We start from the raw sequence: 57,671 nt of genomic DNA, 5'->3' as shown, positions 1-57,671 counted from the left end.
GCAGTTCTCCACCACGGAGGCGAGCCCCAGCAGCGCGAGGGCGTCATGGCGCGGGATGGACCAGTGCGCCGTGGCGCTGTCCCGGTGGGTGACCAGCACACATTCCGAGCCGTCCGGCAGGCCGAAGAAGCGCTGCTCACGGGCGCGCGCCCGGCGCCCCGCCGCCGCGTGCACGGCCCAGCCGAGCGCCACCCCCACGATCAGTGCCGCTCCGGAAGCGATCAGGTCCTGCACGGTGTCACTCATGGCCGCGCATCGTAGCCGCCATCCGCAGCCGTGTTCGAGCGAATGCGGAAGGGCACTCGCCCTCTGTCGTGAGCATGAGCGTCGCCGGTAGGCTCCGCTCTCTCTGTCGTCCGCTTGGAGGTCCGGATGGGGCACGCCGCACGACCCGCCACAGCAACCAGAGCCACGGCACGAGCCGCCCGGCGCGCGCTGCCCGCGCTCGCCGCCGCGGCCGGAATGGTCGCCGTGCTCGGCATCGCCCCGGCGGGTGCGCACGCCGCCGGCGCCGCCGGGCCCGCCGCTGGTACGCCCGAGAAGACCCCCGTGGCCACCGGCTACGGCGGCGCGGTCTCCAGCGTGGACCCGGACGCCTCGGCCGCCGGGATCGACGTCCTGCGGCACGGCGGCAACGCGGTGGACGCGGCGGTGGCGACGGCGGCCGCGCTCGGCGTCACCGAGCCGTACTCGGCGGGCATCGGCGGCGGCGGATACTTCGTCTACTACAACGCCAAGCGGCACACCGTCTCCACGCTCGACGGCCGCGAGAGGGCCCCGCTCAGCGCGAACCAGAACCTCTTCCTGGGCAAGGACGGCAAGCCGCTGCCGTTCGACGACGCCGTCACCAGCGGGCTCAGCGTCGGCACCCCCGGCACCGCGGCCACCTGGCGGGACGCCCTCGGCGACTGGGGCACCCGGTCGCTCGGCCAGGTGCTGAAGCCCGCCGAGAAGCTGGCCCGCGACGGCTTCACCGTCGACAAGACCTTCCGCCGGCAGACCGCCGACAACGAGGACCGCTTCAAGGACTTCCCGGCCACTGCCGAGCTGTTCCTGCCCGGCGGAAAGCTCCCGGCCGTCGGCTCGACCCTCCGCAACCCCGACCTCGCCCGCACCTACGCCCTGCTCGCCAAGAAGGGCGTCGGCGCGATCTACAAGGGCGAGGTGGGCCGCGACATCGTCTCCACGGTCCGCAAGCCCCCCGTCGACCCGAAGGCGTCGCGCGTCGTGCGCCCCGGCGACCTGCGGACCGAGGACCTGCGGGCGTACGACACGAAACGGCAGGCCCCGACCCGCACCTCCTACCGCGGCCTGGACGTGTACGGCATGGCGCCCTCGTCCTCCGGCGGCACCAGCGTCGCCGAGGCCCTGAACATCCTGGAGCGCACCGACCTCTCCAAGCTCAGCGAGCGCGACTATCTGCACCGCTACATCGAGGCCTCCCGGATAGCGTTCGCCGACCGCGGCCGCTGGGTCGGCGACCCGGCCGCCGAGGACGTACCGACCAAGGCGCTCACCTCGCAGCGGTTCGCCGACTCCCGCGCCTGCCTCATCAAGCCCGACGCGGTGCTGAAGAGCCCGCTCGCCCCCGGCGACCCGAGGAACCCCGGCGCCCCCGGCACCTGCGACACGCGCGGACACGCCGCCCCGACCACGTACGAGGGCGAGAACACCACGCATCTGACGACCGCCGACAAGTGGGGCAACGTCGTCGCGTACACCCTCACCATCGAGCAGACCGGCGGCAGCGGCATCACCGTCCCCGGCCGGGGCTTCCTGCTCAACAACGAGCTGACCGACTTCTCCTTCGCCCCCGCCGACCCCGCCGTCCACGACCCGAACCTGCCGGGTCCGGGCAAGCGGCCGCGCTCGTCCATGTCGCCGACCATCGTGCTCGACGGCCACAAGCCGGTGCTGGCGCTCGGCTCACCCGGCGGCGCCACGATCATCACCACCGTGCTGCAGACCCTGCTGAACCACCTCGACCGGGGCATGCCGCTGGTCGACGCGATCGCCGCGCCGCGCGCCAGCCAGCGCAACGCCGCCCAGACGGAGCTGGAGCCCGGGCTGTGGAACAGCCCGGAGCGGGCCCGGCTGGAGGCGCTGGGCCACGCCTTCAAGGAGAACCCCGAGATCGGGGCCGCGACCGGCGTCCAGCGGCTCGGTGACGGCCGGTGGCTGGCCGCCGCCGAGACGACACGGCGCGGCGGCGGCTCGGCGATGGTGGTACGGCCCGCGGGCTGACCGGCATGTGGACCACGGTGGCGGTCGGGCCCCGCCCAGGCCGCCACCGTAAAATCCCCACAGGAATCCGTACAACCTGCCTGGCGTGTGCGTATCCGGAAATGTGCGCCTAGCGCGCCGGTACCCGGGTCCGTAACATGCGGGGTGTCGAATGCGGGGGTGGCGATGGCGGGCAGACAACTCCCGGCGGCGATCGAGGAGTTCGCGAGCTACCTGCGTGCCCTGGCCCGGCGGATCGACCCTGACCAGGGCTGGTACGCCGTTTTCGCGCAGCGCGACCCCGATGGGCTGCGCGCCTGTCTGGCCGGCCAGGAGATCCCGCCCTGGGACGTCGTCCAGGCCCTCCTGCAGGACCTCTCCGCCCAGCGCGGCGCCCAGACGGCCAACGTGGCCGCGGCCCGCGCGGCCACCCTGTACCGCGCCTCGATCACCGTCCACGACGCGGCCCCCGGCACCCGTGAGGCGCTGAGCGCCCGCCTGGCCGCGATGCGGCGCGAACGGCTCGCCGCGGCCGACCGCGAGAGCGACCTCCTCGAGGCCCAGCGCGCCGGGGCCGACACCAGCCCGGACGGAGACCCCATCGAGGCGGCCCTGGCCTGGGCCCAGGACGACCACTACCGCGCGACGGCCCGCTGCGAGGAACTCACCGCCCGCCTGGCCGCCCTCCCCACCGACGGCCCGCCTTCCCCGATCTCGCCAGGCGCCCCGGGTAGGGGCCCGGTTGACGCCCCGCCCGGCTTCCCGGGCGGCGCCTCCCTCGGTGCCCCCGGCGGCGGCCCGGCTGGCGTCCCGGGCGGTGGCCCGGTTGGCGCCTCCCTCGGTGCCCCCGGCAGTGGCCTGCCCGGCGCTCCGGCGGGTGGCCCGCCCGGCTTCCCGGGGGGTGGCCCCCTCGGTGCTGCCCCCGGCGGCGGCCCGCCCGGTGCTCCGACCGTTGGAGGGCCTGGGGCTCCGGCGGATGGGCCGCTCGGTGCCCCGGCCGGTGGTCCGCCCGGCGTCCCGGGCGGCGGTCCGGCTGGTGCCCCCGGTAGCGGTCCGCCCGGCTTCCTGGGCAGTGGCCTGCCCGGCGCCCCCGGCGGCCCGGCGGCGGGTGCGGGGCGGTCGGGGTGGGCGGCGGGGGTGCTGCAGGATCCCTCGACCGTGGGGCTGGCCGGGCGTCTTCAGCCGGACGGTGGCGCGCCCGCGCCGGCGGGGGAGGGCGGGCCGCCCCCGCCGCCACGACCGCGCGGGGCGCGGTTCCCCGGGGTGCGCGGTGGGGCACGGAAGCGTGAGCGGGAGGCCGAGCAGCGGGCCCGGGCGAACGAGCAGCAGGAGCTCGCCGAGGCCCGGCGGGCGGCCGGCGGGGCCGTCGCACGGCTGGGACGGCTGCGGGCGGAGGGGCGCAGCGGGGAGGCGCACGCCGTGCTGTGCGAGACGGCCGTCTGGCCCGCCGTGCGGCTGCCGGTGCTGGCGGCCGAGCTGGAGCGGGCGGGGCTGGGCGTCGACGTGTCCACGCTGCTGTGGGAGATGGCCTGTCTGCCGCCCGAGCGGCTGGCCGCCGCCGCGGAGGCGCTGATCGCGGCGGGCCGCGAGGCGGACGGGGAGCGGCTGCTGCGGCAGAGCGTGTCGCGGCCGCTCTCCGAGGTGGCGCACACCGCGCTGGCGCTGCTCGGGAACGCGGCGCACCGCGAGGTGGCGCTGCTGCTGACGGCGTTCATACGGGCCCGTACGCCCGCCGAGGTGGCCGAGGCGGCGGCCGAGGATCCGGGCGCGCTGGTGCCCCCGCTCCTGGACGCGGCGGGCGCGGTGTCCCCGGGCAGCCAGCACGACCTCGCCCACGCCCTCCGCGTGGCGGGCATACAGGGCGCCGGCTGACCAGGCTGCGGCTGACCCGGCTGACCCCCGCCAAACCCGACATCACACGAAAAGTGATGGTCTTCGTTGAGTAACGGCGGCGGTATTGCCAGAGTGGTGAGTGCGCTTCTACGTTCTTCCCACAGCCATATTCTACGTGCGTAGACACAGGTTGACGACGGGGCATGCCCCGGAGCACTGCTGTGAAGGAGCTGATCATGGCCAACCTCGTACGTGCCGCGCTCGTCCAGTGCACCTGGACCGGCGACACCGAATCGATGATCGCGAAGCATGAGGAGTACGCCCGGCAGGCCGCCGCCCAGGGGGCCAAGGTGATCGGCTTCCAGGAAGTGTTCAACGCCCCGTACTTCTGCCAGGTGCAGGAGCCGGAGCACTACCGGTGGGCGGAGCCGGTCCCGGACGGGCCGACGGTGCGGCGGATGGCGGAGCTGGCCCGGGAGACCGGGATGGTGATGGTCGTACCGGTCTACGAGGTCGAGCAGTCCGGCTTCTACTACAACACCGCGGCCGTGATCGACGCCGACGGCAGCTACCTCGGCAAGTACCGCAAGCACCACATCCCCCAGCTCAAGGGGTTCTGGGAGAAGTACTACTTCAAGCCCGGCAACCTGGGTTGGCCGGTGTTCGACACCGCCGTCGGGAAGGTCGGCGTGTACATCTGCTACGACCGCCACTTCCCGGAGGGCTGGCGCGCCCTGGGGCTGGCCGGCGCGCAGCTCGTCTACAACCCGTCGGCCACCTCCCGGGGGCTGTCGTCGCACCTGTGGCAGCTGGAGCAGCCCGCGTCGGCGGTGGCGAACGAGTACTTCATCGCGGCGATCAACCGCGTCGGCACCGAGGAGTACGGCGACAACGACTTCTACGGCACCAGCTACTTCGTGGACCCGCGCGGCCGGTTCGTCGGGGACGTGGCCAGCGACAAGGAAGAGGAACTGGTCGTCCGCGACCTCGACTTCGGCCTCCTCGACGAGGTGCGGCAGCAGTGGGCCTTCTACCGGGACCGCCGCCCCGACGCCTACGACGAGCTGGTGAAGCCATGACCGGCGGGCACACGACCGGCGAGGACCTGTACGCACGCCACCGGGCCGTCCTCCCGGACTGGCTGGCGCTGTACTACCAGCGCCCGATCGAGATCACCCGCGGCGAGGGACGCCACGTCTGGGACGCGGACGGCAACCGCTACCTCGACTTCTTCGGCGGCATCCTCACCACGATGACCGCCCACGCGCTCCCCGAGGTCACCAAGGCCATCGCCGAGCAGGCGGGCCGGATCCTGCACAGCTCCACGCTCTACCTCGACCGTCCGATGGTCGACCTCGCCGAGCGCGTCGCGCATCTGTCCGGCATCCCCGACGCGCGGGTCTTCTTCACCACCTCCGGCACCGAGGCCAACGACACGGCGCTGCTGCTCGCCACCACCCACCGCCGCTCCAACCAGGTCCTGGCGCTGCGCAACAGCTACCACGGCCGGTCGTTCTCGACGGTCGGCATCACGGGCAACCGCTCCTGGTCGCCGACCAGCATCTCGCCGCTGCAGACGCTGTACGTGCACGGCGGCGTGCGGAGCCGGGGGCCGTTCGCCGGGCTGTCGGACGGCGCGTTCATCGACGCGTGCGTGGCGGACCTGGAAGACATCCTCGGCCAGGCGCACGGCAACGTCGCCGCGCTGATCGCCGAACCCGTCCAGGGCGTGGGCGGCTTCACCTCCCCGCCCGACGGGCTGTTCGCCGCCTTCCGCGAGGTGCTGGACCGGCACGGCATCCTGTGGATCAGCGACGAGGTGCAGACCGGCTGGGGCCGCACCGGCGACCACTTCTGGGGCTGGCAGGCGCACGACGCCGCGGGCCCGCCGGACGTGCTCACCTTCGCCAAGGGCATCGGCAACGGCATGTCCATCGGCGGGGTCGTGGCCCGCGCGGAGGTCATGAACTGCCTGGGCGCCAACTCCATCTCCACCTTCGGCGGCAGCCCGGTCACCATGGCCGCCGGTCTCGCCAACCTCAACCATCTCGTCGAGCACGACCTCCAGGGCAACGCCCGCCGGGTCGGCGGACTGCTCATCGAGCGGCTGCGCGCGGCCTGCGCCGGGCTCGACGGCGTACGCGAAGTACGCGGCCGGGGGCTGATGATCGGCGTCGAACTGGTCGAGCCGGGCACCGGCGACCCGGCGCCCGAGGCCGCCTCGGCCGTGCTGGAGGCCGCCCGCGAGGGCGGGCTGCTCCTCGGCAAGGGCGGCGGCCACAACAGCAGCGTCCTGCGCATCGCCCCGCCGCTGAGCCTCACCGTGGCGGAGGCGGAGGAGGGCGCGGACATCCTCGAAGCCGCCCTGAACGCCGCCCTGAAGAGCACTCAGCCGGGAAGGAGTGGGCGCTGATGCCTCGTACCGTGATCCGCGGCGGGCTCGTCGTCACCGCCGCCGAGGAGACCCACGCCGACGTCCTGGTCGAGGACGAGCGGGTGGTGGCGCTGGCCGCGTCCGACAGCGACATCGCGCGCGGCTGGACCGCCGACCGTACGATCGACGCCACCGGCAAGTACGTCATCCCGGGCGGCGTCGATCCGCACACCCACATGGAGATGCCGTTCGGCGGCACCTTCGCCGCCGACACCTTCGAGACCGGCACCCGCGCCGCGGCCTGGGGCGGCACGACCACCATCGTGGACTTCGCCATCCAGACCAAGGGGCACGCCCTGCGGGAGGGCCTGGACGCCTGGCATCTGAAGGCGGGCGGCAACTGCGCGATCGACTACGCCTTCCACATGATCCTCTCCGATGTCGACGACGGCTCCCTGAAGGAGATGGACCTCCTCGTCGACGAGGGCGTGACCTCGTTCAAGCTCTTCATGGCCTACCCCGGCGTCTTCTACAGCGACGACGGCCAGATCCTGCGCGCCATGCAGCGCGGCGCCGCCAACGGCGGGCTCATCATGATGCACGCCGAGAACGGCATCGCCATCGACGTCCTGGTCGAACAGGCCCTCGCCGAGGGCAAGACCGACCCCCGCTACCACGGCGAGGTCCGCAAGGCGCTGCTGGAGTCCGAGGCCACCCACCGCGCCATCCAGCTGGCCAGGGTGGCCGGGGCGCCGCTGTACGTCGTCCACGTGTCGGCCGAGGAGGCCGTCGAGGAGCTGGTGCGGGCGCGCGACAAGGGACTGCCGGTGTTCGGCGAGACCTGTCCGCAGTATCTGTTCCTGTCCACCGACAACCTCGCCGAACCGGACTTCGAGGGCGCCAAGTACGTCTGCTCGACACCGCTGCGGCCGCGTGAACACCAGGCGGCGCTGTGGCGGGGGCTGCGGACCAACGACCTGCAGGTCGTCTCCACCGACCACTGCCCGTTCTGCTTCACCGGCCAGAAGGAGATGGGCCGCGGCGACTTCTCCAAGATCCCCAACGGGATGCCGGGCGTGGAGAACCGCATGGACCTGCTCCACCAGGCCGTCGTGGACGGCCACATCACCCGCCGCCGCTGGATCGAGATCGCCTGCGCCACCCCGGCCCGGATGTTCGGCCTCTACCCCAGGAAGGGCACCATCGCGCCCGGCTCGGACGCCGACATCGTCGTCTACGACCCGGCCGCCCAGCAGACCATCTCCGCCGAGACCCACCACATGAACGTCGACTACTCGGCCTACGAGGGCAAGCGGATCACCGGGCAGGTCGAGACCGTGCTCTCGCGCGGCCTCCCGGTCATCGACGGCCGCGCCTACACCGGCCGCGCCGGCCACGGCCGGTACGTGCGCCGCTCGACCTGTCAGTACCTCGGCTAGGGGGTGTCTTCCGGATCATGCCGGGCTCGCGGGCCCTGGCACGCACGCTCGCCGCGTTGTCGTCGTCGCACGCAGCGCCGCTGCGCTCTCCCCCTCCGCCCTGCGATCGCACGCGCCCCCAGCTACCGCTGGGAGGTGCCCCCTGACCCCGCTCCCTGATCCGGCCTGATCCGAAAGACACCCCCTAGGAGGCCACGCCATGGACTTCGGACTCGTACTGCAGACCGATCCGCCCGCGTCGGACGTCGTCGAGCTGATGGGCCGCGCCGAGCGCAACGGCTTCCGCTACGGCTGGACCTTCGACTCCGCCGTGCTCTGGCAGGAGCCGTTCGTCATCTACAGCCGCATCCTGGAACACACCGAGCGGCTGATCGTCGGACCCATGGTCACCAACCCCGGCACCCGCACCTGGGAGGTGACCGCCTCCACCTTCGCCACCCTCAACGACATGTACGGCAACCGCACCGTATGCGGCATCGGACGCGGCGACTCCGCCCTGCGGGTCGCCGGCCGCACCCCGAACACCCTCGCCCGGCTGAGCGACGCCATCGACGCCATCCGCGACCTCGCCGAGGGCCGGGAGGCCGTGGTGGACGGCAGCTCGCTGCGCATCCCCTGGATCAAGGACGGCCGGCTGCCGGTGTGGATGGCCGCGTACGGGCCCAAGGCGCTCGCCCTCGCGGGCCGCAAGGCCGACGGATTCATCCTCCAGCTCGCCGACCCGTTCCTGACGGAGTGGATGGTCCACACGGTCCGCACCGCCGCGTCCGACGCCGGCCGCGACCCGGACGCGATCACCATCTGCGTCGCCGCGCCCGCGTACATCGGGGACGACCTGGCCCACGCGCGCGAGCAGTGCCGCTGGTTCGGGGGCATGGTCGGCAACCACGTCGCCGACCTGGTCGCCCGCTACGGTGAGCACTCCGGAGCCATCCCCGAATCCCTGACGTCGTACATCGCGCGGCGCGAAGGCTACGACTACAGTCACCACGGCCGCGCCGGGAACCCGGACACGGCCTTCGTCCCGGACGACATCGTCGACCGCTTCTGTCTGCTGGGCCCGGCGGAGGCCCACATCGAAAAGCTGCGCGCGCTCCGGGGGCTGGGCGTGGACCAGTTCGCGGTCTACGCGATGCACGACGCGAAGGAGACGACGATCGACACCTATGGCACCGAGGTCATCCCGGCCCTGACTCCGTGACACGTCAAGGCGTGGGGCCGGTCAGGACAGGATCTCGACGTACCCGTCGGTTCCGTGCACGCGGATCCGCTGCCCGTCCCGGATCAGCCGGGTGGCCTGCTCCACGCCCACGACGGCCGGCAAGCCGTACTCCCGGGCGATCACCGCGCCGTGGGTCATCTGGCCGCCCACCTCCGTCACCAGGCCCGCGATCCCGACGAACAGCGGCGACCAGCTGGGGTCGGTGAAGGCCGTGACCAGGATGTCGCCCGCGTCGAGATCGGCCTCCGCCATGTCGAGGATGACGCGGGCCCTTCCCTCGACGGTCCCGGCGGAAACCGGTACGCCGACCAGGGCACCGGCCGGCACGTCGTCGCGCCGGTACGCCCCGGTGAGGGCCTCGCCGTCGGAGGTGAGCACCCGGGGCGGGGTGAGCGCGTGGTACGACCGGAACGCGTCCTTGCGCCGCTGGATGAGCCGGTCATCCACCCGCTGCGAGCGCACGGCCTCGTGGAACTCCTGGAACGTCAGGTAGAAGACGTCCTCCAGCTCAGGAAGCACGCCGGCCCGCACCAGGTGCCCGGCCTCCTCCATCAGGGCGCGCTTGTAGACGAAGTAGCGGCTGATGATGTCGTACTTCGGGTACTCCCGGTACCCGATGAAGGCCCTGACCCGGTCGATCATCCGCTTGGTCTCGTCGGCCTTCCGGTCCCCGTCCGGCAGGGCCCGCAAGCGCGCCAGCACCTCCTGTTCCTTCCGCAGCGCCTTCTGCCGCCCCTCCTCGAAGCGCCGCCCGGCGGCGCCCGGCTCGAAGTTCCTGACGTTGTCGAGGACCGCGGGCACGAGCGTGGTGGGGCGCTCGCGCCACCGTGGCCTCGTGATGTCGATCTCGCCCGCGCAGCGCATGCCGTACCGGTCGAGGTAGGTCTCCAGGGCGTCGCGCGCCGCGGTCCCGCCGGGGAGCTTCGTCAGCTCCTCCAGGAAGCCCTCGTCCTCGACGCCCTGCAGGAACTCCACCACCTCCGGATGCGGGCGGATCACATCCGCGACGTCGATCAGCTCCAGCCCCATCTCCGAGGTGATGTTGCCGGGGGCGGACAGGGTGAGCGTGTCAGCCGCGTTCTTCTCGCCCAGCCACTCGTGCAGCTTGTCGTTGAGCCACCAGGTGGCCTCCATCCCGGCCATGATCGCCTGAACGTTCAGCGGGTCACCGAGGACCCTCTTGTGCTCCTCGAAGGCCTCGCCGAGGAGGAAGTCGAACAGCGCCGGTCCGGTCTTCGTCCGGATGTCGCGCTCCAGGGCGGCGATGGACGCCCGGCTGCGCTCGATCAGTTGGGCGACGATGGCCGGATCGGCCTCGGCCGGGGCGGACGCGCCGCCGGCCGGGGGCCTGCCGGACTGCGGGCTGCCGGGAGGGGCGTCCGGGAGCGACGGGACGAAATCGTCGCGGTCGAGGACGGTCTCCAGCGCGTCCCTGACCAGCGGGTCGCCCCTCCCCATGATTTCCAGGAGAGCGGCGCGACCCGCGGGCGTGGCCAGGCGCCGGGTGACGTCGACGAACAGCCTCCCGCCGGCCTCGTGCATCGCCACCATGGCCGTCAGCTGCCACATGGAGAGCCCCAGGGGCTTCATGGGGTCGGTCATCATCTGCTGATGGCCCACGGAGACGTAGAGGTGATTGTCCTGGTCGCCGGCCTCGGGGATGGGGAACAGCGTCGTGATCGGCCGGCTCTGCACGATCTGGAAGCCGTCGCCGACCAGGCACCATTCGATGTCCTGCGGGCTGCCGAAGTGCGCTTCGATCCGCCGCCCCAGCCGTACGAGCCGCACGGCCTGCGCATCCGTCAGCGCCGGCTGCCCCTGCCGCTGCGCGTCGACCGCCACCTCCCGCGTGCCGCCGTCCGGCACGGCCTGGACGGCACGCTGTTTGGCGCCGATCGTCCTGGCGACGACTTCGCCGTCCCGCACCGCGAAGACGTCCGGGTTCACCAGGCCGGAGACCAGGGCCTCGCCGAGGCCGAAGCCGGCGTCCACGGTGGCGACCTTCCGGTTGCCCGTGACGGGGTCGGCCGTGAACAGGATGCCGGACGCGTCCGGGAAGACCATCTGCTGCACGACCACGGCCATGTGGACCGTGCGGTGGTCGATGCCGTTCCGCCGGCGGTAGGTCACGGCCCGCTCGGTGAACAGCGAGGCCCAGCACCGGCTGATGTGCCGGAGGACCGCCGTCGGCCCCACGACATTGAGATACGTGTCCTGCTGGCCGGCGAAGGAGGCCGTCGGCAGGTCCTCCGCCGTGGCGCTGGACCGGACGGCGTACGCGGCTTGCTCGCCGGACCGGGCGAGCGCGCGGGTGACCGCCGCCGCGAGATCGTCCGGGATGGCGATCCCCTCGATGGTCCGGCGCAGCTCCGCGCTGAGCGTGCGGATCGCCTCCCGGTCGTCCGCATCCGAGCGCGACAGCCGATCGAGCAGATCGTCGACCGACGGCGCTTCCGCCATGATCCGCCGGAAGGCGTCCGTCGTCACGCAAAAGCCCCCCGGCACGCGGACGTCTTCGATCCGCGACAGCCCACCCAAGTGCGCGCCCTTGCCGCCGACGACCGCGATCCGCGTCTCGTCGATCTCTTGAAGGTCCAGCACATACCGCTCGGTCATCGCGATCCCTCCGAGGCAGCCGTGCTCCGTCGAACCCCACACGGCGTGCCCCCGTTTCCGCAGGTTGTGGGCGTAGGCCGACGATTCTGCGCCGCGCCCCGGGGCTTGTGGCAAGCCCCCCGGTGCGCTATAAATTAGGAGAGGCAAGGAGAGCTCTCTCCTTGCCTTTGCGTTTTGCGCCGGAGCCCGGATCGGCTCGTCGGCCCGGTTGTCCCGCCGTACCGGCGGGGAAGATCCTGCGGGATGCCGCGTTCATGACGCTCCCCGCGGAAGCTGCCTGTCCGATGTCGTGTTCACATCGGTGGCCTCTGATGCGATGGGCCCGGAAAGGCCGCATCACCCACCGGGGCGACCGGCCCGAAATCATGAACGATCGAGGCCGACCCGCCCGGGAATCGCGTTTCTCCACCGGCCGGCGCGGTCCCGTCCGGGAAATCGGTGGGGGCGGGACCAGGTGTTCCCGCCCCCGCGGCGACTAGCTCGCGCTCGGAGAAGTCGCGGCCGCCTTCTTGGCGGGCCGGCCGCGCTTCTTGGAAGTCGGCTCCTCCGCCGGCCTGGACACCGCCGCGAACGGCTGCAGCGCCTTCTGGAGGGCCTTCAGCCCGTCCGGCCCCAGGTCCACGGTCCGGCGCTCCGACTTCAGGGTCGACCGCACGCCGATGGCGTTGCTGCCGTCCTCGTTCGTTTCCCCGGTTTCGTATTCTTCCTCGACCCAGGTCGGAACCAAGATCTCCACCGAATGCACATCCTCGGTGATATCGGTGTCGAGATCGCAGTGAAGAACCGTACGTCCGTAGATTCGCGTTTCGACCGTCTGTCCGTTGACGACAACCGGCGTGACGGTTTCCTGAACCCCTTCCTCGTCCTTCTCGGTTTCCGCAACCTGCACAAAGCGAACTGCCACTGCTTCCCCTTTTCTTGGAACCGCTCAAATTCTAGCGGGGCAGCGGCTGTTGACGCCAATCCGGAAATGCCGAAAGCCCCTTCCGGTCGGAAGGGGCTTTTCCGGCGCGCACCGGCGGGAAATGCGTGCGCGCGGCCTCAGCCGCAGCCGTTGCGGGCGGTGCCCACGGCCACGTCGTCGTACCAGAGGGTGTCGTCGCCCTCGCCGTAACTCTCCCAGCCCAGCCGCAGATCGGTCGGGGCCGGCCGCCAGCCGCCGCGGGCCAGCCACTGCTGGTCGACGTCCTGGGTCGGGGTGCCGTCGACCACCAGGCCGGTGACGAGCGCGCCGTTCACCCAGGTGTCGAGGCGGCCCGCGCCGCGGCCGAGGCGGAACTCCAGGCACGTCCAGGTGTTGACGGGCAGTGGGGTGCTGAGCGCGACGCCCGCCGGGCTCTGGGCGGGGAGGGTGGCGTCGTCCGATTCGCGGTTCCACTGGAGCGCCTTGTTCTGGCCGCCCATGCGCAGGTCCCTGCCGTTGTCGTTCGGATCCTTCATGGCCGCGAAGGTGACGTGCTGGGTGGGCAGCGCGGTGGTGTGGCGGACCCAGAAGCGCACGTAGAGGTCGCCGGTCGCCGGCAGGCCGGACAGGGAGGTCCCGGCGAAGGCGTGGTTGCAGTAGCCCGCCCGGCCGGTCACCCGCACCGACTTGGCGCCGGTGTGGGCCACCGTGGAGTCGACGGTGGCGGCGCCGGTGCCCGAGCAGTTGGCCACCGCCGTGGTCCAGCGACCGGCGGGGGTGGTGCCGGTCTGGGACTCGAAGTCCTCGCAGAACCCGGTGGCGTTGCAGGCGGCTGCCCGGGCGTCCGGGGCGGGGGAGGCCGAGGCGGCGGGGGCGGCGAGGCCCGTCATGGCCAGGGCGGCGACGGCGGCTGACACGGTGCGGCGGCGGTGCGACACGAGGGTCATCGGGTCCTCCGGCGGGGGTGAGAGGGGAGTGGGAGCGCTCCCAAGCTCTGTCGCCACATTAGCCGAGCCATGACAAGCCTGGAACCCGTCCGCCGGGCCCTTCGGCTCGGCCCGGCGGCGGCGTCCATGTGGTGCGGGGTGGCTACGGACACGATGAGGTCGACGCGGTCATTCTGCTGGGACTCGGCCCCCGGTCCCGGTCATCGCGCACCGCGCACCAGGCGGATGCCGAACGCGCCCGCGACGCAGAAGGCCGCCGCGGCGGTGTACAGGGCGGCGTAGTTGTCCTCGCCTCCCAGGGCGAGGAAGACGGGGGCGAGGATCGGGGCGATGGTCTGGGGGATCGTGCTGGACAGGTTGAACACGCCCATGCCCTTCGCGGCCTCGGTGTCCTTGTTGGGCAGCACCGAGGCCACGAGGGCGTAGTCGACTCCCATGTACATGCCCTGGCCGAGACCGGAGAGCGCCACTCCCGCGAGGAACATCCCGGTCGACTGGGCCAGGGCCACCACGACCATGGCGCAGGCGAAGACGACGGATGCCGCGGCGACGAATATCTTGCGGCGCCGTACCCGGTCGGAGAGCCAGCCGGCGGTGTAGCTGCTGAGGGTGTTGGTGGTGGCCAGCAGCAGCATCGACCAGAACAGGACGGGGGTGGCGTCCTCGGCGGTGTAGCCGAGCCGGTCCATCAGGAAGTACGCCTTGTACGTCGTCAGGAAGCTGACCCCGGTCCAGGTCAGGAACCGTCCGCACCAGGCCCAGGCGAAGTCGGGGTGGCGCACCGGATTGATCCACATGCTGCTGGGGATGTCCGCCCACCGGAGCCGGGGGAGTTCGGCCCGGGAGCGGGGCAGTTCCTTGAGGTAGCAGACGAAGATCCCGGTCATGACCAGGCCGAGGAGTCCGGGGGCGATGAACATCCAGAGGTTGTCCGTCCCGGTGAACTGGACGAGGAACGTGCCGCTGACGATGCCGATCTGGGTGGTCGTGCCCATCAGGCCGGAGACCCGCCCCCGGTACCGGTCCGTCACCCGCTCGGGGAGGAGTGCGGTCGCGGCGGCGAGGGCGGCGTTGAACAGCACCTGGGCCAGGCACCAGCCGAGGCCCAGGACGAACAGGTTGGGCGCCGTGCCCATCACCAGCAGCGCCCCGAATCCCAGGACCATCCCGCCGAGGATGTACGGCCGGCGCTGGCCCCAGCGGGACGTGGACAGGTCGCTGAGCCTGCCGAAGACGGGATTGGCCACCAGCGCGCAGAAGGCACCGGCGCCCGCGATGGTCGACAGGCTGTCCGCCTTGCCGTCCGGGTCGAGGTCGGCGACGCGGAGGGCAAGGGTGACGGAGGCGGGGGTGCACAGGGCGATCCACAGGCCGATGTAGGCGAGGATGAACAGGGTGATGAACGCCCCGTTCACCTCCTGCCCGGTCGCTTTCGCCAAGCGCTCGGGTCCGCTGAGCGGCTCGGGGTCGTCCGTGCGGACACGGGCGTCGCCCGGGTTCTGGGCAGGCGGGTTCTGGGCAGGCGGCATGGTCCGCTCCTTTGCGGATGCGTTCCCGGGCGGCCGCCCATGACCCGGCGGAGGGCGGGCGGGGGCGGCCCGGGTGAGGGGGGAGGAGGAACTGTGGGGGGTGTGACGGGCGCCGCCCCCGGCCCGCCTGGGGCGGGACCGTGCGGGACCGTGCGGGCCGGGAGCGGCGCTGTGCTACGCGGTCAGAGTCCGGCTCCGGCGCCGAGGAGGGGCGCCGGACGCTTCACCGTGCTGGTGATCTCGACGGCGCCGTCGGCCGGCGATATGCCGTTCAGCCGCTCCAGGACCTCCAGGACGTGGAACGCGAAGTCGGCGGAGGCCCGGTGGAGGTCTCCGCCCAGGTGGCGTACGAGGTCCAGCACCCCGGGGCCGCGGATGGCCCTGGCGCCCGCGGGGGTCACCGGGTCCATGACGGCCGGGAGTTCGCTCCACGCGTCATCGCCGCGCCGCTTGAGCAGTACGGGGTCGTCGAAGCGGTTGGGGTTGGGCACCTGAAGGGTGCCCTCGGTGCCGTAGACCTCCAGGTGCGGAAGGGCGGTGTCCCATACGTCGAAGCTGTACATGGCCGTGGCCAGGGCGCCGGAGGCGAACTGCAGGATCGCGGTCGCGTGGGTGTCCACGGTGACGCCCACGCGCTCGACGCGGCGCTCGGGAGCCGTCACGGTCAGCTCGTCGGCGGCCCGGGTGGTCGCCCCGACCACCCGGCTGACCGGTCCGAGCAGGTTGACCAGCGCGGCGATGTGGTACGGGCCCCAGTCCAGGACCGGGCCGCCGCCCTCGGTGAACAGGAACGTGGGGTCCGGGTGCCAGGTCTCGGCGCGCGAGGAGCGGACGAAGGAGGTCGCCGCGAACGGCCGCCCGATCAGCCCGGCGTCGACGGCGGCGCGGGCCGTCTGCCCGGAGGGGCCGAGGAACGTGTCGGGCGCGCCGCCGAGCAGCTTGCCGGTCTCCCGGGCGGTCTCGATGTTCCGCCGGGCTTCCGTGACCGTGGCGGCAAGTGGCTTCTCGACGTACACGTGCTTTCCGGCGCGCAGGGCCGCGTCGGTCAGCGCCGCGTGGGCGTTGGGCGGGGTGATGTTGACGACCACCTGCACCTCGGGGTCGGCGAGCAGCTCCTCGGCCGTGCCCCACGCCGGGATGTTCCACTCCTCGGCGGCGGCGCGGGCGCGCTCGCCGTCGAGGTCGGCGACGCGCACGATGGGCAACCGCGGGATCGTCGAGAGGCCGAGCGCGTAGGCGTTGAAGATCGAGCCGGTACCGATGACGCCGACGGGGACGCGCTGTGTGGTTTCGTCCATGGTTCTCTCCCGGTTGGGTGGGCGCCGGCCGCTTCGATGGCTGTGGAACACGGCGGAAGGGCGCTTCGGGGCAACGGAGTTGGACGAAACCGCTGTCGCTGGGACCGCTCACATGCAAGCACCGGCTTCCCGGCAGGGTCAAGGGTCCGGTCAGGCGGAATGCGCCAGCACGTCGCCGATCCCCTCGGGCGAGAGCACATGCTCCACACCCACCACGGTCCCGCCGACGACACCGGCGGACGTCCCGAGCACGCTCTGGGCCAGCGAGAGCCGGCGGGTGGCCAGGGGCAGCGCCCGCCGGTAGACGACACCGCGGATCCTGGCCAGCAGGTCGTCGCTGGCGGCGGCGATCGCCCCGCCGATGACGATCCGCGCCGGGTTGTAGACGTGGACGAGCAGCGCCACCACCTCGCCGATCGTCACCGCGGCTTCGCGGACGACGCGGACGGCCCCGGGGTGGCCGTCGCGGACGAGCCGGGCCAGGTCCGCGGCGCCGCGCGGCCTGTCGTGCTCGGCGAGGCCCGAGTCCTCCCGGCTGAGCCGGGCCGCCATCGCGGTGGCCGACGCCACGGCCTCCACGCAGCCGATGTTCCCGCAGCTGCACACGGTGTCGTCGGCGCCGGGCACCCGCAGATGCCCGATGTCGCCCGCGGCCCCTTCCGCTCCGCGGTGCAGTTCCCCCGAGGCCGAGATGAGGCCGCCGCCGATACCGGTGCCGATCTTGATGAAGAGCAGCGGCGCCTCGCCCTCCGGCAGGGCACGGGCCTCACCGAGAGCCATCAGGTTCACATCGTTGTCGACGAAGGTCCGGCAGCCGAACCGCTCGGTCATGGTCCGGCCGACCGGGAAGCCGTCCCAGCCGGGCATGATGGGCGGCCGTACCGGAGTTCCGGCGCGCGCGTCGACGGGCCCCGGGAGGCCGACGACGAGGGCGGAGGGGCGGTCGGGCGTGGCCCCCGTGGACGCGGCCGCGGACTCGGCCAGCATGCGGCGCAGCCGCTCGGTCAGCAGATCGAGCGTCGCCTCGGGGCCCTGCGCCACATCCAGCGCGATCTCCTCCTGCGATACGAGGTTCTGCGACAGGTCGGCGAGGGCCAGGCGGGCGCTGTGGGCGCCGACGTCGGCCACCGCGACCACCCCGGCCCGGGGGTTGAGGGCCAGCCGGAGCGGCGGCCGGCCGCGTCCGGGCCGGCTGACGGCTCCGCCCTCGGTGACCACCCCGGCGTCGATCATGGTGTCGAGGTGCCGGGTCACCGTGGACCGTGCCAGGCCGGTGGCCTTGACCAGGTCGGCACGGCTGTCGGCGATGCCCGACGCGATGAGGCGGGCCAGCGAGCTGTGGACGGGGCCGCCGGTGTTCTGCGGCCGGAGTCCGGCGACCGAGAGCCGGGGTATCGGGCGGGGGTCCGTCGTCGTCTGCGCTCCCATGGCCGGTCACCGTACAGCAATTCACCTTGCTTTATGACTCACAAGATGCGGAATTCAATGTCTTGTGAGGCGCTAATCGCTGTCTTAGGCTCACGGCCGGACGAAACCGAGGTCGGGCCGTCGAGCCCTCGACAGCAGGCAATCCCGCACACGTTCCTCATGGGAGGGCTGTCATCACATCTCCACCACAACGCCGCTCCGGACCCCTCAGCACCGCCATCGTCGGAGCCGGGATGATCGGCGCGATCCACCGCAGGGCCGCGGCCCTGGCCGGCGCCCGGATCGCCGGCGTACTGGCCTCCACACCCCCACGCACCGAGCGGGTGGCCGTGGAATGGGGGGTTCCCGCCTTTCCGTCCCTGGACGCGCTCCTCGACGACGACTCCGTGGACGTGGTCCACATCTGTTCGCCCAACGCCACCCACGCGCCCTTCGCGATGCGCGCCCTCGCCGCCGGGAAGCATGTGGTCTGCGAGAAACCGCTGGCCGTCTCCATCACGGAGGCGGAACGCATGGCGGAGACGGCCCGCGGCGCCGGGCTGGTGGCCACCGTCCCCTTCGTCTACCGCTACCACCCCCTGGTCCGTGAGATCAGGGCGCGCCGGATCGACGGCGAGTTCGGGGGCTGGCATCTGATCCACGGCAGCTATCTGCAGGACTGGATGCTCTCGCCGCAGGCGTCGGGCTGGCGTGTGGACCCGGTGGCCGGCGGCCCGTCCCGTGCCTTCGCGGACATCGGCTCCCACTGGTGCGATCTGGTCGAGTGGGTGTCGGGCGAGCGGTTCGCCGAGGTCGTCGCCTCGACCTCGATCGCCGTGGACAAGCGGCCCGCCGCCGGGGCGGCGCGCACCTTCGAGGCCGCGGACCACGCGGACCACGCGGAGCACTCGGAGTACGCGGAGCACTCGGACCACGCGGAGCACTCGGACCACGCGGACCACGCGGAGTACGCCGAGTACATGGACGTACGCACCGAGGACTGCGCCGCGCTGCTGCTGCGCACCGCCTCCGGTGTCCTGGCGTCCACCACCGTCTCCCAGGTCTCCGCCGGGCGGAAGAACCGGCTGTGGTTCGAGCTGGACGGCGCGCGGGCCAGCGCGGTCTTCGACCAGGAGAACCCGGAGACCATCTGGCTGGGCGGCGAGGACGGCGCGCGGGTCATCAGCCGCGACCCCGGCCGCGGCTCGGCCGAACAGCGGCGGCTGTCGGTCCTGCCCCCGGGGCATCCCCAGGGGTACGCGGAATGCTTCGAGGCGTTCGTCGCCGACACCTACGCCGCGATCGACGGCGACCGGCCGGAGGGCCTGCCGACCTTCGACGACGGACTGCGCGCCGCCCGCATCACCGAGGCGGTTCTCCGATCCTCCCGCAACGGCTCCTGGACGAAGGTGTGAACGCATGAAACTCGGCTTCCTGACGGCATGTCTCCCCGGCTGGTCCCTCCCGCGCATCGCGGAGTGGGCGAGCGGCAACGGCTACGAGGCGCTGGAGGTCGCCGTCTGGCCGAGGACCGGGGGCCGCGACTTCGAGGCGAGCCATCTGCCCGTCGCCGACTTCCCGGCGGCGCGCGCGGAGGAGACGCTCGCGCTGTTCGCCGAACACGGCCTCGAACTGTCGGCGCTCGCCTACTACGAGAACCACCTGCACCCCGACCCGGAGCGCCGGGCGGAGATCCGTACCCACTTCAAGCACGCGGTGGACGCGGCCGCGGCGCTCGGCGTCCCCTACGTCGGCACGTTCATCGGCCGGGACTGGACCAGGCCCGTCGCGGACAACCTGAAGGAGGCCGAGCGCGTCTTCCCCGAACTGGTCGACTACGCGGGCGAACACGGCGTGAAGGTCATCATCGAGAACTGCGTCATGGAGGGCTGGCACCCCGACGGCTACCCGGGCAACCTGGCCTACTCCCCGGAGCTGTGGGAGTGGATGTTCTCGCTGGACCTGTACCTCAACTGGGACCCCTCGCACCTCACCTGGATCGGCATCGACCCGGTGAAGACCATCGCGCCCTACATCGACCGCATCGTGCACGCCCAGGCCAAGGACGTCGAGCTGGGCAGCGGGGACATCGACCGGTACGGCTTCTTCGGCAAGGCGGTCGGCCGCCCCGACCCGTGGGACAACGGCTGGTGGCGCTACCGGGTGCCGGGGCTCGGCCAGGTCGACTGGGCGCGCGTCGTCGACCGCCTCTACGAGCACGGCTTCACCGGGACGCTCTCCGTCGAGCACGAGGATCCGGTCTGGGGCGGAACCGAGGAGAAGGTCGTCCAGGGGCTGCGGATCGCCCACCGCACCCTGCGTCCGCTGGTCATCGGCTGAACACGCCACACGCCACCGCACCACATGCCGTACGAGAGGGGAAACACCATGGACCGGCAAGGTCTGCTGTCCGTGCAGCTGTACAGCGTCCGGGACGCGCTCGCCGAGGACCAGGACCGCACCCTGGCCCGGCTGGCGGAGACCGGCTTCCGCTACGTCGAGCCCTTCGGTCTCGGATCCGCGGACAAGAGCGCCGAGGAACGGCTGGTGGCCGCCAAGTCCCTGCGGCGCGGCCTGGACGCCGCGGGCCTGCGCGTCTCGGCCACCCACGCCGGGCTGCCCGACGACGTGGGCTCACTGGCCGAGGAGTGCGCCGAGATCGGTGCGGACACGGTGTTCGTGCCGCACCCCCGTATGGTCGGCGGCTTCGACGCGGACGTCTTCGGCGACCCCGGCCGGCTCACCGCGTTCGCGGACGCCGTGAACGCGGCCGGGCAGGCCCTGGCCGGTGCCGGGCTGCGGCTGGGCTACCACAACCACGACTTCGAATGGGCGAAGCTGCCCGACGGGCGCAGCGGCTACGACGCCTTCTGGGCCTCGGTGGACGACGCGATCCTGGCCGAACTCGACGTCTACTGGGCCACGGTGGCCGGAGCCGACCCCACCGAGGTGCTGACCCGACTCGGCGCCCGCGCCGTGTCCGTCCACCTCAAGGACGGCCCCGCGCGGCGCGGCGAGCCGCAGACCCCGATCGGCACCGGCGACGTCGACGCCCCGGCGGCCGTCCGGGCCGCCGGGGCCGGGCTGGTCTGGCACGTCGCGGAGATCGACATCACCGACCACGACCCGTTCGAGCTGCTGGCCGCCAACGCGGGGCTGCTGGCCGAGTCGGGTCTGTCGCGCTGGGCCTGAACGCGGCGGGCGGGGTCCCGGCCGGCCGCCGCTACCAGCAGGTGACCCCGCCGTCCACCAGCAGGTCCGCACCGGTGACAAAGCTCGCCGCGTCGCTTAGCAGGAATACGGTCGGGCCCACCATCTCGTCCACCGTCGCCATCCGGCCCAGTGGGGTGTCCCCCTCGAACTGGGCGACGCGTGTCGCCACCTCGGGGCGCAGGTTCATCGGCGTGGCCGTATAGCCGGGGCTCACGCTGTTGACCCGGACGCCGCGGGTGCACCACTCCGTGGCCAGGCTCTTCGTCAGGTGCATCACGGCGGCCTTGGAGGAGTTGTAGTGGGCCTGGGTGAGCCCCCGGTTGGCGATGGTGCCCGACATGGAGGCGATGTTGACGATGGCGCCGCCCCCATTGCGCAGCAGCGCCCTGCCCTCGGCCTGGCAGGACAGGAACACTCCGGTGAGGTTCACGTCCACGACCCGCTTCCACTGCTCCAGCGGCATGTCCTCCGCCGGGGCGGCGTCGGCGATGCCCGCGGCGTTGACCGCCAGCCGGAGGGGGCCCAGGTCGCGTTCGGCCACGGCCACCGCTTCCGCCAGGTCCTCCGTCCGGGTCACATCGGCGGGGAGGGCGACCGCGCGCCGTCCCATGGCCCCGATCGCGGTGACCGTGCCGGCCAGATCGCTGCCCGGCAGATCCAGGCATCCGACATCGGCCCCGGTCTCGGCGAGCCCGATCGCCAGCCGTCGGCCGATGCCGCTGCCGGCTCCGGTCACCAGGGCCACGCTGTCGTCCAGGCGGAAGGAGGGGACGGGCATGAGGACTCCTTGAGGGATGCCGCCGCGGCGCTCGTCGACGCTACGGCGCTTGTCGTTCGGTTCGGTCGGGCCGGCCCGCCAGCCGGCGGGCCACTCCCAGGTCGGTGATCAGGACATCGACCCAGCCGCCCATCAGGGCGGCGCGTATCGCCGCGTATTTGCGGTCGCCGCCGGCCACCGCGACGCGGCGCGGCACGGCGCGGTAGGTGTCGGGGGTGATGCCGATGACCCGGTCGTTCAGCTCGGTGTCGAGCAGGGTGCCGTGCTCGTCGAAGAAGTGCAGGCAGATGTCGCCCACGGCGCCGAGCGCGCGCAGCTGTTCCTGGTCGTCGTCGGAGAAGATGTTGCCGCTGCGGCGCAGCAGCGGCGAGGGGTCGAGGCTGCCGATGCCCACGATGGCGATGGTGAGGTTCTTCCACGCCGCGGCCACGCTGCTCACCTTGGGGTCGGCGAGGATGGCGTCCCGCACGGTGGCGCCGGCCACCAGCCCCGGCGCCGACATGAAGACGGGCTCCGCGCCGGTCAGCTCGGCGAGCCGCCCCATCAGCCGGGTCGCCTGGACCTGGACCTGCGGATCGCCCACCCCGCCCATCAGCTGGACGACCTCCTCCAGGAACCGCCCGCCCGGCCGGGACCGCATGGCCTCCACCGCCGCGAGCAGAGTGGCGCTCCACGAGGAGATGCCCAGCCGGTCGCCCTCCATGAGCGTGGTCTCCAGATAGACCGCGGTGGCCGCGCCGAGCGCGGGGATGACGGAATCGGCCTCGCCCTCGACATCGACGACCACCACGTCGCGCAGCCCGTAGCGGCCTGCGATCTCCTCCTCCAGCTCGGCGAAGACCCCCTCGGGCGGCACCACGATGGTGCGCACGATGCCGAGCTTGGCGGCCTGGGTGAGCAGCCTGGAGACGCGCGCCTGGGAGATGTGCAGTTCCTCGGCGATACGCGGCTGCCGCATCCCCTGCTCGTGGTAGAGCCGGGCGATCCGGGTCATCAGCCGCAGCTGCTCGTCGCTGGTCGCCATGCGCGTGGTGCGGGTCGCGGGGGTGCCGGTCCGGTTGTGGGGATTCATAGCCGCATCATGCCGTGGCGAGGCGCATGACCGCGGCGTCGGTGGCCTCCTCCGCCGGAAGGATGCCCCGCTGCCGTCCCCGGCTGAGGACGAGCACCCGATGGGACAGGCCCAGCACCTCGTCGAGGTCGGAGCTGACCACGACGACCGCCATGCCGGAGCGGGCCAGGTCCGCGATCACCTCGTAGATCGCGGCCCGCGCGCCGACGTCGATACCGCGGGTCGGCTCGTCCAGGATGACCACCTTGGGCTTGCGCTCCAGCCACTTGGCGATGACGACCTTCTGCTGGTTGCCGCCGGACAGCGTCCGCACCGGCTGCCCGGCCCGCCCCTTGACGGTCATCAGGCTGATGGCCTCACCGGCCACCGCCGCCACCCGGCGCGGGCTCAGCCAGCCCCGGCGGGCGATGCGGTCGAGGTTGGCGAGGGCCACGTTGTCGCCGATCGACAGGTCCAGGACCGCGCCTTGGCCCTTGCGGTCCTCGGGCACCAGCACCACGCCCGCCGCGATGGCGTCCCGGGGCCCGCGCAGCCGCAGCTCCCGGCCCTCGACGGCCACCGTGCCCCCGGTCACCGGGTCGACGCCGGCGACGGCCCGCACCAGTTCGGTGCGGCCCGCCCCCACGATGCCCGCGATGCCGAGGACTTCGCCCTCGTGGACGCTGAACGACACGTCCTGGAAGGAGGGCCCGGCCAGGTTCCGCACCTGGAGCACCTCCCGGGCGCGGGCGGTTCCGGTGTCGGGGAAGATGCGCTCGATGCTGCGCCCGACCATCTCCTCCACCAGCTGTACCACCGGTACCTGCGCGGTGTCGTGGGTGGCGACGAGCTGTCCGTCGCGCATGACCACGACGCGGTCGCAGATGCGGGCGATTTCCTCCAGCCGGTGGCTCACGTAGACGAACGACATCCCCTCGGCACGGAGGGCGCCGATCCGCTCGAAGAGGTGATCGGTCTCCTCGCCGCCGAGGGCGGCCGTGGGCTCGTCGAGGATCAGCAGGCGCGCGTTCAGGGTCAGCGCCTTGGCGATCTCGACCTGCTGCTGCTCGGCCACCCGCAGGGTGCGCACCAGGCGGGTCGGGGAGATGTCGAGGCCCAGCCGCCGCAGCTGTTCCCGGGCCCGCCGGTTCATCTCGCCCCGGTCGATACGCCCGCCCCGGCGCGGCAGCCGCCCGAGGAACACGTTCTCGGCCACGGACAGGTCCGGCAGCAGGCGCATCTCCTGGTGGATGAGGCCGATGCCGTGGCTGATGGCGTCTTTGGGGGTCTTCGGCTCGTACGGCCGCCCCTGCCAGGTCATCTCGCCGGTGTCGGAGGGGAAGGTGCCCGCGATGACGTTGGACACGGTGGACTTGCCCGCGCCGTTCTCGCCGAGCAGCGCCACCACTTCCCCGGGGCGCACCTCCAGGTCGAAGCGGTCGAGCGCCTGGGTCACCCCGAACCGCTTGGATATCCCCCGTACGACCAGGCCCTGGGACCCGTTGTCCATAGCGTCTCTCCTGTCCATGCCGTCCATGCCGCCGTTTACGGGTGGGAGTTGATGAACTGGGTGGCCTTCTTCTTGTCCTTGCTGGTCAGGAGGAAGGCGGGCTGAAGCTGCTCGGCGGGGACCTTCTTGCCCTTGAGGATGTCCACGGCGGTGTTCACCGACATCCGGCCCATCTTGCGCGTCTGCTGCACCATGGTGGCGTCCACGGTGCCCCGGCGGACGGCCTTGAGCCCGGCGATGTCGCCGTCGAAGCCGACGATCAGGTGCTTCTTGTGGGAGCCGGACGCCTTGACGGCCTGGGCGGCGCCGAGCGCCATCGCGTCGGCCTGGCCCCACAGGATGTCGATGCCGGGGTGGGCCTGCAGCATGTCCTGGGCGACGGAGTACGCCTTGTCCTGCGCCCAGTCGGCGGGCTGCTGGGACACCACCTTGATGCCGGGCGCGTTCTTGAGCGCCTGCCCGAACCCCTTCTGCCGGTCCACCTGCGGGGTGGTGCCGATCTGGCCTTGGAGAATGGCGAGTTGACCCTTGCCGCCGGACTCCTTGACCACGTAGTCGCCCAGCGTCCGCGCGGCCGCGACGCTGTCGCTGGCGATGAACGACTTGCCGGGCTGGCCGGGCGGGTTGCGGTCCACGGTGACCACGGGGATCTTGGCGCGGTTGGCCGCCTTCACGGGGACGCCTGCCGCCGTCGCGCCCGCGGGGATGTAGATGATGGCGCTCACCTGACGGCTGATGAAGTCCTGGATCTGGTTGACCTGGGTGGCCGCGTCGCCGTGCGCGTCGGAGACGATGACCTTGATGCCCTTCTTCTTCGCCTCGGCGGTCACGGACTGTTTGATCTGGTTGAAGAAGTCGGCCTGGAGGTTGGCCACGGCCAGCCCGATGGTGATCTGCTTGCCGTCGGCGGTCTTCGCACCGCTGTTGCCGCGTCCGCAGGCGGTGACGCCGACCACCATGGTGGCCGCGATTCCGGTGGCTATCACGACGCGTGTCGTCACTCGTGTCTTCATGGGAACCACTCCTTGGCTTGTGCCGGAGGAAGAGAGGAGAAGCGGAGAGGGGGGAGAGAGGGGAGAGCCGGGGTGGGTCAGCGCGCCTCGCGGCGGCGGAGCACATCGAGCATGACGGCCAGCGCGATCACCAGGCCGATGACGATCTGCTGGATGAACGGCGAGACGCCCAGCAGGTTGAGGCCGTTGCGCAGGACTCCGATGATCAGAACGCCGAACAGGGTTCCGGTGACCGAGCCGACACCGCCGCTGAGGCTGGCCCCGCCGATCACCACGGCGGCGATGGTGTCGAGTTCGTAACCGGTGCCCGCGCTCGGCTGGGAGGAGTCCAGGCGCATCGTCAGGAAGACCCCGGCCAGGCCCGCCAGCAGACCGGTCACGGTGTAGACGAGCACAGTCCGCTTCTTGACGGCGATGCCGGCGAGCCGGGCGACCTCGGCGCTGCCGCCGATCGCGTACAGCGCGCGGCCGCCGCTCCGGTAGCGCATGTACGCCCACCCCGCCACGTACAGCGCGGCGAGCACGGCGGTGCACGCGGTGAAGATGCCGAGGTACCGGGTGGTGGACAGGTTGTCGAACCAGTCGGGGAACCCGACGATCTGCTGCCCGTCGGTGATGACGTTGGCCAGGCCGCGGGCGATCGACATCATCGCCAGCGTGGCGATGAACGGCGGCAGCCTGGTGTAGGTGATGCCGAGCCCGTTGGCGAGCCCGCATACGCCGGCGACGCCGATCGCGGCCACCGCGCTCAGCCACAGCGGCCACCCCTGGTCGTGCGAGAGCCAGCCGACCACCATGGTCGCGAGGGCCAGCACGGCGCCGACGGACAGGTCGATGCCGCCCATCACGATGATCGCGGTCATGCCGAGCGCGAGCAGACCGAGGACGGCGGTCTGGTCGACGATATTGAGCAGATTGCTCTGGGTGAGGAAGTACGGCGTCGCGATGAAGAAGACGACGCACATGCCGATCAGGCCCAGGGCGGGACCACGCGATCCGGTGAGGACACCCGTCACCCAGGACGGCAGCCGGGCGCGGTGGGTGTCCGAAGGGGGCGGGGTAGCGTCAACGGCCGTTGCGGCGTTGCCGGTCGTGCTCATCGAAACCTCCGAGTGGTGATATTCCGTCCATGTCCGACCCGGGACAGCCGCGGCCCCGCGCCTCCAGTCGCCTCCGACCTCGTCGGGGCTAATTCATGAACATCCCGCCGTCGACGTTGATCGTCTGGCCGGTGATGTACTCCGCCTCCCGCGAGGCGAGGAAGAGCAGAAGGTTGGCGATGTCGTCATGGGTTCCGGCGCGCCCGAGGGGGATCCCCGCGATCCACTCGGCCATCAGTTCCCCGGGCGCGTAGTCGCCGAGCAGCCGGCCCCACGCGCGGTCGTTGTAGTCCCACATCTCGCTGCCGACGATCCCGGGGCAGTAGGCATTGACCGTGATCCGGTCCCCGGCCAGCTCCTTGGCCAGGGACTGGGTGAGGCCGACCACCCCGAACTTGCTGGCCGCGTAGTGCGGTGTGTAGACGAACCCCTGCCGCGCCTGTCCCGAGGCCGCGTTGAGGATGCGCCCGCCGCGTCCGTAAGCCCGCATGGCGGCCGCCGCCGCCTGGGCGCACAGGAAGGTGCCGGTGGTGTTGACGGCGAGGACCTTCTGCCACTCCTCGTGGGTCAGGTCCTCGAGCCTGCTGATGGTGATGACGCCCGCGTTGTTGACCAGGACGTCCAGCCGTCCCCACGTGGACTCGGCGAGCGCGAAGGCGCGGGCCACGTCCTCGGGCGAGGTGACGTCCGCCCGGACGCCGAGGGTACGGGTGCCGCTGTCGGCGGCCAGCTCCGCGGCCGCGTCCTCGACGGAGGCCGCCGCGTCCACCAGCAGGACATCGGCGCCCTCGCCGGCGAACCGGGCGGCGATCCCGAGGCCGATACCGCGCGCGGCCCCGGTGACCACGACGCCCTTTCCCGCGTATCGCATGGTCATGACGCTCCTTGGGCGGCCGAGGGTTCGGGGGTGCGAGGCGGTGCGGCGGTGGCCCGCGGCGGGGGTGCCGGGAGGTGGCCGTGCTCCTCGCCGGACCGGCCTTCCTCCTCGCCGGACCGGCCGTCGTCGCAGGTGGCGGCCTGGAGACGGGCGCGCCGCACCGCTGTGTGCCAGTGCGCGAGCCGGTGGGCCCGTGCGGTCTCGTCACCGGTCGGCGCGTAGCCTTCCCGGGGGCGGGGCAGCCGTTCCAGGGCGGCCCGGTCCCACACCCCGCGGGTCAGCCCCGCCAGGTGGGCGGCGCCGAGGGCCGACAGATCGCGGGCCAGGGCCCGTTCGACGGTCCTCCCGCTGGTGTCCGCCTGGAGGCGCATCAGCACCGGGTTGCCGGTCGGCCCACCGTCCGCGAGCAGCCGGGTGACGGGGCCGGTCTCCCGCTCGACCGCCGCCACCACGTCCTCGACCTGGAACGCGATCGACTCCAGCGTGGCGCGAGCGAGGTGCCCGGCGTGGGTGCCCAGGGTGAGCCCGCTGATCAGGCCCACCGCGTTCTCGTCCCACCAGGGGGCGCCAAGACCGCCGAAGGCGGGGACGACGACCACGCCCTCGCTGCTGTCCGCGGCCAGTTCCGCCAGTTCGGCGGGGTCGCGGCCGAGCACGCCCGCCAGCCAGTTCACGGTGGCTCCGGCGGAGCGGACGTTTCCCTCCACCGCCCAGGTCGGGGTACCGCGGGTCTGCCAGGCGACGGTCAGGCACAGCCCGGAGGAGACCCGGGCCGCGGAGGGGACCACCGCCATCACCGAGGACCCGGTGCCGTACGTCGCCTTGACCGTCCCCGGCGTCCATCCCGCGTGGGCGAACAGCGCGGCGTGGGAGTCGCCGAGCACCGCGGTGACCGGCACTCCGTCGGACAGCGGCGCGAGCCCGCGGGTACCGGGGAACGGGCCCTGCGACGGCACGACCTGGGGCAGCACCTCCGGCGGTACGTCGAAGATCCGGAGCAGCCGCCGGTCCCAGGTACACCGGCGCACGTCGAGCAGCTGGGTGCGCGCGGCATTGCCGACCTCGATGAGATGGGCGCCGCCGAGCTTGAACAACAGCCAGGAGTCGACGGTGCCCAGGCACAGCTCGCCCGCGGAGGCGCGGCGCCGGTCGGGGTCGTACCGGTCCAGCAGCCAGGCGGCCTTGGGGGCCGAGAACATCGGGTCCAGCGGCAGCCCGCTGACCTCGCGGACCAGCTCCGCGTGGGGCACGGCCCGCAGCAGCGCCGGATCGCCCGCGGTGCGCTTGTCCAGCCAGCTCACCAGCGGACTCAGCGGCTCCCCGGTCGCCCGGTCCCACAGCAGCAGCGACTCGCGTTGGGTGCTCAGCCCGATGGCGGCGACGCGCGAGGCGTCCTGTCCGTCGAGGCAGGCGGCGACGGCCCGCCCGCAGCCGGTCCAGATCTCCTCCGCCGACTGCTCGACCCACCCCGGGGACGGGGTCGACAGACCCAGCGGGACCGAACCGCGGGCAACGATGTCTCCGCGCCGGTCGACCAGCACCGCCTTGGTCGCGCTGGTGCCCTGGTCGATGGCGAGGACGAGCGGTTCAGCGCTGCTCATGGGACAGCAGCTCCCGGACGGCGACGGCGATGCCGTCGGCGGTCAGACCGAAGTGTTCCAGCAGGAAGGAGGCGCTGCCGGTGGGCGCGAACCTCCGGTGCACTCCCAGGATCCGCATGGGCACCGGACGGTTCTGGGCGACGAGGCTGGCCACCGCCGCCCCGAGCCCGCCCGTGGTGGTCGCCTCCTCGGCGGTGACGATGCCCCGGGTCTCGCGGGCGGCGCGCAGCACCGCGCCTGTGTCCATCGGCTCGACGAAGGTCATGTTCAGCACGCGGACGCCGATGCCCTCCGCGCGCAGGGTCTCGGCGGCGGTGAGCGCCCGGGAGACCATCGTGCCGACGGCCATCACCGTCACGTCGTCCCCGTCGGTGAGCTGGAGGGAGTGCCCGGGGCGGAACGGCGCGTCCTCGGGAGTGACGGCGGGGATCTTGAACCGTGGGATGCGCAGGTAGACCGGGCCGTCATGGGCGGCTGCCCAGCGTACGGCGGCGCGTGTCTGGGCCGGGTCGGCCGGGACCGCGACGGCCAGGTCGGCGATGGCCCGCATCCACGACAGGTCCTCGATCGAGTGGTGGGTCGGCCCCAGCTCCCCGTACGCCATGCCGGGGCTCTGGCCGCACAGGATGACGGGCAGTCCGTTGTAGGCGGCGTCGGTCTTGATCTGCTCGGTGGCCCGGCCGGTGAGGAACGGGCCCGCCGCGCTCACGAAGGGGATGAGCCCGCCGTTGGCCAGCCCGGCCCCGACGCCGACGAGGTCCTGCTCGGCGATGCCGACGTTGATCAGGCGATCGGGGTACAGCTCCCGGAAGCGCACCAGGTTGCTCGATCCCACGGAGTCGTTGCAGACGGCGACGACGCGCGGGTCCTCGGCGGCCAGGGCGATCAGTTCCTCGGCGAAGGCCTGGCGGCAGTCGTAGGTGCGGGCGGTGTTCTCGGGTATGAGTCCGGTGGTCATCGGCTCAGCTCCTCCAGCGCGGTGCGCACCTGGCCGTCGTCGGGCACTTTGTGGTGCCACTCCACCCGGTCCTCGATGAACGACACACCCTTGCCCTTGACGGTCCGCGCGATCACCGCGACCGGTCGGCCGGTGGGGGAGGGGCGCAGCGCGGACAGCAGTCCCGCGTGGTCGTGGCCGTCCACCTCGCGCGCCTCCCAGCCGAAGCTGGTCCACTTCTCCGCCAGCGGCTCCAGGCGCTTGGTCTCCTCGGTACCGGCGCCCTGCTGGAGGCGGTTGCGGTCGACGATCGCGGTGAGGGAGCCGAGGTCGTAGTGGGCGGCGGTCATGGCGGCCTCCCAGTTGCTGCCCTCCTGCAACTCGCCGTCGCCGAGGACGACGTACGTGCGGTAGGAGCGGCCCGAGAGCCTGGCGGCCAGGGCACAGCCGACCGCGACGGGGAACCCGTGGCCCAGGGGCCCGGTGTTGGTCTCGACCCCCGGGACCTTGGTCCGGTTCGGGTGGCCGTTGAGCGCGGAGAGCGGGGCCATGAAGGTCGACAACTCGGATACCGGGAAGTAGCCGCAGTGGGCGAGCGTGGCGTACAGGGAGGCGGCGCAGTGCCCCTTGCTGAGGATGAACCGGTCGCGGTCGGGTCTGCGGGGCTGCGCGGGATCCACGTCGAGCACCCGCCCGAAGAGGGTGACGAGGATATCGGTCACCGACAGGTCGCCGCCGATATGGCCGAGTTGCGCCTTGTCGATCATGTGCACCACGGTCCGGCGCACTTCGGCGGCCAGTTGCCGGAGCTCGCGGACCTGTTCGTCCGGGGCTTCGTCGGCGATGCGGCGGCGGCGCGCCCGGAACCGTTCGGCGCCGACTGGGTCTGTGCTGAGCATCTGAACGTCCTTGGCGTGAATATTTATTCACTAGTGAATTGTGTTGCCTGGAACGTAGGTCGTGTTTCAGCCAGGTGTCAATGGGTTGCGCAGGGGTCCTTCGCGGCTCCCCGGGAACGGTTCACGCCGATGCCATCGTCCGGCCGCCGCCGGGTCACCGGTTGTCGGCGGCGCGTGATTCGATGACCACATGTTCGATGACTTTCTCGCCAGTGATCTCTCCGAGGTGGAGCAGGCGGTGCGCACGGCGGCCGCCGTGGAGATCATGCCGCGCTACCGGCAGCTCGCCGCCCACGAGATCGTGGAGAAGAAGGGCCCGCACGACCTGGTGACCACCGCCGACCGGCAGGCCGAGGAGCATCTGACCGCCTCGCTCACCGCGCTGCTGCCCGGTTCGGTCGTGGTGGGCGAGGAGGGCGTGCACGCCGATCCCGGCCTGCTCAAGCACCTCGGCGGCGAGGCGCCGGTATGGATCGTCGACCCGGTGGACGGCACCCGGCAGTTCGTCCACGGCGACCCGGGCTTCGCGACCCTCGTCGCCCTCGCCCACCACGGCGAACTCCTCGCCTCCTGGACGTACGCCCCCGCGCAGGACCTGATGGCCGTCGCGCGCCGGGGCGGCGGCGCCGTGCTCAACGGGGAGCCGGTCCGCGCCGGGGTCCCGGAGCCCGGCAAGCCCCTCGAAGTCGCCATATCCCACTACGACTTCACCACCGACCCGGAGAAGCGCGCCCTGGCCGGGCTGCAGACGGAAGGCGTGGCACCACGCCCCTGCGGCTCGGCGGGTCTGGAGTATCTGAATATCGCCCGCGGGCGGCTCGACGCGATCGCCTTCACCTGGGAGAACGCCTGGGACCACGCCGCCGGGCTGCTGCTGGTCGCCGAGGCGGGCGGGGCGAGCGCCACGCTCGCGGGCGAGCCGTTCCGTATCGCCGGGGGCAACGCGCTTCCCTTCACGGCGGCGCGGAACGAGGCGACCGTACGGCATATCCTGGGCCTGCTGGCCGCCGCCGGCTGAGTGGATCCACCGGTCCCGGAGGGCCGGGCCCGGGCGACGAGGAGGAGGCCGACGTGCCGTCGATGCTCGACGCGGTAGTGGTGGGTGCCGGTCCGAACGGCCTGACCGCGGCGGTCGAACTCGCCCGCCGCGGCTGCGCGGTGGAGGTCTTCGAGGCCGCCGACGCGATCGGCGGCGGCTCCCGCACCGAAGAGCTGACCCTGCCCGGCTTCCGGCACGACCCCTGCTCCGCCGTGCACCCCCTCGCCATCGGCTCCCCGGCGTTCGACCGGATGCCGCTCGGCCGCCACGGCCTGGAGTGGCTGCACCCCGAGCTGCCGCTGGCCCACCCCTTCCCGGACGGCAGCGCCGCGGTGCTGGCCCGCTCGGTCGGCGAGACCGCCCGGTCGCTCGGCCCGCGCGACGCGGGCGCGTACCGGCGGCTGGTCGCGCCGTACGCCGGCAACTGGGCCACCTTCGCCCCCGATGTGCTGCGCGCCCAGTGGGACGGGGTGCCGCGCGACCCGCTGACCTGGGCCCGCTTCGGGCTGAACGCCGTCCTGCCGGTCTCCCTCCTCAGCCGCCGCTTCCACGGCGAGAAGGCGCGGGCCCTGCTCGCCGGGCTCGCCGGTCACGCCATCGCGCCCACCAGCGCCCCGGCCACCGCCGGCCTGGCCCTGATCTTCGCGGTCGCGGCCCATGCGGTCGGCTGGCCGATCCCGCGCGGCGGTTCGCAGTCGATCGCGGACGCGCTCGGCTCGTACCTGCGCGAACACGGCGGGGTCATCCACACCGGCGTAGAGGTCAAGCGGCTCGACGAGCTGCCCCCGGCCCGCGCGTACGTCTTCGACACCTCACCGCGCGCCCTGGCCCGGATCGCGGGGCTGGGCAACGTCTACCGCCGGTATCACTACGGGCCCAGCGCCTTCAAGATCGATTACGCGCTGGACGGCCCGATGCCGTGGACCGCGCCGGAGGCCCGCCGCGCCGGGACCGTCCACATCGGCCCGACCGCGGGCGAGATCGGCACCGCCCTGCGCTCCGCCTTCGACGGCCACCCCCCGGCCGTGCCCTTCCTGATCTCCGCCCAGCCCAGCCTGGTCGACCCGGCCCGGGCCCCCGAGGGCAAGCACACCTTCTGGGTCTACGGCCACGCCCCCAGCGGCTGGACGGGCGACCTCACCGACGCCATCGAGCGTCAGCTCGACCGCTTCGCCCCCGGCTTCCGCGACCTGGTGCTGGCGCGGGCGGTCGCCGGGCCCCCCGAGATCGCCGCCCGCAACGCCAACTACATCGACGGCGACATCGCATGCGGGGCCTTCGAGGGCCTGCAGTCCGTCATCCGCCCCCGGCTCGCGCGCGTCCCCTACGCCACGCCCCACCCCGCGGTCTTCCTCTGCTCCGCCGCCACCCCGCCGGGCCCCGGCGTCCACGGCATGTCGGGCCACCACGCGGCCCGCGCGGTCTGGCGGCGGCTGCGGGGGCGGTAGCGACACCCCCTAGTGCGGGATGCGGTCGATGACCTCGCGCGCGCCCTGCCGCAGCAGCGCCACCGCGACCGACGTCCCCAGGGTGGCCGGGTCCAGCGGGCCCGCCCACTCGTGGGCGTCCAGCACCGTCTTGCCGTCCGGGCTGAAGACCCGGGCGCGCAGCGACAGCCGCCCGTCGCGCTCGGCCTTGGCGTAGCCCGCGATGGGGGAGTTGCAGTGCCCCTGGAGCACGTGCAGCAGCATCCGCTCGGCGGTGATTTCCTTCCACACGTCGCTGTCACCGAGCCCGGCGACCGCCTCGATCGTGGCGGTGTCGTCCTCCCGGCACTGCAGCCCCAGCACCCCGGCGCCGATCGGCGGGCACATCGTCTCCACGGGAAGGATCTCGCTGATCACGTCCGTGCGGTCGATCCGCTCCAGCCCCGACACGGCCAGCATCAGCGCGTCGCAGTCGCCCGCCGCCAGCTTCTCCAGCCGCCGGTTGGCGTTGCCGCGCATCGGAACGCACGTCACGTGGGGGTGGGTGACGGCCAGTTGGGCGACGCGCCGCACCGATGAGGTGCCGATCCGGGTTCCCTCCGGCATCTGGTCCAGCGTCAACCCCTCGGGATGGATCACGGCGTCCCGGATGTCGTCCCGCTTGAGGTAGGCGGCGAAGACCGTGCCCGCGGGCAGCGGCCGGTCGGCGGGCACGTCCTTGATGCAGTGCACCGCGAGGTCCGCCTCGCCCGCCAGCAGCGCGGCGTCCACCTCCTTGGTGAACGCGCCCTTCCCGCCCAGCTTCGACAGATCGCCCATCCACCGGTCGCCGGAGGTGGTGACCGGCACGACCTCCGTACGGATACCCGGCCGCAGCGCGGCCAGCTCGGTGCGGACCCGCTCGACCTGGGCGAGGGCCATGGGCGAGGAACGGGAGACGATGCGGATGAGTTCGGCGGACGACATGGCGTAGAGGATAGGCCTTGCGCGAGGGCGCTATTGCCCCGCCCCGGGGAACCCCTCCGCGACCAGCGCGGCAAGGTCGAGATACGCGTCGCGGGTCTTGGGGGCGAGCTGTTCGAGGTCGATCTCGCCCTGGGCGGCCACGTGTCCGTCGTACGGCACGACGACCACGCCGCGGCAGCGGGCCCGGTACTCCTCGACCAGGTCGTCGCCCGGCCCGGTCCCGGTCTCGTTCGGCGTCGTGAACACGGTGATGGCCTGACGCGCCAGGTCCCTGTGGCCGTCCCCGGCCAGCCGGCTCAGGGTGGTGTGCGCGCTCCTCGTGCGGTCCTCGGACGGGGAGGCGACGATGATCAACTGGTCGGCGAGGTCGACCACTTCGCGCCTGCGGGTGTGGAGATCATCGGCGTCCGAGTCGGTGAGGATGAGCGGGTAGAACCCGCTCAGCGCCTCGATGACGCGGCGGTACTCCTCGTCGGTGAGCGCGTCCCTCCCCGCGAGGACGTCGAGCCCGGACGGCAGCCGGGTGGTGTAGTGCCGGATGGACTGATGGTCGTGGAGCATCGGGCTGTTGTGCGCCAGATCACGGACGTTCGCCGTGGTCTCATGCCGGATGCGGCGGCTGAGACTGTTGCCGAAGGTGGCCGCGTCGACCGCGAGGACGTTGCCCTGGCGCTCGACCGCCAGCGTCGCGCCGAGCGCGAGCGTCGTGGCGGTGCTTCCGATCTCGGCCCGGCGGCCGATCACCGCGATGCGGTGGGCGGCCGTCAGCGGCGTGCGGATCAGGTCCGTCCTGCGTTGCCGCTCGGCCTCACGGGCCCTTCCACCGAAGCGGAAACGGGACGCCAGGCGGCGGGGGCGGGCCTGAGGGGCGGGGGCGGGCGTGTCCGGCGCCTCGTCCGGGACCTGGGTGTCCGAGGAGCCGAAGTCGTACGGATAAGTGTGGGGCACGGACGGCAGGCACTGCACGAACACATCCGCCACGTGCCCCGCCGTCGGGCGCCGTTCGGGGCGTTCGTTGAGGCACGCGCCGATGATCGCGAGCAGCTGGGGTTCGCGCCACAGCGCGTCCGTCTGGCTGAGCTGGGCTGTCGGCTGCGCGTCGCTGATGGCGCGGAGGATCTCGCCCAGGGCGTAGATGTTGTCCGCGCGGGTGGGAGCCTTCGGGCCGCGGACGATGTCGATGGACGCGTCCGTCCAGCCGATCAGCTTCACCGTACGGCCGACGACGAGCACGCTGTCCGCCGTCAGCCTCCTGAGCACGATGCCCTTGAGCGCGCACATGTTCACCGCCTCGGCGAGGCGCAGGCCGATGGTGGCGGCGTGCACGGGGTCCAGCCGGGGGCCGCCGCCGGTCAGGAACGAGGACAGGGGCGGGGCCGGGGAGCCGTCGGGGAGGCAGACGCACTCGGTCACGATCCAGGGCGGGGAGTGGTGGAACGCCCCGGCGATCCACCGGGGCGCGTAGTGCCCGGACATCCGCCGCAGCGCCTCCACCTCGGCCCGCAGCTGCCGCTCGGCCTCCGGGCCGGTGCGGATCACCACATCGCGGGACCTGCGCTCGTCACGGGCCAGATAGACGTCGTAGCCGCCGCTGCCGCCGAGCCTGCGGTGGCTCTGGTACTCCCCGAACGACGGCAGACCGCTGCCCGGTTCGGAATCCCCGGCGGACGACGTCGACCGTGGTGGTGCCGTGGTCAGATCCGCGCCGCACACATCGCAGAAACGGTCGCCCGCCTCGAGGGGGTTGTCGCAGCGCGAGCAGACGTCGCCCCTCACGGCGAGCCGGAGGGGCCTCTTCGGCGTCCTGGGGGCGTCCGGCCGGAACTCCCTGAGGAATTCCCAGACCTCGTGCGCGGTGGGACGGCCTTGCCGTTCCAGACATGCCATCACCAGGGCGCGGACCGGCTCCCAGGCCTCGCCGTCCCAGCGCGGCATGGCGTAGACGTCACGGTCGGGATAACGCCACTGCCCTCCGCCGCCGAGGCACAGCAGGATGTCTCCCAGCGCCAGGACGTTGTCCTCGGGCGTCCACGGGGCATCCCCTTCGGGGGCCGGGGACGGCACATCGTCGATGCAGGCCGATGACCAGCCGGTCAGGATGACGTCCTCACCGGCGATGTGCACCGTGCTGGTGGTGAGGTCGCCGTGCGCCATCCCCTCCGCGGCGCACACCCGCACGGCGTTCGCGACCTGCCGGCCGATCGCGAGGGCGGCGTGCGCGTCCCACTCCGCAGCGTTCGACTCGAGGAGGTCGTCCAGCCGGTCCGCGGCAAAGGGCGCCTCCGCGATCCACGGAGGGTCGTCGTCCAGCCCCTCGCGCAGCAGGGCGCACGCATGGCGTCCGTTCATCCGGCGCAGCGCCTCCGCCTGGACGCCCAGCAGCGCGGCGCCGTAGGGCTGATGCTCGGGGTGGACGATGCTGACGACGGCCTCCTCGCCGTACGCGTCCCGGCCCAGGTAGCGAGCCACGCGCAGCCCCGGCGGACCGGCTCTCCGCAGCCGGTACGGACCGACCACGTCCGGATCACTGGCTTCGAGGCGGCGCCACCGGCGCGCCGCCGGTCGGGTCGCGACCGCCGAGGGCAACGGCGGCGGCGCGCCCAGCCGGGCCGCGAGCCGTCGTTCCACCGTGCTGAAGGGGCGGGCGCCGGGCGGGAGGCGGTCGGTGCCCGCCGGGTGGGCCAGCCAGGCCGGGAAGTCGGGGGAGCGGCCCGCCAGTTCCTCGAGCCGCCGCCCGATCGTCCGGCTGGTGGCGACCAGTTCGGCCAGCGGCACCGCGCCCAGCAGCGCCTGCTGGGCGGCGTCGGTGAAGGCGAAGGGCCGGTGCTCGGGCGGCAGCGGGTCCGGGCCCGCCGAGGCGGGCGGCTCGACCGGGCGCATCAGCCCGCCGAGGAACACCTCGGCCAGCCGCCCGGTGTCGGACCGCCCGTCCACCGCCTTCTGCACCATCCGCATCACCGGCACCGGCAGCGGGGCCACGGCGGACAGATGGGCCGCCAGGCGGTACGCCTCCGGGGACGCCGCGTCCCGGAAGAGCTGGACGCGGCCCAGCTCATCGGCCGGGGAGGAGGCCGGGCGGGCCGCGGGGGCCACGGGGCCGCCGCGCGGCGGGGCGAGCAGCGGCAGGACGGCGGTGCCGCTCGCGGAGGCGATCAGCCGGGCCCAGTCGGCCAGCGGCGCGGCCTCCGGTTCCAGGACGGGCACGGGCACGCCGTCGAACCGGGCCAGGGCGGTGGGCAGCACCGGGTCGGCGACCGCCCAGTCCGCGTTGGCCGAACCGGGCCTGCGGGTCCGTACCTGCCAGCGCCGCGTCCGGATGCCGGAGCTGTCCCACAGCCGGGGCGGCAGGGCGTGCACGACGGCGGTGGGACCCACCCCCGCCCAGCGGGCCAGCACCTGGGCCATCCGCCCGTCGCGCCACGCGGACCCCACCCCGTCGCTCACCACCAGCACCAGCGTGTGCCCCGACGGGTCCGCGAGCGCCGTCGTGGGGAGGTGGGGCGCGTCCGGGTCGTACGGCCGGGTACGCAGCGCGGGGGCGTCGGCGCCGCGGGTGCGCAGGCCGAGGACCCGTACGACGCGGAAGGCGCCCGAGCGCTGCAGCACCGTGCGCAGCTCGACGGCCAGCCGCCGCCACAGCAGCATCGACGTGCCGTCGTCGACGACGAGCGCGAGGTCGAGCCAGCGCTCGCGGGCGGGGCGGGTGACCACATCCGGCAGACCGGTCTCGGCGAGCGCCGCCGCGGTGGCGACCTCGTCGAACTCCCGCTTGAGCGGATTGGGCCGGTGCTGCTTGAGCGGGCGCAGGGCGCGGCCGATGGACAGTTCGTGGTGCAGCGCCTTGTCCTCGGGCACGCGCAGCGGCAGCCCGCGCCGCGCGTCGGGGGAGTCGGCGTCCGGGCCGGGCCCGCCGGGGGTGTGGCCGCCGCCGTAGAGGCCGCGCGGGGCGCGGTCGGCGGGGCGGCGGTCCCGACGCGGACGCGTCGGCGGTGCCTCGTGCTGCGGCTGCGGCTGCGGTCGCGGGGCCGGCGGGGTGCCCTGCGGCGGGGCTCCGGTCCGCGGGGCGGGGTCGGGCGGTGTGGTGGCGTCGGCGGGCACGGCCGGGGTGGCGGGGTGCGCGGGCCCGGGGCGCGCATCGGGCAGGGCGGCCCCGTGGCGCGCCGCCGCGCGCTCCAGGGGCGCCCCCTCGGCGTCGCTCTCGGGCAGCCGCCCGGCCAGCCAGAGGGCGTCGAGCAGCTCCTCCCGGGACAGATACACGCCCCCGGAGGCGAGGACCGTGATGGCCTCGTCAAGCCGTTCCAGCCGCCTCGCGCCGCCGCCCATGGGTCACACCGCCCCGCCCAGCCGGTGCAGCACGGCCTCCAGCAGCCCCTCGCCCGTCACGTCCACCCCGCCCGACCGCAGGAACACCGCGTTCAGCAGCTGGTCGGTGGCCAGCTCGCGCGCCGCGCGCCGTCGCAGGAAGACCTCCAGGAGCTGATCGACCTCTTCGAGCGCTTCCTCTCCCAGATGCGCGGTGACGATCGCCCGCAGCCGCTCCTCGTCGGGCGTGGGCAGCTCCAGCCGTACGCAGCGGCGCAGGAAGGCGGGCGGGAAGTCGCGCTCGCCGTTGCTGGTGATCACCACGACGGGGAACTCCTCGCACGCCAGCCGGCCCCGCCGTACCGTGGCCCGTTCGCCCGGCCGTTCGGTGAGCACCTCCACCACCGACTGGTCCTCCGGCAGCCGGGCCAGCTCGGGGATCTCGAACTCGCCCTCCTCGAACACGGTCAGCAGGTCGTTCGGCAGGTCGACATCGCCCTTGTCGAGTTCGTCGACGAGCAGCACCCTGGGCCGTTCGCCCGGCACCAGCGCGGTGCCCAGCGGGCCGAGCCGTACGAAGCTGCCGATGTCGGGTTCGGCCTCGCCGCGGTCCCGCATCAGGGTCGTCTCGCGCAGCCGCCCGATCGCGTCGTAACGGTAGAGCGCGTCCTGCACGGTGGAGCGGCTGTTGACCGGCCAGCGCAGCACCTCGCCCAGGCCCAGTTCGTGCGCGACCGCCCGCGCGAGGGACGACTTGCCGGTGCCCGGGCTGCCGGTGACGAGCAGCGGACGGCGCAGATGCAGGGCCGCGTTGACCACGTCCGCGTGCTCGGGCGAGATCAGATACGGCGACGGCCGGGCCGGGCCGGGCGCCGCGGACTCCCGCTCCTCGCCGGTCGCGGCGCTGCCGAAACGGCGCCACGGCGGGGCGGGCGGCATCTCCACCCGCCGGGGCACGCCGTCCCCCCGGAACAGCCGCCAGCCCTGCTGCTCCCGTGCGTTCATGTGTGAACCTTCCTTTCGGCCCGTGCGCGCGTCATTCCGTGGGGTCCACCAGGTCCAGCCGGGGCAGCGCCCGCCCGGCGTCGGCCCAGGCCAGGACCGGCCGCCCGGGGTAGTCGGCCCGTCTCTGCAGGGTCTTGGTGCGGTATCTCCGTATCGCCTCGGGCAGTTCACGCGCCCGCGTCCCGGCCGCGTGCCGCACGGCCGGTGACCCCGGCTGCCCGCTGCGGTCCCACAGCACCACCGGAACGCCCGCCGCCAGGCACATCTGCACCACCCCGGCCCGCCGGTGCGCCGCGACGTCGACCGTGACATGGGCGGTCAGCCGCTCCATGAGCAGACCGCACACCGCCTCCGGGTCGGGGGCCGTGGCGTCGTCGATGTGCACGGGCTCCTCGGAGTCCAGCCGGGCCCAGCGCTCCCGCCACTGGTCCAGCATCGCCTCGCCGTTCAGCTCCCGCAGCTCGGGGCAGTTGACGACCAGCGGATACGGCGCGCCGAGCGGGAGGGGGAGCAGGGCCCCCGCCCCGGCCGGTTTCCAGGAGTCGGCGGGCACCTCCAAGGCGTCCCGGTCCACGACCAGTTCGATGACGAAGCGCGGGCCCGCCGGGTCCGGGCGGCGCAGCGAACCGACCGCGTCCAGGATCTCCCGGGCCGCCTCCTCCGCGCTGCGCGGCCGTTCGCTGTCGTCCGACACCTGGCGCAGGCCCTCCCCGTCGTCGCACCACAGCCGCAGCAGGTAGCGCTCCTCACCGTCCGGCACCGGCGCGCTGCCGCAGGACGACAGCTTCGCCACGACCCGGGGCGGCGCGGTGCTCCGGGACGCGCCCCGGGCCCACTGCCCGGCGTCGTGGCGGCGGTCCCGCAAGGCCGCGTCGTGGACGCCGAGACGGCGGGCCACGGCCGCGCTCCATACCCACAGCTCGGCGCGCTCCGCCGCCGTCGGGCAGCAGCCGGCGGCCACGAACTCCACCGCCCGCAGCAGCGCCGGAACGGCCGGGCGGCCGTCGTCGGTCGGCGCGCTGTCGCCGTACAGGCCCTCCAGATGGGCGATCAGCGCTTCGAAGGGGCCGCCGTCACCGTGGCCCTCGCCGCCGAATCCGGCCAGCAGCGCGCTCGGCAGGGCCGCCAGCGACAGCGCCGCCCGTACGGCCCCGGGGACACCGGCGGCCCAGGCCGGGGGCAGGGCGCGCAGCAGCCGCAGCAGCCGCTCGTACTCGCCCGGGGTGAGCAGCTTCGGCAGGCCGTGGCGGCGGCCCAGGGCGAGGAGGTCGTCGGCGATCGGCTCCGACGTGGGGCGCACGGCCTCGACCAGCGCAGGGAGGGCGCGCCCCCGGGTGAGCAGCAGCCGGGCGAACTCGTCGGCGGTCGGCGCGCCGTCCGCGCGGTGGTCCAGGCCGCACTGGCGGGCGACCGCGCGGCAGCACCGCACCCAGCCCTCGGACAGCGACAGCGGCCCGTCCAGCAGGGCGGTCAGCTCCCCGTAGAGCGGATGGTCGCGTACGTCCTCCTCGGGCCGGGGCAGGAGGTGGTCCACCCCGGCGTGCCGCAACTCCCGGGCCACGCGCTGCCAGGGGATGCCCCAGGCGCGCCGCAGCTCGCCCCGTACCCGCAGCTTCGCCGTCACCAGGCCGACGACGGCGCTCTCCTCGCTCGACCACAGCGGGCCGCCGCTGTAGGCGGGTTCGATGTCGAGGGTGCGCTCGGCCCCGTCGAAGTAGCCGAACCGCCCGTCGCATTCGCTCACTTCGGCGTCGGCGAAGACCCCGGGCTCGCCGCTGCCGTGCCAGGCGCGGACGAACTGCCGCCGGGCCATGGGGTGCCAGCGCGGCGGCTCGAACGCGGACGGCAGCGCTCCGGCCAGCCGCAGTACGGCGAGGTCGCCGTTCCACTCGAAGGCGCCGAGGCCCCCGTCGTCCCGCCGGGGCGGGATCCAGGCCGTCAGCTCGGCATCGGCTTCGACGGTGTGCTCCGGTCCGTGGATCCGCACCGAGACGGTGACCGAGCCCGGGTGGTCGGGGGCCAGCATGTCCTTGCCGAGCGCGCTGTTGACCACATGGGCGCAGGTCAGCAGGTGCTGGCGGGGCAGCAAGACCCCCGCCCCGGCCGGTCTTCCGTCGTCCTTGGCCAGGATGGACACGGCGGGCCGGGGCGCGGACCCGCGAGGGTGGAACCAGCCCATGGATCAGCCCGCGGGGTCGGGCCGGGGCGGCTGCCGCGGCGTTTGATCCTCCGGCCGCCAGGTGGCCGAAATGGTGAGGCTGGCGTTCCCGTTCGCCCCCACGATGCCGAGCTTGAGGTCCTGGCCCACCTGCACCCCGAACTGCACGGTGAACTCCTGCGGCGGCTGGGGCGCCGAGCGGACCGCGTCGTGCACGTCCTGGAGCACCGCGCCAAGACCCTGGAGGACGACGCCGAGCCCGGCGTCGGCGAGCGCGGCCGCGGCCCGCGTCGCGCGCCCCACCGGGGTCACGCCGCCCACGCCCCCGTAGGCGTCCGCGGGCGCGTCCCCCACGGGGGCGAGTTCCAGCCGTACGGACGTGCCGTCTGCCAGCGGTATCTCTCGGTGTTCCGTCACCTCTTCATCATGCCGATCACCAGGCCCCCGGTCTGCTGTTTCGTCGCAAAATCCCCGGATGGGGAGGCGGTTTGCGCGGGGTCGCGCCCCGCGTCGACGTCGATGTCGGATTCCCGCGAGCCCGGCGGCGCGCGGTGGCCGATGCTGGAGCCATGTACACCGATACCGACCGGTGCCTCAGGGCCGCACGGGCCAAGGACGCCCGCTTCGACGGATGGTTCTTCATCGCCGTCGTCACCACTCGCATCTACTGCCGTCCGAGCTGTCCGGTCGTCGGTCCGAAGCCCGAGAACATGCGGTTCTACCCGAGCGCCGCGGCCGCCCAGCAGGCCGGGTTCCGGGCCTGCAAGCGGTGCCGCCCCGACGCCAGTCCCGGATCGCCGCAGTGGAACGAGCGGGCCGACCTCGTGGCCCGCGCCATGCGGCTGATCGCCGACGGGGTGGTCGACCGGGAGGGGGTGCCGGGGCTGGCCGCGCGGCTCGGCTACAGCACCCGGCAGATCGAACGCCAGCTGCTGGCCGAGCTGGGCGCCGGGCCGCTCGCGCTCGCCCGGGCGCAGCGGGCGCAGACCGCGCGGCTGCTGATCGAGACCAGCGGGCTGCCGATGGCGGACATCGCGTTCGCGGCCGGGTTCGCCAGCATCCGGGCGTTCAACGAGACCGTACGGGAGGTCTTCGCGCTCTCCCCGACCGAGCTGCGGCAGCGCGCCCGGAGGCAGCCCGGCCCCGCCGTGCCGGGGGCGCTGACGCTGCGGCTGCCGTTCCGGGCGCCGCTGTGCCCGGACAATCTCTTCGGCCACCTCGCCGCCACCGCCGTACCCGGGGTGGAGGAGTGGCGCGACGGGGCGTACCGGCGGACCCTGCGGCTGCCGTACGGGCCCGGCGTCGTCGCCCTCGCCCCGCGCCCCGACCACATCGCCTGCCAGCTGTCCCTGGCCGACCTGCGGGACCTGTCCGGCGCGATCAGCCGCTGCCGCCGGCTGCTGGACCTGGACGCCGACCCGGCCGCCGTGGACGACCTGCTGCGCGCCGACCCCCGGCTGGAGCCGCTGGTCGACAAGGCGCCGGGGCGGCGGGTGCCGGGGTCGGCGGACGCGGAGGAGTTCGCGGTGCGCGCGGTCCTCGGGCAGCAGGTGTCCACGGCCGCCGCCCGCACCCTCGCGGCCCGGCTGGTGACCGCGCACGGCGACCCCGTCGCCGACCCGGGCGGCGGGCTCACCCACCTCTTCCCGACCGCCGAGGCCCTCGCCGGTCTCGACCCCGAGGCACTGGCCATGCCGCGCACCCGCCGCGCCACCCTCACCGGGCTGGTCGACGCGCTCGCCGAGGGGCGGGTCGCGCTCGGCGTCGGCAGCGACTGGGACGAGGCCCGGGCCGGGCTGACCGCCCTGCCTGGGCTCGGGCCCTGGACCGTCGAGGTCATCGCGATGCGCGGCCTCGGCGACCCCGACGCGTTCCTCCCCACCGACCTCGGCGTCCGCAAGGCCGCCGCCGACCTGGGCCTCCCCGCCACCCCCGGGGCCCTCACCCGGGCCTCCGCGCGCTGGCGGCCCTGGCGCGCCTACGCCGTCCAGTACCTGTGGGCCAACGACGGCGGCCACGCCATCAACCGCCTGCCCGCCTGAACCGCCCGAACCGGCCGCGCCAGGCCGCACGAACCAGGAGAATCCCCCCGTGACCCGCACCCACACCGTCGTCGACAGCCCCTACGGCCCGCTCACCCTGGTGGCCACCGGCGCCGAACTCTCCGGCCTCTACATGACCGACCAGCGCCACCGACCGCCCGAGGAGTCCTTCGGCACCCCCGCCGCCCCGGGCGACGCCCCCTTCGCCGCCACCATCCGCCAGCTCACCGCCTACTTCGCGGGCGAGCTGACCGAGTTCGACCTGCCGCTCCACCTGACCGGCACGCCCTTCCAGCGCCGCGTCTGGGACGAGCTGCGCCGCGTCCCGTACGGCGAGACCTGGACGTACGGCCGGCTCGCCGACCGCATCGGACAGCCCACCGCCTCCCGCGCCGTGGGCCTGGCCAACGGCAAGAACCCGGTCGGCATCATCGTCCCCTGCCACCGCGTCGTAGGCTCCACCGGCAGCCTCACCGGCTACGGCGGCGGGCTGGACCGCAAGCGGCGGCTGCTGGCGTTCGAAGCCGGGCGGCGGCAGCTCCCGGCCCTCTTCTGAACTTCCCCCGCACTTTCTTCCGCGACATGGCATAGCGGGACGGTCCCGCACACGTCCAAGGAGGTGACCGACCACCGACGGACAACCGATCACGGGGAACCATGGATGATGAGGAAGAGCGCCGCTTCCGCGCGTTCGTCGCGGCCCGCTCGCCCGCGCTGATGCGCTCCGCCACCCTGCTGACCGGCGGCGACACCCACGCCGCCGAGGACCTGCTGCAGACCGCCCTGGCGAAGGCCGCCGGGCGCTGGGGGCGGCTGGAGAGCCCGGAGGCGTACGTACGGCAGGTGCTCTACCGCCAGCAGGTGAGCCTGTGGCGGCTGCTGCGCTCGCGCCGGGAGACCACCGTGGCCGAGCTTCCGGACACCCCGGCCCGCGAGGACGGCACCGGCGCGGTGGAACTGCGGATCCTGGTGCGGCGTGCGCTGGCCCGGCTGACCGCCCGTCAGCGGGCCATGCTGGTGCTGCGCTACTTCGAGGACTGCCCGGAGCGTGAGGTGGCCGAGCTGCTCGGCTGCTCGGTGGGGACGGTTCGCAGTACGACGCACCGCGCCCTGGCCCGGTTGCGCACCCTCGTGCCCGAACTGGACCCCGCCGTGGGCGGTCTGGGCATCGGCAACTCACCCGTGGAGGTGTGCCAGTGAACCCCGATCAGCTGCTGAGGGACACCCTGCGGGAATGGTCCGAGGAGACACCGGCCCCGGTGGGGCCCGATCTGGCGGGCCGTGCGCTGCGGCGCCGCGGCCGCCGCCGTACCGCCACGGTGACGGCGGCCGCGGCGCTCGCCCTGCTGGCGGGCGGCGTGGCGGTGCCGGTGGTGGCGGACGCCCGCCACGGGGACTCCACGCCCTCGGTCGCCGCGCCGCGTACCGGCGACGTGCTCGCGCGCGAGGACGAGTCGCCGCCGCGCCACCTGGTCGCCGCGGGCGATCTCGCGGTGTCGGCGTACCGGACGGGCGGGACGCGGGAGAAGTCCGGCCCGTACGCGCGGTTCAGCTACGACTGGTATCTGTACGACGCCGGGAAGCGGCGGTACGAGAAGACGTCCTGGGGTGATGTGGACGTGGCCCCCGGCATGAAGCGCGCGGCCGTGCTGGAGAGGACGCTGCCCGCGCCCCGCGTCGGCATCCTCGACCTGACCACCGGCAAGGTCGTCCGGTGGATCCCGCTGGACCACGGGGCGGGCGGTGTGACGTGGTCGCCCGACGGCGAGCGGCTGGCGGTGACCACGTACAGCGGCGACCCGGACGTCGAGGCGGCCCCGGCCGACCGCGAGACGCGGCGCGAGCTGCCCGGCAGGACCGGCTACTACGTGATCGACGTGGAGTCGGGCACGAAGCGCTACCGCCCGCTGCCCGCCTCCATCGAAGGCCGTACCGACGTCCGGTGGAGCCGGGACGGCACGCGGCTGGCGGACCCGGCACCGGCCCACGGCCCCTACCTGGCCTGGTACGACCTCCGAGGCCGGCCGGCCCGCACCCCGCCCTACGAGGGCATCGGCACCTCGGACGCGGGCCGGTCCCCGGACGGCCGCTACTACGCCACCGGCGACGGGCGGAGGGGCGAGGTGAAGGACGTACGCACCCGCCGCACGGTCGGCGACGGGTTCACCGGGGCCCCGCTCGCCTGGACCAGCGACGACCGCCTGCTGCGCTGGGAGGGCTGCGGCGACGACTGCGCCGACGACCGCTACGAGCGGCTGGTGCTGACCGACCCGGCGGGCCGGAAAACCGTCCCGCTCACCGGCTGGCGGGCGTACCAGGGCCACGGGACGTGGGAGCCGGTGATCACCCGCCGCTGAACCCCACCGCCGGGATCAGCCGCCCCCGGCGGCGATCCGCTCCAGCAGCGCGGGCAGCGCCGTGCCGATGGGCTCGCGGACGACCTCGTCCGCGAGCGCGTCGTACGGCGTCGGCTCGGCGTTGACGATGATCAGCCGGGCGCCGCTCTCGGCGGCCATTCCGGCGAGCGACGCCGCGGGCTGTACCTGGAGGCTGGTGCCGACCGCGATGAAGACCTGGCAGGCCCGCGCCACCGCGACCGCCTCGGTCAGCACCTCCGGGTCCAGCCCCTGGCCGAACATCACCGTCGCCGACTTCAGGATCCCGCCGCACTCCCGGCACGCCGGGTCCGCCTCGCCCGCCGCGACCCGCTCCAGCGCCTCGTCCATCCCGGAGCGCTCCTCGCAGTGGGTGCACTGCACGACGCGCGCGGTGCCGTGCAGTTCGAGCACCTTGCGCTCGGGCATCCCGGCCAGCTGGTGCAGCCCGTCCACGTTCTGCGTGATCACGCGCACCGGGACCCCCGACCGCTCCAGCCGTGCCACGGCCTCGTGCGCGCCGTTCGGCCGGGCGTGCAGCGCCTTGCTCTCCCGGCGCATCTGCCAGGAGCGGCGCCGGATGTCGGGGTCCGTCATGTAGTAGTCGTACGTCACGAGCTTCTCGGCCTCGGGATCGCGCCGCCACAGCCCCTGCGGGCCGCGGTAGTCGGGAATGCCGGAATCCGTCGAGATGCCCGCCCCGCTGAGGATCGCGACGAGGGGCCGGCGCGTCGTCTCGCTGCTCATGCGGCGAGCCTACGCTCGCCGTGCGGCCGCCGTGCCCGTGCGGTCGCCTGCCGCGACCGGAGGTGTCCAGCCGAACAGCCGGACCGGGTTGGCGCACAGGATCCGCTGGGTTTCCGTGGCGCTCAGCTCCGCCGTGAGCCAGGTCAGGGTGGTGCCGTAGACGCGGCCCTCCTCGTGGCGGGTCCAGGGCCAGTCGCTGCCCCACACCATGCGCTCGACGGCTCCGGTGCGCAGCAGGCTCCGCAGCATCGCCGTGGCCGCCCGCGGCGCCGAGCGGTACGGTGCGGCCGCCTTCACCCACACATGCGGTGCGGCGAGCAGACGGAAGAGCGCGCCGGAACCGGGGTACGACAGGGACGGGAGCGCCGGCAGCCCCAGGTGGTCGATGACCACCGCGCCGGGCCAGCGCAGGAGCCGGGGTTCCAGCTCCTCCCACTGCCGCTGTCGCGCCTGCACCTCCATGTGGAGCCCGCGCGCGGCGAGTTCACGGGCCAGCCGCGGCCACGGGCCCTCGCCCAGCGGGGGCACCGGACGGCCGATCAGATTGAGGCGGATCCCGCACACGCCCGCCTCCACGAGCCGGTCGAGTTCGTCCCCCGGCGTCCGCGGGTCGATGACGGCCACGCCGCGAAACCGTTCCGGCGCCCGGCGGAGGGCGGCCAGCAGATGGGAGTTGTCCGTGCCGAGGAAGCTCGGCTGCACCAGGACCCCGGCCGCGAGGCCATGAGCGTCCAGCAGTGAGACGTAGGCGTCCACCGTGGCGTCGTAGTCCGGGCTGTACCGCCGCTCGTCCGCCAGCCGCAGTCCGCGTGTGAAGACGTGGGCGTGGCTGTCGACGGCGGCGGGCGGCAGCGGGGGCTCGGTGCATGTCACCGGCAAAAGAATAGTCCTATGAAGGACTAGACGTCAGCAGGAATCCGGACCATGCTTTCACGCCATGCACTCCGTCCCGTCCACGCCAGAAGGCTCCGGAACGCCCGAGAGCCCCGGAGCGGCCGCCCTCGCCCGGACCGACGCCCGGCTGCCGCTGCACGCCCGGCTCCGGGAGGTGATCGCCGAGCGCGTCCGCTCGGGGGAGTGGTCGCCCGACGAGCCGCTGCCCGCCGAGTCCGCCCTGGTCGCCCACTACGGGGTGTCCCTGGGGACCATGCGGCGGGTGTTCCGCGACCTCGTGGACGAGGGGCTGCTCGAGCGGCGCCAGGGGACCGGGACGTTTGTCCGGAGGGCGTCCCTGGACGCCTCCCTCTTCCGCTTCTTCCGGTTCGGGGCCGCCGGGAGCGGCTTTCCGCGCAGCCGCATCCTCTCCGCCGCCCGGCAGGTGAGCACGCGGACCATCGCGTCCGCCCTCGGCATCACCCCCGGAAGCGAGGTGCTGCACCTGCACCGGCTGCGGCTGTACGACGAGCAGCCCGCCCTCGTCGAGGACATCTGGCTTCCGCTTCCCCTGTTCGAGCCGCTGGAGCGGATCGCCGCCGACGACCTCGGCGACCTGCTGTACCCGACGTACGAACGCCACTGCGGCCAGATCGTCGCGGCCGCCACGGAGGAGCTGACCATCGAGGCGGCCACCGCGGCCGACGCACTGCTCCTGGGCTGCGGACGCGCCGAGCCGGTGGCCGTGGTCGAGCGCGTCGCCCGCGCCCATGACGGCAAGCCGCTGGAGTACCGGCGCTCACGCGGCCCGGCGCACACCTTCCGCTACCGCGTCGACATCCGCTGACCCGCTTCCCGCACCACCGAGCACCACCGAGCACCACTGAAGAGAGCCGCCGCATGTTCGCCTGGTACCGGGACACCGACACATCCCAGAGACGCGCGTTCTGGGCCGCCTTCGGCGGCTGGACGCTCGAAGCCGCCGACGCCCAGATGTTCGGGCTCGTCCTGCCGACGCTGCTGGTCACCTGGCACTTGAGCACCGGAGCCGCGGGCACGCTCGCCTCCGTCACCCTCCTCTTCACGGCCGTCGGCGGCTGGCTGGCGGGCTGGGCCTCCGACCGCTACGGGCGGGTCCGGGTGCTGCGGTGGACGATCGTCGTGTACTCCGTCGCCACGGTCCTCATCGGCTTCACCGCCGACTCCGCCCAGCTGATGGTGGCGCGCAGCGTGCAGGGCTTCGGGTTCGGCGGCGAATGGGCGGCCGGAGCCGTCCTGGTCAGCGAGTACATGGGGACCCGCCACCGCGGCCGGGCACTGGGCGCCGTGCAGAGCGGGTGGGCGCTGGGCTGGGGGCTGGCCCTGGCGACGTACACCGTGCTGTTCAGCCTGTTCCCGGAGGACTGGGCCTGGCGGGTCATGTTCTGGTTCGGCGCGCTCCCGGCCCTACTGGTCGTCATGATCCGGCGCAACGTCACCGATCCGCCGCTCTACCGGCAGCGGGCCGCGCGGGGCGGGAACCGGGTCTCCCTGCTGCGGATCTTCAAGCCGGACCTGCTGCGGGTCACGCTCCTCGGCGCGCTGCTGGGCCTCGGCAGCCACGGCGGCTACTACGCGCTGACCACCTTCCTGCCGACGTATCTGCGCACCACCCACGGCCTGTCGGTGCTGGAGACCAGCGGCTATCTGGCGGCGTTCATCGCCGCCTCGTTCCTCGGATACGTCACCTCGGGCGTCCTGGCCGACCGGATCGGCCGCCGGAGGAACATCATGTTCTTCGCGGCCATGTGCCTGGCCTCGGTCGTGACCTATCTGTTCCTGCCGATCAGCGACACCCAGATGTTCTTCCTCGGCATGCCGCTCGGCTTCTTCTCCGCGGGCATCCCCGCCGGGCTCGGATCGCTCTTCGCCGAGCTGTACCCGACCGCGATGCGGGGCACCGGGCAGGGCTTCTGCTACAACTTCGGCCGCGTCGTCGCGGCGGCCTTCCCCGCCTTCGTCGGCTTCCTCAGCGACCGGCTCGGCATGGGCACCAGCATCGGCCTGTTCGCGGGCAGCGCCTACGGGCTCGCCGTCATCGCCGTGGCCCTCCTGCCCGAGACCTCCGGCCGGGAGCTCGACACTCCCGTAACCGGCGCCGACGACGCGCCCGCACCGTCCCTTCTGAAAGGCACCACCGTATGACCACGCACGCCTGGTCACTGCTGCTCATCCTGGCCGTGGCGATAGCGGCGCTGATCCTCCTGATCAACTCCCGCCTTCGCGTCCATCCGTTCGTCGCGCTGATCGTCGTCACGATCGGCACGGGACTGGCGGCCGGTGAACCCGTCGACAAACTCGCGGCGTCCATCGAGGAAGGCGCCGGCGGCACCCTCGGCGACGTCGGCATCACGCTGGCGCTGGGCGCCATGCTCGGCCGCCTGCTGTCCGACTCGGGCGCGACCGACGCCATCGCCCACGCCATCGTCGACCGGGCCGGCACCCGACGGCTGCCGTGGCTCGTCGCGGGCGCCGCCTTCGTCATCGGCGTGCCGATGTTCTTCGAGGTCGGCCTGATCGTGCTGCTGCCGCTGATCTTCAGCGTGGCACGCAGGCTGGAGGCGCGGGGCGGCACGAAGGGCTCCCCGTACGTCCTGCTGGGCGTGCCCGCCATCGCGGCGCTCTCCACGCTGCACGGCATGCTGCCGCCCCACCCGGGCCCGCTGACCGCCATGACCGGGCTCCACGCCGATCTCGGCCTGACCCTCCTGGCCGGTGTCATCTGCGCCGTCCCCACCATCGTGCTGGCCGGTCCCGTCTACGCCCGCTGGATCGCTCCCCGGCTCGCCGAAGTCCGCCCGGACCCCGCGCTGGTGGCCCAGTTCACCGGCGCCGGACAGCAGCCCGCCCCGGCCACCGCGGACGCGGGCGGCCCCGGCGCTCAGCTCCGCCCGGACCACGACACCCCGGCTCGCTCCCACGTGCCCACCGGCCTGGCCATGACCTCGGTCCTCATCCCCGTCGTCCTCATGCTGCTGCGCACCCTCGCCGAGACCACGCTGGACGAATCGAGTCCGCTGCGTTCCGCGCTCGTCTTCACCGGCGAACCCCTCATCGCGATGCTCGCCGGATTCCTCTTCGCCCTGGGCCTGACCGTCATGACCGGCGGCGGCCGGGGCGAGGAGACCCGCCGCTCGATGACGGGCAGCCTCCAGTCCATCGCCTCCATCCTGCTGATCATCGGCGGCGGCGGCGCGTTCAACCAGGTCCTGAAGGATTCCGGCATCGGCGACGCCATCGCGTCGGCGGCCGAGGGAGCCCATATGAACCTGATCGTCCTGGGCTGGCTGATCGCCCTGCTCCTGTCCCTCACCACCGGTTCGGCCACGGTCGGCATCGTCTCCGCCACCGGCATCATCGCCCCCCTGATCGGCACCGGCGGCGGACTCGAGGCGTCCCTCCTCGTGATCGCCATCGGTTCGGGCTCGCTGGGCCTGAACTACGTCAACCACGCCGGGTTCTGGCTGGTCAAGGAGTCCTTCGGCATGAGCCTGACGCAGGCCGCGAAGACGCAGACCGCGGTGCAGACGCTGGTGAGCGTGCTCGGCCTCGGCATGGCGCTTCTGCTGTCCGTCTTCGCCTGAGGCCGACGGCGCACCCCCGTCAACCGGACCGGTAGAGTCCGCGCCAGCACCAGAACGAACACGGCGTGACGGGGGAGTACGGGGATGGGTCGGTTCCTATGGCTGAGCGGTCGGACCGTGAGCAAGAACAAACAACTGGCGGATGACGGGCGCGTCACCCAGACGATACGGATCTCCGACACCGCCCCGCAGCCCGCCCGCGCCGTCCATCCCCTCGCCTTCCCTGAGCGCCGCGACCCGCCAGGCGGCGACCTGAAGGCCTACCGTGCCGCCCGCAAGGACGGCACCCGCGCCTTCACCCTCTGGGCCGACGCTTACCGTCAGCAGGTGTTCGCGCAGGTGGTCACCGTGTCGGCGGTCAAGGGCGGCCCGGCCACGTACGAGGTGCTGGGCGCCGCCGGTGAATCCGTCGCCCGCATCACCCGCGAACCGGCCATGAAGGGCGGGCGCGTCCGCACTCGCTGGACCGTCCAGCAGGCGGGCGGTCCGTCTGCGGTCGGGCTGAAGGGGCGCCCGTTCTGGTGGTTCATGTGGTGGCTGATCTCGCCCCTCCAACTGGCCATCGCGATCGGCAGCTTCATCGGCGGCAGCGGCGACGTCGCCCGCCCGCCGCGCCGCACCAAGTGGCGCGTCGACCGCCGGGTCGTCCTCGACTACCACAGCGGCCCCGGCAGCGCCTTCGAACTGGAGGCGCTGGAGGACTGGTGGGACGCCCGCGCCCTCGCCGCCCTCGTCGCCCTCCTCGGCTCCCACGACGGCTGGCTGGGCAGCGCGTGGGATCTGACGGGAGAGCGATGACGCCTCCGCGTAGCCTGGTGCGGAGGCGGGAACCGAATCCCGCCGCTGCATGCCGGTTACTCTTCGTCGATCTCAGGCGACTCGAAGAAGTCGAAGGCCATCTGTCCTGTCGGCTCCTCTGACGCAGAGACCGCGACCTGTGAGGCATTGGGGTCCACTGCCTCTTCGTCTTCATGGGGCAGGGCGTATTGATCCGCCAGCCCTGCAAGATGCAGGACCAGTGGGAGCCCCAGGACATCGCGGTAGTCGTCACAGAACCGCTGCTGATGGACGAAGGCGGCCCAGGCCTCCGCATCGTCGCCTGGTTGCAGACAGGCGACGGCCACTTCCAGAAGCTCCGGATTCCAGGCGTTCGTCGTGGGACGGAAGGCGCTTTTGCCCTGCGCGTTGACATGACCGGTCAGCTTGGCGTCGTCATTGGTCAGTTTCGTCTGGGTACTGGACTTGTCGGCCGTGCTGTAGAAGACACGGCCCGACTCACCCGGCGTTCTGGGCACCCACAGCCCCTTCGCGATACCCGCACGCTGCTTGCCCTTCTGCTCGGGGCGGAGCTCTTCGGCCTCGGCCCACCACTGAGAGGTCTCATCCCGGCTGCTGTCGGCGATCCGGATCACGCGCAGATGCCTGCCGTAGAGACCGATACGTTGGGCAGGGCCGCTGTCGAGCACGAGTCGGTCCTGATCCAGCCCATCGTTCTTCAACCACGGCCACCGCTTACGGATGTCCTGGGCATGGGACAGGACCAGGGTCGGGGTGCTGCGCAGACCCGACAGCGTCTTCTTGATGAATGCGGCCATGAGCGTGGACTGCTGCGCGGAGGTCTTGAGGTCCGCCTCCCTCACCCGCCCCGTCAGCGACTTCAACAGCTCGGGGTATGGCACCCACTGGTGCATCTCCGCGGTCTTGCCCATGATGCACTTGGCCCCGGGCCGGATGAGCACCGCGATGGGCGTGAACTGCGCCTTCCCGGTGGGACCATCGTGTCGGCGCTCCACCAGGTGGAACGCGACCTGGTTGAGACCGGGCGGGATGAGCTCGCCCAACGTGTGCTGAGGGACGAACCGCATGCCCGTCTGACGGAGACCGTCCGACCACGCCGCGGTGGCCCGCATGGCAGCGTCCTCTTCGGCCTTCTCGGCTTCCATCTCATTGTCCATAGGGCGAATGAACTGGGTCACCAACCCTGCATCCGCGGAACCGAGGCGGATCGCGTGCTTAGGATCAGCACGCCGCTTCTCCCGAAGGAAACTGCGATCGCCTTCAAGCTCCACGAAGGCGACCTGAACGCCGGGCATGCTGTCGCGCAGCTCCTTCAGCGTGTTCGCCACAGCCCGGCGGCGCTCCCCGATGGCCTCTTCGTGTTCCTTGCCACGGCGCGGAATTCGGTCCCCTCCGAGAAGGCCGCCGAGCGCGCCGAGAGGCCGGGCATGCAGCCTGACCGTCAGCTCCTCCGATTCCCACACCCAACCGTCGGGCCCGTGATCCCGGCGGTGTCCGGCAAGCCCGAGGTTCGTCTCTGCCGCGGCGACGAGTCGGTCACGCTGGTCGTCCGTCTGATGAAGGACGAGTCCGACGAGGTCCGCGCCTTCGAGGGCTTCGGCGAGAGCCTTGCGCCGCAGTGAAGCATTGTCCGACAATGCGCGCTCGCGCTGCTCGAGGATGGCGGCCAGCTTTGTCTGAGGGATCTCCTTCTTCGGGATGGGCGGCAGCTTCTTGAGCTGCTTCTCGGGCGGATGAGCGTAGCCGCTGCGCTCCAGCCGCGGGACCGGCACGAGCTCTGGGGCGAGCGCCTGCTCCGCCCACTCGATCAGCCGTCGCCGCTCACTCGGCATCAGTCCGGTTCCGATGGTGTGCGGGCCCATCGTGGCCTGGTGACCGACGGCGAGTGCGATGCCGTCACGTCCCCCGATCCAGTGGTCGGCCTCCTTGACAAGCCGGTCCACCGACGGCAGCCCGTCGAGCGCGGTCACTCCCGCGAGCATCCCTTCCGTGCCGCCCTGACGCCAGTCGGTCGTGCCATGCTTCCATTGGATCATGGCGACCGAGAAGCGCTGCGGTTCCGGCCCGTCCGGGACGAGCGAGGCGTCCGGACGCAGATAGACCGACGCACCCTTCTGGTACGGCATCCACACCTTGCCTGTGACGAACCTGCGGATTCCTGCGCTCAAATGCACGCGTGGCACGGAGCAGAAGGGAACGGTGCGCACACTGATCCGGATGACCGCCGAATAGTAGGAACGCTTTCCGCTGCTGTCGCTCTTGGCTTTCGGTGCGTACTCCCGGGGAGGCCACGACATCAGTTCCGCACCGCCGCTGCCCTGTCCCCTGGAACCCCCGATCCCGGCGACTTGGTGGAACACCAAGCGCTCACCGTTGTGTTCATAGGGCTCCAGTCGGGTGATCCGGCCGGCCAGAACATCGGGGAGGAGCCGATACACATGCTGGGCCGGGAGGGCCGTCCCGCCGGGGGAGGGATGCTGCTGAGCGAGGAGATCCACCATGCTCATCTGCCACTGCAGGGACGCCGTGTCCAGACTCCGGAAGGTGTCCATCAACAGGGCGGTCGATTCCGGATCGTCCGGCTTGCGCTGGAGGTGCCGGAGCCAGGTAGCGATGAAACTGTTCATGACGGACATCGGGTACTCGTTGGCGCAGTACAGCCACGGCCGCTGCGCACCGAAGGTGGCTGTGGAGTCGACGGTGACGACATCCGGCGCGGTGGCGCGCATCAGCTGGTTGATGTTCCTGGTGGGAACCCGTCGACGCCAAACAGCCTCCCGCTCGCTCAGGCCGAAGTGGTGGAGTTTCAGGATCTGCTCCTCCCATTCGGTGGGAAGGGCGAGGGTGTACAACGGATGCGCGAAGGAGTTCTGGGCGGGGTCGGGCATGTAGGCCGCGGTCCGGATGCGCTGGTATTCCACGGGGTTTGTGCTCCTTGAATTCGAGGGTTCTACGGTGATGGCGGACCACGCGGATCAGCCCATGTCCGCGAGTGCGCGGTAAAGCGGCTCGTACAGTTCTTGGACGAGTGACTTGTCGACAGGCGTCAACTCGGAATCCGGATCACTGTCGAAGTAGGGTGCGAGAACTTCACGTGCACTTGCCAGGAGGCTGGTCTCGGGGGTGTCGGTGGCGTGGAAGCCGGCCTCGCGGGGCGAGAAGGCGGCATCGACGAATACGACCCTGGCCGGTACACCACCACGCACCAGGCGCCCGATGACCTGCCACATGACCACGAGCTGATCCCAGGTGAATGCGGTCTTCTCGTCCTCGCGCAGACTGGACCAGGCGAGGCGCCTGGTGAGGAAGCGATTCCACTGGTGGCGCGCGCGGCTGCGGAAGGCGACGCCTGCCCGGTCGGGAGTTGCCGCGGCGAGAACACCCTGCCTGAAGGTTCCTTCCACGTCGCGGAGCTGTCGGACGGCCCAGTCGTTGATCGCCTGGATGGCGAGGGAGATGTCGTCAGGCCTGGGATGCGGCCGGGCCAGGAAGTAGACGCTGCCGATGGCGGCCTTGCCTCCGTTCAGCACGATGTTGTGGCCGCGCTCCACGGCAAGGAGCGGAGCGACCAGGATGTCTCCACCTACTGAAGGGAACGCCTTGACGTCCCCACGGGGCAGGGTGCGTACGGCCGTGTCCTCAGGTACCCGGGTCCATGCGGTGTCCGAGTCGGCGTCATCGGACACCAACTGCGTGATCCGGCCGTTCCATTCGGGGATCTGGTTGAGGTACTCGGCGGCCCGGCGGGCTTCGTCGTAGCTACCGACGAGCAGCAGGATGCGGCGCCGGTCCGGATCGTCGATCTCGTCCAGTTCGGCATCCAGCATGCTGACCGCGTCCGGCAGGCTGCGATCGGGCACGGCCAGCTGGTGCAGCATCTGCAGCAGGGCCTGCGGACGCTCCTCGGGGTCGCAGCCCGACAGACGCAATGGCTTGGGCTGGTCGCCGTCCGACCAGTACAGGAACTCCTTGCGGAACTCGGTACCCAGCACGGCCTGGACCTCTTCGTCCAAGGGCCGAAGAATCGCCCCGACCTCGGCATGGAGGTGGTACCGGCTGGATGTGCCCGCCCAGCTCGTGGCAGACATCAGCAGGATATGGGGGCCGGGGCGGCCGTCGATGGCGCACAGGTCGCCGAGCCGCATGAGCAGTTCCCGGCCCACGCCGTTGCAGTGGAAGAAACGCAATTCACCACTGCGGTCGCCGTCGCGCTCCCGGTCGTCGTGGCGGAACTGAAATCCGAGGACATTCCCCATGGGGGACTCCGGGATGACCGCCTCGTAGTCCTTCGGCGGCCTGCGCGACAGAACGTTGGAGGCGACCTCCAGATTGAGGGCGGCCTCGACCCGTGGCCACAGGGTGGTCATGAAGTCCAGTCGGCTGTGGAGGGCGGCCAGAATCAGTGTGAACTCGAACCGCCGCGCCTGCATGTCGATCCGGTCCAGCACCTCTGAGTCCGAACCGAGGACGTCGGTGAGGGTGTCCCGCAACCGCTCGCGCGTGCGTGCCCCCTGCGGGGCGTGGAGAAGTTCGAGCGTGAGGTGGACAAAGGTGTTGACGAGCGGAGTTACGTCGTCCTCCGGCCCGATCGGCTGTTGCTCATGGAGTGGGTCGTCACGGAACCGCAGCAGAGCACTGTCCAGCGCCCGGGCGGCCTCCGGTGGCTGTTCGCCCTTCTTCCGGTCGGCAAACCAGCTGTCGAGCAGGAGGTTGTGCAGCGTGAAGGCACTGAAGTAATCGATGCTGATCCACCTCCTGAGTTCACCGTGCTGCACCAGCAGCGCGAAGAGACGGTCGGTCGCGGCGCTCACGGTGTTCACGGCATTGGTCCAGTCGTCCACATCACGGGCGGACAACTGGAGCCGACCGTCCCGGGCCATCTGCTGGAACTTGTGAACGGCGACTTCGTCGAACCAGGAGTTCGGCGACCGTCCGACGAGAGTGCTGGCCGGTGCGAAGGCAGTATCGAGCTGCATCTGGACGCGGTCTGCCTCATCCACGATGATCAAGTCACTCAGTCGGCAGGCGAGTTCCAGATAGCGGAGCTGTTCGTCGTGCTGGTGCTGCGGTACAGAGCTGTGCACGAGGCCTGCCGGGGTGGCAACCCACACCTGGGCATCGACCAGGTCGCGAGCGCCGCGGTGACGGGGGCAGCGATTCCACAGGGGGCAGAGCCGCCGCTGGGGCTTCGGCCGCTTACCACCGTGGCTGACCGGGCTCTCCTCGTCGAGGAGCGGATCGCCTTCGTCGGTGTCGTGCTCCGGAACGGTGTGGAGGCTCAGGCACGGTGCCTCCCGGATGCCGAGGGGGCGTCGCGCCTCCATCCCGCGCAGGACATCCACGGGGCAGGCGCTGCTGAGGTATGCGAACCCGGCGTGATCGTGTTCGAGCATGGTGGACGCGCCCGCCGTTGCCGTGCGGCGGTGCAGGCGGCTGATGTTGCGCTCCCGGGTGGAGTGTCCCAGCACAGGGGCCGCTCGTACGCCGAGCCGGGTGAACTGTTCCACCACGGCGAGCGTTTCCGCGACATCGCCCACCACGATCG

Annotated in this window: 44 protein-coding genes (2 of these 44 cut by a window edge); 19 read left to right on the top strand and 25 right to left on the bottom strand. The window is 72.5% G+C overall.

What is annotated here, in order from left to right:
• A protein-coding gene (locus ABZ562_RS19095) for a hypothetical protein (protein ID WP_361480617.1) crosses the window boundary here: on the bottom strand, positions 1 to 246 show its start. The gene continues 507 nt to the left of window position 1, outside the view; 246 of the gene's 753 nt are visible here — the first part of the coding sequence; its start codon is at positions 244 to 246; its stop codon lies beyond the left edge, outside the window.
• Positions 247 to 372: 126 nt separating this feature from the next.
• Between ABZ562_RS19095 and ggt the strand changes: the two genes are divergently transcribed.
• From ggt to ABZ562_RS19065, 6 genes are all read left to right on the top strand, one after another.
• Positions 373 to 2,244, top strand: a complete 1,872-nt coding sequence (gene ggt / locus ABZ562_RS19090) for a gamma-glutamyltransferase (RefSeq protein WP_361480614.1) — start codon at positions 373 to 375, stop codon at positions 2,242 to 2,244.
• 165 nt (positions 2,245 to 2,409) lie between these two features.
• Complete coding sequence (locus tag ABZ562_RS19085) at positions 2,410 to 4,095, top strand: hypothetical protein (protein WP_361480611.1); 1,686 nt, start codon at positions 2,410 to 2,412, stop codon at positions 4,093 to 4,095.
• Between the two features lie 197 nt (positions 4,096 to 4,292).
• Positions 4,293 to 5,135 carry a nitrilase-related carbon-nitrogen hydrolase gene (locus ABZ562_RS19080; RefSeq protein ID WP_361480609.1) on the top strand — a complete coding sequence of 281 codons (843 nt, stop codon included), beginning with the start codon at positions 4,293 to 4,295 and terminating at the stop codon, positions 5,133 to 5,135.
• Positions 5,132 to 6,469 carry an aspartate aminotransferase family protein gene (locus ABZ562_RS19075; protein WP_361480606.1) on the top strand — a complete coding sequence of 446 codons (1,338 nt, stop codon included), beginning with the start codon at positions 5,132 to 5,134 and terminating at the stop codon, positions 6,467 to 6,469. The genes ABZ562_RS19080 and ABZ562_RS19075 overlap by 4 nt, the downstream gene beginning before the upstream one ends.
• Positions 6,469 to 7,869, top strand: coding sequence for a dihydropyrimidinase (gene hydA, locus ABZ562_RS19070; RefSeq protein WP_361480603.1), 1,401 nt, complete (start codon positions 6,469 to 6,471; stop codon positions 7,867 to 7,869). The genes ABZ562_RS19075 and hydA overlap by 1 nt, the downstream gene beginning before the upstream one ends.
• A 199-nt stretch (positions 7,870 to 8,068) precedes the next feature.
• On the top strand, positions 8,069 to 9,070 hold the full coding sequence (locus ABZ562_RS19065; protein ID WP_361480600.1) for a TIGR03842 family LLM class F420-dependent oxidoreductase: 1,002 nt from the start codon (positions 8,069 to 8,071) through the stop codon (positions 9,068 to 9,070).
• Positions 9,071 to 9,091: 21 nt separating this feature from the next.
• Here the strand turns inward: ABZ562_RS19065 and rph are convergent, their stop codons facing one another.
• The 6 genes from rph to ABZ562_RS19035 form a co-directional block, all read right to left on the bottom strand.
• Positions 9,092 to 11,707, bottom strand: a complete 2,616-nt coding sequence (gene rph, locus ABZ562_RS19060) for a rifamycin-inactivating phosphotransferase (RefSeq protein ID WP_361480596.1) — start codon at positions 11,705 to 11,707, stop codon at positions 9,092 to 9,094.
• 475 nt (positions 11,708 to 12,182) lie between these two features.
• Positions 12,183 to 12,611, bottom strand: coding sequence for a hypothetical protein (locus ABZ562_RS19055; protein WP_361480593.1), 429 nt, complete (start codon positions 12,609 to 12,611; stop codon positions 12,183 to 12,185).
• A gap of 137 nt (positions 12,612 to 12,748) precedes the next feature.
• On the bottom strand, positions 12,749 to 13,558 hold the full coding sequence (locus ABZ562_RS19050; protein ID WP_361480590.1) for a hydrolase: 810 nt from the start codon (positions 13,556 to 13,558) through the stop codon (positions 12,749 to 12,751).
• A gap of 200 nt (positions 13,559 to 13,758) precedes the next feature.
• Entirely contained in the window at positions 13,759 to 15,087 is a 1,329-nt protein-coding gene (locus ABZ562_RS19045) for an MFS transporter (RefSeq protein ID WP_361480587.1), read from the bottom strand.
• 182 nt (positions 15,088 to 15,269) lie between these two features.
• Positions 15,270 to 16,385, bottom strand: coding sequence for a Gfo/Idh/MocA family oxidoreductase (locus ABZ562_RS19040; protein ID WP_361480584.1), 1,116 nt, complete (start codon positions 16,383 to 16,385; stop codon positions 15,270 to 15,272).
• Between the two features lie 150 nt (positions 16,386 to 16,535).
• Positions 16,536 to 17,813, bottom strand: coding sequence for an ROK family transcriptional regulator (locus ABZ562_RS19035; RefSeq protein WP_361480581.1), 1,278 nt, complete (start codon positions 17,811 to 17,813; stop codon positions 16,536 to 16,538).
• A gap of 218 nt (positions 17,814 to 18,031) precedes the next feature.
• Between ABZ562_RS19035 and ABZ562_RS19030 the strand changes: the two genes are divergently transcribed.
• From ABZ562_RS19030 to ABZ562_RS19020, 3 genes are read left to right on the top strand one after another with little or no spacing between them, the layout of a single operon-like run.
• A complete protein-coding gene (locus ABZ562_RS19030; RefSeq protein WP_361480819.1) occupies positions 18,032 to 19,207 on the top strand; it encodes a Gfo/Idh/MocA family oxidoreductase in 1,176 nt (391 codons plus the stop codon).
• A gap of 4 nt (positions 19,208 to 19,211) precedes the next feature.
• Entirely contained in the window at positions 19,212 to 20,132 is a 921-nt protein-coding gene (locus tag ABZ562_RS19025; protein ID WP_361480578.1) for a sugar phosphate isomerase/epimerase, read from the top strand.
• 48 nt (positions 20,133 to 20,180) lie between these two features.
• On the top strand, positions 20,181 to 20,984 hold the full coding sequence (locus tag ABZ562_RS19020; RefSeq protein ID WP_361480575.1) for a sugar phosphate isomerase/epimerase: 804 nt from the start codon (positions 20,181 to 20,183) through the stop codon (positions 20,982 to 20,984).
• A 31-nt stretch (positions 20,985 to 21,015) separates the two neighbouring features.
• Here ABZ562_RS19020 and ABZ562_RS19015 read toward each other — a convergent pair whose 3' ends face one another.
• The 9 genes from ABZ562_RS19015 to ABZ562_RS18975 form a co-directional block, all read right to left on the bottom strand.
• Entirely contained in the window at positions 21,016 to 21,783 is a 768-nt protein-coding gene (locus ABZ562_RS19015) for an SDR family oxidoreductase (protein WP_361480572.1), read from the bottom strand.
• 40 nt (positions 21,784 to 21,823) lie between these two features.
• Complete coding sequence (locus ABZ562_RS19010) at positions 21,824 to 22,855, bottom strand: sugar-binding transcriptional regulator (protein WP_361480569.1); 1,032 nt, start codon at positions 22,853 to 22,855, stop codon at positions 21,824 to 21,826.
• 7 nt (positions 22,856 to 22,862) lie between these two features.
• The gene (locus ABZ562_RS19005) at positions 22,863 to 24,344 is read right to left on the bottom strand and encodes a sugar ABC transporter ATP-binding protein (protein WP_361480566.1); all 1,482 of its coding nucleotides are present in this window, start codon (positions 24,342 to 24,344) and stop codon (positions 22,863 to 22,865) included.
• A 35-nt stretch (positions 24,345 to 24,379) separates the two neighbouring features.
• Positions 24,380 to 25,357, bottom strand: coding sequence for a sugar ABC transporter substrate-binding protein (locus tag ABZ562_RS19000; protein ID WP_361480563.1), 978 nt, complete (start codon positions 25,355 to 25,357; stop codon positions 24,380 to 24,382).
• Between the two features lie 77 nt (positions 25,358 to 25,434).
• On the bottom strand, positions 25,435 to 26,457 hold the full coding sequence (locus ABZ562_RS18995) for an ABC transporter permease (protein WP_361480560.1): 1,023 nt from the start codon (positions 26,455 to 26,457) through the stop codon (positions 25,435 to 25,437).
• Between the two features lie 88 nt (positions 26,458 to 26,545).
• Positions 26,546 to 27,334, bottom strand: a complete 789-nt coding sequence (locus ABZ562_RS18990; RefSeq protein WP_361480557.1) for an SDR family oxidoreductase — start codon at positions 27,332 to 27,334, stop codon at positions 26,546 to 26,548.
• Positions 27,331 to 28,935, bottom strand: coding sequence for an FGGY family carbohydrate kinase (locus ABZ562_RS18985; protein WP_361480554.1), 1,605 nt, complete (start codon positions 28,933 to 28,935; stop codon positions 27,331 to 27,333). The genes ABZ562_RS18990 and ABZ562_RS18985 overlap by 4 nt, the downstream gene beginning before the upstream one ends.
• A complete protein-coding gene (locus ABZ562_RS18980) occupies positions 28,922 to 29,893 on the bottom strand; it encodes a transketolase C-terminal domain-containing protein (RefSeq protein ID WP_361480551.1) in 972 nt (323 codons plus the stop codon). The genes ABZ562_RS18985 and ABZ562_RS18980 overlap by 14 nt, the downstream gene beginning before the upstream one ends.
• Positions 29,890 to 30,771, bottom strand: coding sequence for a transketolase (locus ABZ562_RS18975; protein ID WP_361480548.1), 882 nt, complete (start codon positions 30,769 to 30,771; stop codon positions 29,890 to 29,892). Before ABZ562_RS18975 ends, ABZ562_RS18980 begins: the two co-directional genes overlap by 4 nt.
• 190 nt (positions 30,772 to 30,961) lie before the next feature.
• Between ABZ562_RS18975 and ABZ562_RS18970 the strand changes: the two genes are divergently transcribed.
• Both ABZ562_RS18970 and ABZ562_RS18965 read left to right on the top strand, forming a co-directional pair.
• A complete protein-coding gene (locus ABZ562_RS18970) occupies positions 30,962 to 31,789 on the top strand; it encodes an inositol monophosphatase family protein (protein ID WP_361480545.1) in 828 nt (275 codons plus the stop codon).
• Between the two features lie 62 nt (positions 31,790 to 31,851).
• Positions 31,852 to 33,258, top strand: a complete 1,407-nt coding sequence (locus ABZ562_RS18965) for an NAD(P)/FAD-dependent oxidoreductase (protein WP_361480816.1) — start codon at positions 31,852 to 31,854, stop codon at positions 33,256 to 33,258.
• Positions 33,259 to 33,267: 9 nt separating this feature from the next.
• On the opposite strand, the gene hemC is transcribed toward ABZ562_RS18965, so the two are convergent.
• Genes hemC through ABZ562_RS18940 form a run of 5 tightly spaced genes read right to left on the bottom strand, consistent with a single transcriptional unit; the run spans position 33,268 to position 42,085 of the window.
• On the bottom strand, positions 33,268 to 34,203 hold the full coding sequence (hemC, locus tag ABZ562_RS18960) for a hydroxymethylbilane synthase (protein ID WP_361480542.1): 936 nt from the start codon (positions 34,201 to 34,203) through the stop codon (positions 33,268 to 33,270).
• Between the two features lie 30 nt (positions 34,204 to 34,233).
• Entirely contained in the window at positions 34,234 to 38,526 is a 4,293-nt protein-coding gene (locus tag ABZ562_RS18955) for an SAV_2336 N-terminal domain-related protein (RefSeq protein ID WP_361480539.1), read from the bottom strand.
• A 3-nt stretch (positions 38,527 to 38,529) separates the two neighbouring features.
• Positions 38,530 to 39,510, bottom strand: coding sequence for a MoxR family ATPase (locus ABZ562_RS18950; protein ID WP_361480537.1), 981 nt, complete (start codon positions 39,508 to 39,510; stop codon positions 38,530 to 38,532).
• A gap of 31 nt (positions 39,511 to 39,541) precedes the next feature.
• Complete coding sequence (locus ABZ562_RS18945) at positions 39,542 to 41,647, bottom strand: trypsin-like peptidase domain-containing protein (protein ID WP_361480534.1); 2,106 nt, start codon at positions 41,645 to 41,647, stop codon at positions 39,542 to 39,544.
• A gap of 45 nt (positions 41,648 to 41,692) precedes the next feature.
• Entirely contained in the window at positions 41,693 to 42,085 is a 393-nt protein-coding gene (locus tag ABZ562_RS18940) for a CU044_2847 family protein (protein ID WP_361480531.1), read from the bottom strand.
• Positions 42,086 to 42,237: 152 nt separating this feature from the next.
• Between ABZ562_RS18940 and ABZ562_RS18935 the strand changes: the two genes are divergently transcribed.
• From ABZ562_RS18935 to ABZ562_RS18920, 4 genes are all read left to right on the top strand, one after another.
• Positions 42,238 to 43,710, top strand: coding sequence for an AlkA N-terminal domain-containing protein (locus tag ABZ562_RS18935; RefSeq protein ID WP_361480528.1), 1,473 nt, complete (start codon positions 42,238 to 42,240; stop codon positions 43,708 to 43,710).
• A 49-nt stretch (positions 43,711 to 43,759) separates the two neighbouring features.
• Positions 43,760 to 44,266 carry a methylated-DNA--[protein]-cysteine S-methyltransferase gene (locus tag ABZ562_RS18930; protein ID WP_361480525.1) on the top strand — a complete coding sequence of 169 codons (507 nt, stop codon included), beginning with the start codon at positions 43,760 to 43,762 and terminating at the stop codon, positions 44,264 to 44,266.
• Between the two features lie 101 nt (positions 44,267 to 44,367).
• Positions 44,368 to 44,910 (top strand): SigE family RNA polymerase sigma factor, encoded by a 543-nt coding sequence (locus ABZ562_RS18925; protein ID WP_361480522.1) that lies wholly within the window; start codon positions 44,368 to 44,370, stop codon positions 44,908 to 44,910.
• Complete coding sequence (locus tag ABZ562_RS18920; protein WP_361480519.1) at positions 44,907 to 46,067, top strand: hypothetical protein; 1,161 nt, start codon at positions 44,907 to 44,909, stop codon at positions 46,065 to 46,067. The genes ABZ562_RS18925 and ABZ562_RS18920 overlap by 4 nt, the downstream gene beginning before the upstream one ends.
• 15 nt (positions 46,068 to 46,082) lie before the next feature.
• Here ABZ562_RS18920 and ABZ562_RS18915 read toward each other — a convergent pair whose 3' ends face one another.
• Both ABZ562_RS18915 and ABZ562_RS18910 read right to left on the bottom strand, forming a co-directional pair.
• Positions 46,083 to 46,832 (bottom strand): Sir2 family NAD-dependent protein deacetylase, encoded by a 750-nt coding sequence (locus ABZ562_RS18915; protein WP_361480516.1) that lies wholly within the window; start codon positions 46,830 to 46,832, stop codon positions 46,083 to 46,085.
• A gap of 9 nt (positions 46,833 to 46,841) precedes the next feature.
• Positions 46,842 to 47,705, bottom strand: coding sequence for an amidohydrolase family protein (locus tag ABZ562_RS18910; protein ID WP_361480513.1), 864 nt, complete (start codon positions 47,703 to 47,705; stop codon positions 46,842 to 46,844).
• A gap of 64 nt (positions 47,706 to 47,769) precedes the next feature.
• On the opposite strand from ABZ562_RS18910, the gene ABZ562_RS18905 reads away from it, so the two are divergent.
• From ABZ562_RS18905 to ABZ562_RS18890, 4 genes are all read left to right on the top strand, one after another.
• The gene (locus ABZ562_RS18905) at positions 47,770 to 48,552 is read left to right on the top strand and encodes a GntR family transcriptional regulator (RefSeq protein ID WP_361480510.1); all 783 of its coding nucleotides are present in this window, start codon (positions 47,770 to 47,772) and stop codon (positions 48,550 to 48,552) included.
• A 53-nt stretch (positions 48,553 to 48,605) separates the two neighbouring features.
• A complete protein-coding gene (locus ABZ562_RS18900; protein WP_361480507.1) occupies positions 48,606 to 49,889 on the top strand; it encodes an MFS transporter in 1,284 nt (427 codons plus the stop codon).
• Positions 49,886 to 51,328 (top strand): gluconate:H+ symporter, encoded by a 1,443-nt coding sequence (locus ABZ562_RS18895; RefSeq protein WP_361480504.1) that lies wholly within the window; start codon positions 49,886 to 49,888, stop codon positions 51,326 to 51,328. Before ABZ562_RS18900 ends, ABZ562_RS18895 begins: the two co-directional genes overlap by 4 nt.
• A gap of 117 nt (positions 51,329 to 51,445) precedes the next feature.
• Positions 51,446 to 52,126 carry a hypothetical protein gene (locus tag ABZ562_RS18890; protein ID WP_361480501.1) on the top strand — a complete coding sequence of 227 codons (681 nt, stop codon included), beginning with the start codon at positions 51,446 to 51,448 and terminating at the stop codon, positions 52,124 to 52,126.
• A gap of 56 nt (positions 52,127 to 52,182) precedes the next feature.
• Here the strand turns inward: ABZ562_RS18890 and ABZ562_RS18885 are convergent, their stop codons facing one another.
• A complete protein-coding gene (locus tag ABZ562_RS18885; RefSeq protein ID WP_361480498.1) occupies positions 52,183 to 55,047 on the bottom strand; it encodes a DUF3962 domain-containing protein in 2,865 nt (954 codons plus the stop codon).
• 54 nt (positions 55,048 to 55,101) lie between these two features.
• A protein-coding gene (locus ABZ562_RS18880) for a signal recognition particle (protein WP_361480495.1) crosses the window boundary here: on the bottom strand, positions 55,102 to 57,671 show its 3' portion. The gene runs 862 nt beyond the window's last position; the window shows 2,570 of its 3,432 coding nt (coding positions 863-3,432); its start codon lies off the right edge, out of view; its stop codon occupies positions 55,102 to 55,104.

This window comes from Streptomyces sp. NPDC019937, assembly GCF_040631655.1.
GTDB lineage: Bacteria > Actinomycetota > Actinomycetes > Streptomycetales > Streptomycetaceae > Streptomyces.
This window is presented reverse-complemented; position numbering and strand designations above follow the sequence as displayed.

Coding starts and splice junctions, on each gene's coding strand:
- ggt (WP_361480614.1), top strand. CDS start 373: ATGGGGCACGCCGCACGACCCGCCACAGCAACCAGAGCCACGGCACGA.
- ABZ562_RS19085 (WP_361480611.1), top strand. CDS start 2,410: ATGGCGGGCAGACAACTCCCGGCGGCGATCGAGGAGTTCGCGAGCTAC.
- ABZ562_RS19080 (WP_361480609.1), top strand. CDS start 4,293: ATGGCCAACCTCGTACGTGCCGCGCTCGTCCAGTGCACCTGGACCGGC.
- ABZ562_RS19075 (WP_361480606.1), top strand. CDS start 5,132: ATGACCGGCGGGCACACGACCGGCGAGGACCTGTACGCACGCCACCGG.
- hydA (WP_361480603.1), top strand. CDS start 6,469: ATGCCTCGTACCGTGATCCGCGGCGGGCTCGTCGTCACCGCCGCCGAG.
- ABZ562_RS19065 (WP_361480600.1), top strand. CDS start 8,069: ATGGACTTCGGACTCGTACTGCAGACCGATCCGCCCGCGTCGGACGTC.
- rph (WP_361480596.1), bottom strand. CDS start 11,707: ATGACCGAGCGGTATGTGCTGGACCTTCAAGAGATCGACGAGACGCGG.
- ABZ562_RS19050 (WP_361480590.1), bottom strand. CDS start 13,558: ATGACCCTCGTGTCGCACCGCCGCCGCACCGTGTCAGCCGCCGTCGCC.
- ABZ562_RS19045 (WP_361480587.1), bottom strand. CDS start 15,087: ATGCCGCCTGCCCAGAACCCGCCTGCCCAGAACCCGGGCGACGCCCGT.
- ABZ562_RS19040 (WP_361480584.1), bottom strand. CDS start 16,385: ATGGACGAAACCACACAGCGCGTCCCCGTCGGCGTCATCGGTACCGGC.
- ABZ562_RS19035 (WP_361480581.1), bottom strand. CDS start 17,813: ATGGGAGCGCAGACGACGACGGACCCCCGCCCGATACCCCGGCTCTCG.
- ABZ562_RS19025 (WP_361480578.1), top strand. CDS start 19,212: ATGAAACTCGGCTTCCTGACGGCATGTCTCCCCGGCTGGTCCCTCCCG.
- ABZ562_RS19020 (WP_361480575.1), top strand. CDS start 20,181: ATGGACCGGCAAGGTCTGCTGTCCGTGCAGCTGTACAGCGTCCGGGAC.
- ABZ562_RS19015 (WP_361480572.1), bottom strand. CDS start 21,783: ATGCCCGTCCCCTCCTTCCGCCTGGACGACAGCGTGGCCCTGGTGACC.
- ABZ562_RS19010 (WP_361480569.1), bottom strand. CDS start 22,855: ATGAATCCCCACAACCGGACCGGCACCCCCGCGACCCGCACCACGCGC.
- ABZ562_RS19005 (WP_361480566.1), bottom strand. CDS start 24,344: ATGGACAACGGGTCCCAGGGCCTGGTCGTACGGGGGATATCCAAGCGG.
- ABZ562_RS19000 (WP_361480563.1), bottom strand. CDS start 25,357: ATGAAGACACGAGTGACGACACGCGTCGTGATAGCCACCGGAATCGCG.
- ABZ562_RS18995 (WP_361480560.1), bottom strand. CDS start 26,457: ATGAGCACGACCGGCAACGCCGCAACGGCCGTTGACGCTACCCCGCCC.
- ABZ562_RS18990 (WP_361480557.1), bottom strand. CDS start 27,334: ATGACCATGCGATACGCGGGAAAGGGCGTCGTGGTCACCGGGGCCGCG.
- ABZ562_RS18985 (WP_361480554.1), bottom strand. CDS start 28,935: ATGAGCAGCGCTGAACCGCTCGTCCTCGCCATCGACCAGGGCACCAGC.
- ABZ562_RS18980 (WP_361480551.1), bottom strand. CDS start 29,893: ATGACCACCGGACTCATACCCGAGAACACCGCCCGCACCTACGACTGC.
- ABZ562_RS18975 (WP_361480548.1), bottom strand. CDS start 30,771: ATGCTCAGCACAGACCCAGTCGGCGCCGAACGGTTCCGGGCGCGCCGC.
- ABZ562_RS18970 (WP_361480545.1), top strand. CDS start 30,962: ATGTTCGATGACTTTCTCGCCAGTGATCTCTCCGAGGTGGAGCAGGCG.
- ABZ562_RS18965 (WP_361480816.1), top strand. CDS start 31,852: ATGCTCGACGCGGTAGTGGTGGGTGCCGGTCCGAACGGCCTGACCGCG.
- hemC (WP_361480542.1), bottom strand. CDS start 34,203: ATGTCGTCCGCCGAACTCATCCGCATCGTCTCCCGTTCCTCGCCCATG.
- ABZ562_RS18955 (WP_361480539.1), bottom strand. CDS start 38,526: ATGGGCGGCGGCGCGAGGCGGCTGGAACGGCTTGACGAGGCCATCACG.
- ABZ562_RS18950 (WP_361480537.1), bottom strand. CDS start 39,510: ATGAACGCACGGGAGCAGCAGGGCTGGCGGCTGTTCCGGGGGGACGGC.
- ABZ562_RS18935 (WP_361480528.1), top strand. CDS start 42,238: ATGTACACCGATACCGACCGGTGCCTCAGGGCCGCACGGGCCAAGGAC.
- ABZ562_RS18925 (WP_361480522.1), top strand. CDS start 44,368: ATGGATGATGAGGAAGAGCGCCGCTTCCGCGCGTTCGTCGCGGCCCGC.
- ABZ562_RS18915 (WP_361480516.1), bottom strand. CDS start 46,832: ATGAGCAGCGAGACGACGCGCCGGCCCCTCGTCGCGATCCTCAGCGGG.
- ABZ562_RS18905 (WP_361480510.1), top strand. CDS start 47,770: ATGCACTCCGTCCCGTCCACGCCAGAAGGCTCCGGAACGCCCGAGAGC.
- ABZ562_RS18900 (WP_361480507.1), top strand. CDS start 48,606: ATGTTCGCCTGGTACCGGGACACCGACACATCCCAGAGACGCGCGTTC.
- ABZ562_RS18895 (WP_361480504.1), top strand. CDS start 49,886: ATGACCACGCACGCCTGGTCACTGCTGCTCATCCTGGCCGTGGCGATA.